Here is a 57,671-nt window from a genome sequence, read left to right as displayed (position 1 = left end):
AGCGGCGCTTCCGGGTCGAGGCCGGATTCCTTCAGGCGGTTCAGCAAATCGGCCTTGCTGTCGAACCAGTGGTGGGTCTTGCACACCTTCTCGATGATGGCGAGATCGACGCCGAGCGCGCGCCCGCTGTCGCGCAGCGCGCTTTTGGGCCGATAGCTGATGACGACCGCCGCCAGCGCCGCCCGGGTGCGACCGTACTTGTTGTAGATGTACTGGATGACTTCTTCGCGGCGCTGGTGCTCGAAGTCGACATCGATATCGGGCGGCTCGTTGCGCTCTTTCGAGATAAACCGTTCAAACAATAAATTCGCGCGCGCCGGGTCGACTTCGGTGATGCCGAGGCAGTAGCAGACCGCCGAATTGGCCGCCGAGCCGCGCCCCTGGCACAGGATGTTGTTCGAGCGCGCAAAGCGCACGATGTCGTACACGGTGAGGAAGTAGTGTTCGTAACCCATCTCGCTGATCAAGCCCAGCTCGTGCTCGACCTGGGCCTGGACTTGCGCCGGAATCCCCTCGCGAAAACGCCGGTGCGCGCCGATATAGGTCTCGCTGCGCAGGAAGCTGCCCGCGGTATGACCCGGCGGGACCACTTCGTTCGGGTATTCGTAGCGCAGCTCGTCGAGCGAGAAGGTGCACAGGCTGGCGATGCGCAGCGTCTGGTAAATCGCTTCGCGCGAATAGATGTTCGCCAGGCGCAGGCGCGCGCGCAGGTGCTGCTCGGCGTTCTGCGCCAGGCCATAACCGCATTCGCCCACCGGTTTGCCCAGGCGGGTGGCGGTCAGCGTGTCCTGTAGAGGTTTGCGGGAGCGCACATGCATCACCACGTGGCCAAGCGCGACGACCGGCAGCCGGTGCTGGGCGCCCACCTCCTCGATCGTGACCCGGTGCGCTTCGTCGAAGGCCCGGTGCAGCAGCACGAGGCCGAGCCAGGCGCGGCCCGGGAACTGCGCCGCCATCCACCCGGCCTGCGCATGCAGGCGGTCGACGTCCTTCGTCTCGTGGCCCGGATAGGCCGGCAGCAGGATCGCCAGGCAGCCGGGCATGCCCTTCAGGTGCGCCAGCGCGGCGGGCGGGTTGGCGATGTCCTCCGGCGTGAGCAGATAGGTGCCCTTTTCGCTGCGCGTGCGGCCGAGCGTGATGAATTCGGACAGGTTACCGTAGCCGTTACGGTCCTGCGCCAGCAGGATCAACGACAGCGCAGGGCTGCCGTCCCGCTCCTCCAGGTGAAAGTGGGCGCCGACGATGAAGGGCAGCCCTGCCTTCTTCGCCTCGGCATGGGCCCGCACCACGCCGGCCAGCGAGCATTCGTCGGTCAGCGCCAGCGCCGCATATCCCAGCCGCACCGCCCGCTCCACCAGTTCCTCGGCATGCGAGGCGCCTTCGAGGAAGGAAAAATTCGACAGGCAGAACAGCTCCGCGTAGGCAGGCAGCTTCTCTATCGGCGGCTGGGAGGGTGACGGCATCGGCAAGGTAAAATTGTTGTGAGTTTACAAAATACTGTATAAAAACACAGTATAAGACCGACGAGATCAACTTATCAATAATTTCCATGCGGATACAAGAATTTACATGTTTTGGCACCGAATCAGGTGGGGGCAATCCGGCGCTGGTCATCGAGGACGGACCGGCGGGCCTTGAGCAGCGTCTGGTGCTGGCGCGCGAGCGTGCGCTCACTTGCGTGTTTATCGATGCGCCTGCCGAGCGGGGAACAGCTGCCTGCCTCGACTTCGTCTATCCGCACATGCGCAGCCCGCTCTGCCTGCACGCCACGCTGGCGGCGGCGCAGGTGCTGTTCGAGCGCCATGGTTCGGCTACGCCCCTGACGGTGACGACGGCGATGCGCGGGCAGCGTTTGACCCTGTCGTGGGATGACGCGGCGCTGTTCGTGGAGCTGGCGCGGCAGGATGTGCCGCAGGTGGAAGTCGATGACGGGTTGGCCGCGCGGCTGCTCGCTGCGCCAAAGCTGCAACTATCGAGTGCGCCGCGTATCGCCTCGGTCGGCAGCCCGAAGCTGCTGCTGGAAGTGGCGGATACGGACACGCTCCGCCGCTTGACGCCCGACCTGGCATCGATTGCCGCCTGGAGCCAGGAACACGGCGTGAACGGCTGCTACGCCTGGTGCCGCACCGGGGACGCGGAATACGAAGGCCGCAATTTCAACCACCTTGACCCGCTGCTGGAAGACAGCGCCACCGGCGTCGCCGCCGGCGCGCTGACGGTCCTGCTGGGGCATGGCCTGACGCTGCGCCAGGGGCGCAGCACCGGGCGTGATTGCCTGATCCGCACCAGGCTCGAAGGCGACGTGGTTTTCGTCGGCGGGCGGGTACGTAACGAAGCAAATGCGTGGCCAAACCCTGCTTGCACTGGAGCAAACAGTTAGCTTAAAGTGATATTGAAGCGTCTGCTTTCGGCCACAAGCGGACCTGCCAACTGGCCCCGCTGGGAACTTGCCCCGGCCAATAGCCGATCCATAACCTTTTTGAAAGTCAACTCTTTGAAGCAAAGACTGGCATATTTCGGGATCTCAATTCTAATTTTTGCGGTGATCTTTTTTACTTTTAGAAGTGAGCAAGGAGTCAAGTTTATTTGGAAGGTAGTGCACGGTAACGAAAAAACTTGGAGCGGAATAGTTATACGCATCAGTGGTGACGAATATTTTGTGCCACAATCAAGCGGCCAAAGTGTTTTGCATATTGGTGATAGTGCTGCCGATGCGCTGATTTCTGTAAAACAGGAAACTAAGACTGCGAATGACCAATTTGTTTGCATCGAACAAAATTGCAAGGTTGTACAATGCAGTCACGTCGAAACTCGGCGTCTCAAAGTCGAAGGCGTACCTATGACCTTATTCACGTACGTCGAACATCTTTCTGATAATGAAAATGTTCTTGAGCATGCGTATTTGATTGAAGGTGCCGATGTTTGGGTTGCATACACGGGTGACCAAACAAGATTTCCAGTACATAAGTCTACGATTGATAAAATCGTCGCAGGAATTGCGCGGAAAGTGAAACTTGGTTCGAGCGCAGGTTAAAACGTCCACAGTGTAGTGTTGAGCTTGACGAAAAGACTACAACTACTACAGGGATTATGATCCTCAAACCGGGATGTATATCCAAAGCGATACGAGTGGCTCTCTCCGACCGTAGGCGTCTACGTCTGCTTTGGGTCTATTGTGGTGAAAAAGTCCGACGGCAACAGTTTTAGGACGCCTTAGGGGTCCAACACCTTCGAGATCGTTCGATAGCAACTGTTCTGATCAGTCGAGCCTGCCAGGGTTTCTATCCAGCGTTCAACTTAGCCAAGTTTTTCACCACAATAGGTCGGAAGCAGTCGTTTGTGAACGGTTGAAACCGACCAGAAGCGCCCGCCAGTAATCCTTCCGTAAAATTCCCATCAAGGAGACAAAAAAGAATGCCGATTCGGGAAGATATTGTTCTGCTGGCGTCCTATAACGCGTCCATGAATACCAGGCTGTATGCCGCCGCAGCCACCTTGCCGAAGGACGTGCTGAGCGCCGACCGGGGTGCCTTCTTTGGCTCGGTACTGGGCACCCTGAATCATATCGTCGCCGGAGACACCATCTGGCTGCGCCGATTCATGGGGCATCCGTCAGGCTTCACTTCGTTGAAAGCAATGGCCGGCATTGCAGCGCCCGCCGGTCTTGCCCATATGTATAGCGATGACCTGGATACGCTGCTGGAACATCGTTTGCGGCTCGATGCGATCATTGAGGCCCTGGCGGCAGAGTTATCGAATAGCGACCTGGCGCAGCCGCTCTCGTACCGGAACGCGCGTGGCGACTTCCAGAAAAATTTTGGCGCCTTGCTCCTGCACCTGTTTAACCATCAAACACATCACCGCGGCCAGGCAAGCACCCTGTTGTCACAAGCGGGCGTCGATATCGGTGTAACCGATCTGCTCGAATGGATACCTGAACACTGTTAATCATTTCTTGATCGGGAAGCTGCGTGACGACACTTATTCTATTGCCCGGCATGGACGGCACAGGTGAATTGTTCGCACCATTCGTGGCAGTACTCGACAAGCGTATAACGGCGGTCATCATCCGGTATCCGGTGAATGAACCACTGACGTATCAACAGCTTCTCTCCCGCGTTCGCGACATCCTTCCAGCAGATGAACCGTTTTTCCTGTTAGATGAGTCTTTCTCCGGCCCGATTGCGCTTTCAATCACCGCAGAACAGCCGGCAGGGCTGCGAGGGGTGATCCTGTGCGCCTCTTTCACGCGCAACCCCAGGCCCGGCTTGCAGCGGCTGCGTCGCTTCATCGGCGTCCTTCCGCTCGAGATAATGCCACGATGGCTGCTCGCACTGCCCTTGTTCGGGCGATGGTCGTCAAGGCAGTTGCGGGCCTTGCTGTCGGACGCGCTTTTAAAGGTGTCGCCTGACGTTCTCCGGGCGCGCATGCAAGAGGTGTTGGCAGTCGATGTGACGGCCGCTGCCAAAGAGATCAGGGTTCCGATGCTTTACCTGCGGGCGACGAAAGATTCACTTGTTCCCGGGAGTGCCGCAAGCTTGCTGCACGAACTCCAGCCTGCGATGCGTATTACGACATTCAAGGCGCCACACATGCTCCTGCAAGTCGTGCCGGCAGAAGCGGCACAGGCCGTTGCATCCTTTATGGCTCAGTATCATGGGCCGGCATCCAAACATTGAGAAAAATTTCCTGCCGGGATGGCGGAACAGCCATGCCCTGAGTCCGGTGTATGCTCGGTCACGACACCCAAAAGGAGAATTGCATGGCACGGCGTCCGGGGATTTTTCCCACATTCTTTCTGTCCGGCTTTGAATGCTCCACCTTCCTGTGGGGCGATGGCGTGCGGCGCAACCTGGTTGCGGAAACCGGGCACGATCGCCATGCCGCCGAGGATTACCAGATATTGAGCAGCCTGGGTATCGCCGTGGCCCGCGAAGGCATCCCGTGGCCGATGGTGGACCAGGACGGCGTCTATGACTTCTCGTCCCTCGATCCCTTCATCGACGCCATGAAGGCGTCGAAGATTACCCCGATCTGGGACCTCTGCCATTATGGCTACCCGGACGGCCTCGATCCGTTTTCCGACGCATTCGTAAGCCGCTTTGCGGCGTATTGCCGGGCGGCTGCCGAATACGTGATCGCTAAGGTCCCCGGCCCGCATTTCTTCACGCCGATCAACGAGATCACCTTCTTTTCCTTCTGCGCCGGCGAGTGGGGATGGGCCGCGCCCTATCAGTGCAGCCGGAAAGACAGGGACCGCCTGCTGCTGGCGCTGTGCCGGGCCGCGATCGCCGGCGTGAAGGCGATACGGGAAGTCGATCCCGGCGCGCGCATGGTGCACATCGATCCGCTGGTGCAGGTCGTGGCGCCGCGTGACCGGCCCGACCAGATCGAGGCCGCGCGCCGCGAAACAGAGGTCGACACTTTCCTGGCCTGGGACATCATCAGCGGGCGCGAGCACCCCGAATTCGGCGGCTCACCCGAGATCCTGGACATCGTCGGCGCCAACAATTACTCGTTCGGACAGATGGAATACCGCGAAAGCGGGCCGCATGCGGCGCTGCCGCCCGGCGACGACCGCATCGTGCCGCTGTGCGACCTGCTGACGAGCGTATGGGAACGCTATCGCAGGCCGATGATCATCGGCGAAACCAGCGGCCTGGGGCTTGGCCGCGCCGACTGGCTCAGGGATGTCATGGGGGAATCGCTGGCGGCGGTACGCCGCGGCATCGACCTGCAGGGGATCTGCCTGTTCCCCGCGGTCGACATGCCCGACTGGCATACCGGCGAGTGGGTCAAGAACGGCATCTGCGACGTGGTCGACATCAACGGCGACCTGATGCGAGTCCCGAATCCGCCTTACGTCGATGAATTGCGCCGCTGGCAGAAAGAGCTGAACCGGGTCACAGAACTGGATGAGGATCCTTCCAGCGACCCGGTGGAGCTGCAGGATGTGATCGATGCCGCGCATCGCCTCGACCTGCAGCCGGACAAGGACTGGCACTGACTGGCGCGGCCCGCCTCGGTCGGGTCAGCACCCGCCCTGCTTCACACGCTCGACTTCCAGACCAAAGAACGGACGCAGCCGCGTGCCCAGGACGTTGCCGAAGAAGGCGGCCACCAGCCACAGCCAGCCGTGCAGGCTACCCGAGACGATGCCGCTGAAGTAGGCGCCGATGTTGCAGCCATACGCCAGGCGCGCGCCGAAGCCGAGCATCAGGCCGCCGACCACGGCCGCGATCAAGGAACGCAGCGGCAGCCGGAACACCGGCGCATAACGGCCCGCGAGCGCCGCCGCCAGCATCGCGCCGAGCACGATGCCGATGTCCATCACCGAGGTCACATCGTTCGAAATCGGCGCGGCCAGCGCGGCGGCGTTGGCCTCCGTCGACCAGTAGGCCCAGCTCGCGGTGTCGATACCGATCGCCGATGCCGCCTTGGCGCCCCACAGCGCGAACGCGGACGTTACACCCCACGGCCGCCCCGACAAGGCAAGCGTCGCGAAGTTGAGCACGACGAGCGCGAGGGCGCCGGCGGCGAGTGGCCACGGACCGCGCAGCCACGGTGAAGTCGGCGACGGCTGCACGGGTGCCGCGACCAGCCGGCCATGACGGCGCTTTTCGACGACGATCGTGATGCCGACGATCGCCGCGAACACGATCCAGTTCAGCAGCAGCGCGGGGGCCAGGCCCAGTGTCTTGACGAGGGAGATCGGCGCCAGTTGCGGCAGCGAGGTCCAGAACGGCATGTAGGCGGTGGCGATCACCGATCCGATGATGAAGGCGATGAGTGTGACGACCATGCGCGTGCTGCCGCCGCCGACCGTGTACAGGGTACCGGACGCGCAACCGCCGCCCAGCTGCATGCCGATGCCGAAGATGAAGGCGCCGACGATCACCGAGGTGCCGGCGGGCTGCACCAGGCCAGTCACAGGATTGCCGAACAGCGTGCCGCTGGCGAGCGCCGGGAAAAACAATGCCACGCCCACGGCAAGCATCAGCATTTGCGCGCGCAGGCCGGCGCCGCGGCCGTCGGCGATGAAGACACGCCAGGCCGAGGTGAAGCCGAACGCGGCGTGATACAGCGTCAGGCCGAGCAGCGCGCCGACCACGAACAGCGCGGACTGCTTCGCGCCGACAGCCTGTGCCAGGTACCAGGCGCCGAGCACGATGAGGAGGAGCGCCACGGCGAGCGGTTTCGGATTGAGGTCGACGCGGCGCGGGAGGATAGGGGAAGCCAAAGAAGTCATATAGCGCGAAGATAGGAGGTGTAACCCGCTATTTTCGCGTATTTTCGTGGTACGTGCAGGCGGCGCCCCCGGTTCCGGTCTGGGCCACCGCCCAATCACGAAGAAACATCACGCAAAAAACTTCATCCCAAGGAACATCACCGCCTGCACGGCGCCAAAGAGCACCCCGGACACCAGCACCGCCGCGGCGATCGCGGTGACCAGCCCGCCAATGATCCAGTATCCATCGCGCTCGAGCACGCCAAGCGCCAGCATGCTGATCGCCAGCGCCGGCAACATATTGCCCAGTGGGATGGGCAACAGCACCACGATGGCCAGCAGCAGGCATACCAGGCCCACCGCATACTCCATGGGCGGCAAGGCCCATGCGCTGGCCCGCGGACGCAGCATTTTTTCGGCACGTTGCAGCCAGGGCCGGATGCGCCCGATCAGCGCCTGGAAGTCCTTGCGCGACATCGAGCGCCGGGCGATGAAGCCGGGCAGCCAGGGCTTCCGGTTGAAGGCCAGCTGGGCGGCCAGGAGCACCAGCGGCGCCCCGAGGATCACCGAGGTGCCCGGCAGGGCCGGCAGCGCGTTGGGGCAGGCAAACACGAACAGCAAGGCGCCCAGCGCCCGGTCCTCCAGCGCAGCGAGCAGGTCGCCGACCGAAATGCGGTCGCGCTCGCCGTCGTCGGCGAGCTGCTGCAGGACCTCCGACAGGGCCAGACCGCCTGACAGCGTTTTCATCGGCCCTCCCGCGGCGCCGGGCATTTTTGCGGGGAACGCGTCAAATTGCCTCCCCTCGTAAAGCAGGGGCAATCCGGCGGATCGACACCTTGACGATGCGCCTCGCCTCGACGGCAAGGATTTCGTAACGCAGGCCATCGAGGTCGATGGTTTGCCCGACCGCGGGGAAGCTCTCGAAACGCTCCAGGAGGAAGCCGGCCAGCGAGGCATAGTCGGCGTCGTCGCTGACCAGACCATCGGTTTCCAGTACCTGCTCGAGCAGGCGCAGGTCGGCCGTTCCCATGACTTCCCATTCGCCGGACGCCCGCGACTGGATGGCCAGCTGCTCGTCCTCGTCGGGGAATTCGCCGGCAATCGCCTCGAGGATGTCGACCGGCGTCAGGAGGCCCTGGACGATGCCGTATTCGTCGGTCACCAGCACCAGTTGTCCGTGCGAGCGCTTGAGCGTGTCCATGGCCTTCAGGACCCCGGCCGTGTCCGGCAGGATGATCGGCGCGCGCATCGGGCTGCCCTCGCCACACTCGCTGATGCGCTGGCGCAGGAGCAGGTCGCTGATCAGGTCCTTGGTGCGCCCGATGCCCACCACGTTGTCGAGCTCGCCCCGGCACACGGGCATCAGGCTGTGCGGCGTGTCCTGCAACTGGCGCAGGATCTCCTCAAGGCCATCCTCGAGATCGATCCAGGACATCTCCGAGCGCGGCGTCATGACCGAGCGGATCGAGCGGTCCGCCAGCGTCAGCACGCCGCTGACCATGTTGCGCTCCTCGACCGCGAATGCGTCCTCCTCCACCGACCGCGCGTCCTGCACCTCGTCGCCCGCTTCGACGCGTTTGCGGTTGCCCATCAGGCGCAGGACCGTTTCGGCCGTGCGGTCGCGAAAAGGCACGCGCGCCTCGCTCTTGAGGAAGTTACGGCGCGCGAACTGGTTCAGGACCTCGATCAGGATCGAGAAACCGATCGCCGCGTACAGGTAGCCCTTCGGGATATGGAAACCCAGGCCCTCGGCCACCAGGGAGAGGCCGATCATCAGCAGGAAGCTCAGGCACAACACGACGACGGTCGGATGCGCATTCACGAAACGGGTCAGCGCCTTCGACGCCAGGATCATGACGCCGATCGAGATGATCACGGCAGCCATCATCACGCCCAGTTCATCGACCATGCCCACCGCGGTGATGACGGCATCGAGCGAGAACACGGCGTCGAGCACGACGATTTGCGTGACGACGATCCCGAAGCCGGCATACACCTTCGATTCGCTCTGGATGTGCGTCACTCCCTCCAGGCGTTCATGCAGTTCGGTGGTCGCCTTGAACAGCAGGAACAATCCACCGAGCAGAAGGATCAGATCGCGCCCCGAGAAGGTCAGCGATCCCAGTGTGAACAGTGGCGCGGTGAGCGTCACCAGCCAGGACACGATCGTCAGCAAGCCGAGGCGCATGACCATCGCCAGCGACAGGCCAATCAGCCGCGCCCTGTCGCGCTGGTGCGGCGGGAGCTTGTCGGCCAGGATGGCGATAAAAATCAGGTTGTCGATGCCCAGTACGATTTCCAGGACAACGAGCGTGAGCAATCCCGCCCATATTGCTGGGTCGAATAGCCATTCCATTTATAAAACCTCTTCATGTAAGAACAATATCGTGTCCTGCCTGCGAGCTGCCGCAAACAAGGGGGAGCCAGACACAGCGGAGAACCGGGGCAAAACACAGCCGCGATCCTGTCGCATTACACGGGAGGAGGCTTGATGGGAGGATGGGGCTCAAGTCCACGCGGGGACGGCTGGCGCGCAGCAACCGAGCGGTCGGGCAAGGCGGCAAGCTGCAAGCGGCCTTCCTTGTGCACCGAATCGTGGAAATCCGTTCCAGTGGGAGGTTCGTCGGGATCGATGTCGCCAATCGATTGAAAATCGGGCGCTGCATCGGCAACGGCACCGGGTGCTGGATTGACAGGTTCCATGACGCCCGCCTGCTGCATCGACGACACAGACATGGACAAGGCAAAGACGTTCAGGGGAAACAGCAGGATCAGGAAAATGACGAATGCTCGTCGCATATGCAGGTGGTTGGATGGGACGCAGCGAGTATATCAGTTATTTTTTGGACAGCTTCCAGATTGCCGTGCCGAGCAAACCACTGCATAAAAATACGGCAACCTGCGCATCCAGGCCATCATAAAGCGGTCACAATTTACTTGTACGCTCCGGGTTGACGTTTTCCTAATGCCTACCTGGAGTGAAAAACTTGATCAAGAAAAGAATGACGCTGGCAATTGGCTGTGCGCTCGGCACGCTGTACACGCTTTCCGTACCGGCATTGGCGCAGGACACGACGCAGGAGCGGGTACCAGCGAACCAGGCCGCCGAATCGACCGATTCCCAGGTGGTGGTGGTGACGGGCTCGGCCCGTCCCCAACGGCGCTTCGACGTGTCCTATGCGGTCAATGCACTGTCGCAGAGCGAGGTGCAAAAGCTCGCTCCCCTGAACATGGCCGACCTGCTGGGCAAGATGCCAGGCATTCAGGTCGAGGCGACCGGTGGCGAAGTGCAGAACGTGACGCGCGTGCGCGGCATTCCCACTGACGACGGCTACGCCTTGTTCCAGCAGGATGGGCTGCCGCTCATGACGGAAATTAATGGCTTCTTCTTCCGTGGCGACAGCATGAACCGCTACGACCTGATGACGAAGACCATTGAAGTGGTGCGTGGCGGTCCGGCGCCGATTTACGCGAGCCAGGCCGCCGCCATCGTCAACAGTACGACTGTCACAGGCACGGAAACGACCCGTGGCAAGGCCCAGGTCACCGTGGGCACCACAGGCCTGAAGCGGCTCGACGCTTTCCAGGCCGGCAAGATCGACGATCGCACTTTTTATGCAATCGGCGGCTTCGTTCGCGAGGACGATGGCCACCGCGACAATGGCTTTCCAAACGATCGAGGCGGACAGATCCGGGCGAACATCAAGCGGGTGACGGACGCGGGCACGTGGAAGCTGAGCGCCAATTTTCTCAACGATCATAACGTCTTCTATTTGCCAATCCCGGTAGCCGATCCACGCAATCCGGGTGTTTCGCTCGATCCTTACATCGATTATTTCAAGGGGACGATGAACTCGCCGTCGCTGCGCAGCGTTCGCCAGCAGTATCTCGATGGCGCGAATGGCTTGCAAACCAGCCAGCGCGACCTGGCCAACGGCCGCCACCTGCGCTTTGGCAATATCGGCCTGCAGTACGACGGCGAACTGGGCGCGTGGCAGGTTTCGGCCAAAGCCGGCCTCACGAAAGGCACGCTCGACTTCGACGCCTTCTATTCGACGTCGAACCCGGCCGACGCCACGACCTTCTCCAACAGTTTCCTTACCGGCGCCAGGGCCGCATTCGGTCCGGTTGCACGCCTGGGCTATACGCTTGCGGGTACCGGCCAGGCCTACGATCCGGCATCGGCCTCCGGCCTCGTCATGCAGGGCCAGTACCGCGCCCTTGCCTCCGACTTCCACTCGAACCAGGCCGACATCAACTTTACGCGTCATTTCCAGACCGGCCTTGGCAACCACGACGTAAAAGTGGGCTTTTACGGCAGCGCTTACGGCGCTACCAGCAAGTCGGTTTATAACGACATGCTGATCGAAGTCCAGGGCCAGCCGCGTACGCTCGACCTGATCGCTTACTCGGCATCCGGTGCGGCGCTGGGTTCCGTCACCGACAACGGCGTGCTGCGCTACACGACGACGGTGAACGCGGGCGAAGTCGACGCCAAAATGGCTGCGCTGTACCTGAACGACACTTGGGAAATCTCCGACTTTCTGCGTCTCGATGCGGGCGTTCGCACCGAGCGTTACAAATATGATGGATATGCCCTGCTGACGACGCAGGCAAACCTGGGCAACGCAGCAACGCTGGCCGACAATACGACGCGCGCCTTTAGCGGCGAGCGCCAGGCGCGCATCATCAAGCCGCACACCACGAACTGGACGGTGGGGGCAAACTACGACTTTTCCACGCGCTTCGGCGGCTATGCCCGCATGTCCCATCTCGAAGTCCCGCCGACGATGCAGGTGGCGGCATCGGTCGACCCGCTCGTGCTGACGACGAAGGCAAACCAGTACGAAGTCGGCTTCAAGACCACCTTCGGGCGCTCCTACCTGTACATCACGGGCTTTCACACGAAATTCAATCCGTTGAACGCTTCGTTCGTTGCGTTCAACCCGGTCACCGGGCGCAACGACCAGACCGTGCCGTTCTTTGGCAAGGCCGTCATCAGCGGCGCGGAGGCCGATGGCGCATGGTACCTGACGAAAGACCTCGTCCTGAACGCATCGCTGACCATCCAGGATCCACAGTACCGCAACTTCGTGAGCGCCACCGGCGCGGACCCGTCGCGCGTCGTCGGCAACCAGATCGTCCGCGAACCCAAGGTGTTCGGCAATATCCGCCCGAGCTACAGGTTCAGCGTGGGCGACAACGTGGTCGACCTCTCCGGCAGCTATGCGTACACCGGCAAGCGCTACGTCGATCTCTTCAACGCCACCGTGCTGCCCTCCTATCATTCCGTTGGCGCCGGCATCATGGTCACGCGCGGCGACTGGCAGTTCCAGCTCACCGGCGACAACCTGGCGAACGCCAAGGGCCTCACCGAAGGCAATCCCCGCACCGACACGCTGGCGGGACAGGGCAGCAATACAGCGATCTATGGCCGCCCGGTGTTCGGCCGCAGTGCGCGTTTCGTCGTGAGCAAGGCATGGTGAGCAACAACATGATGACAAGAATGCGTAAACAATTCATCCTCGCAGCCGCGCTGGCCATCGCACTTCCTTCCAAGGCTGCTCCGGTCAAGGACCAGTACTGGGCCTTGATGGCGAACCAGCTGTTCCCGGCGGTCGCCAGCGTGAAAGCGAAGCCTCAGCAAGGCCTGGCTGCGGTACTGGACAAGCGCAAAAAACGCATCGATGCATGCCAGGGCGCCGCCAAGTGCCTGTTCCTGGCGTCCACCTGGACCGATGAAGAAATGGATGCGGTGGCGCGCGCCGTGCCGGCGCTTCCGACAAGCTCGCCAAACGGTCCACCGATCGCCGACGACGGGGTCAAGGCGCAGGTCGTGCGCGAGCTGCGCGGCCTGAACGCGATCCTGCAGATCTATGGTTTCGGCACCGAGTCGCGTTACCCGAAGATCGACGGGCCGGTCGAGAAGCCCGGCAGCGACGAGTTCAAGGCCCTGGTGGCGGATGCTCTCTGGCTGGCCGAGGCCGGAAAGAACGATCCGGGGGTAAACCTGGACCCGAGCATCCCGCTGGCAATCGCCCTCATCGATGTCAACGAACGGCGTGACGCGGTGGCCTTCGAGCCGCTCGACAAGGCGCACAATGCGCCGGCATTCGCGCTGGCGCGTGGCATCGACTGGAAGCGCTACCGGTACACGGCGATCATCATCCCCGGGGTTGGGCCGGAAAATCCGGCAATCTCGATGAGTGCCCGCAGCAAGCTGCACTTGAGACAGGCCGCCAGCCGGTTCGCCGACGGCGAGGCGGCATTCATCATCACCAGCGGCGCAGCCGTGCATCCGAAGGGCTCGCACTTCAACGAGGCGGTCGAAATGCGCAAGGTGCTCATCGAGCGCTACGGAATTCCGGCGGACCGCATCGTCATCGAACCGTATGCCCGCCACACGACCACGAACCTGCGCAACGTCACGCGGCGCCTGGTCGCGATGGGCGCGCCGATCGACCGACCGACGCTCATCGTCGCCAACCCGAGCCAGAGCGCCTATATCGGAAGCCCCGAGTTCGCGGCCCGCAACCCGGCGGAACTGGGCTATCAGCCTGGCACGGTCGGGCGCCGCCTGTCCCCTTACGAGCTGGAGTTTGTCCCCTCCCTGCAGTCGCTGCGCGTCGACCCGTGGGATCCGCTCGACCCCTGAGGACTTGAATGGCAACCCGAGCATCGCCCGAACAGCGGATGCAGTCGCGTTCCGAGGAACGCAGCGTCAGGCGGAATTCCGCATAAGCGTTGCGTTTCCGACACATCAACTTGGTCGATCCGGCCATATTGATTAGCATGCAATTTTCCCTCTTGGAGATGCCGCGTGCTCAACCAACATCCAATGCGCCGTGCCGTACTGCTCGCGCTGTACGGCGCAAGCGCCCTTGCCCCATCGGCTTTCGCCCAGACCGCCACCCCTGACATCGCCGCGGTTTCATCTGAACCTGCCGCCGTCCAGAGCGTGCACGTGGTCGGCACTCGCCGCACCGGCGCCGCATCCAGCACCGACACGCCGGTTCCGGTCGACATCATTCCCATGACCCGCCTGGCGGAACAGGGCAGCCAGTTCGACCTCGCGCAGACGCTGACCAACATCTCGCCCTCGTTCAATTCGACGCGCCAGAGCGGCGCGGACGGCGCCGACCTGGTCGATTCCGCCGCCCTGCGCGGCCTCGGTTCCGACCAGACCCTGGTGCTGGTGAACGGCAAGCGCCGCCACACGACGGCACTGGTGAACCTGTTCGGCGCGCGCAACCGCGGCAACACCGGCACCGACATGAATGCGATCCCGCTGCTGGCGATCCGCAACGTGCAGGTGCTGCGCGACGGCGCCGCCGCCCAGTACGGCTCGGACGCGATCGCCGGCGTGATGAACATCGAACTGAAGAAAAGCCTCGGCTGCGAAGCGGTTACCGGCTACGGCCAGTACAAGGAAGGCGACGGCGAAAACTGGCTGGCATCGGCCTACTGCGGCGTGGCGGTCGCCGGCGGCACGTTTGGGGTGACCGGCGAATACCTGCACCGCGGCCGCTCGAACCGCGCCGAGGAAGGCAACCCGCGCATCATCGGCGACAGCAAGACCGAAAACCAAACCGTTTATATCAATGGCGACATCCCGCTCGGCGCAGGCAGGATGTACATGACCCTTGGCGTGCAGCGCCGCGACGCCTCGTCGGCCGCGTTCGCGCGCGGCGGCGTCGGCTCGGACGACATCCCGTCGCGCAATTCGGCGGCGATGTACCCGAACGGCTTCGTCCCCTTCATTAACGGCGACCTCGACGACCGCTACGGCACGCTGGGCTTTCGCACCAGCTTTGGCGAGTGGAACGGCGACTTTTCGCAGACCTACGGCTACAACCGCCTCGACTACACGATCGCCAACACGCTCAATGCCTCGATCGCGAACCGCGACCTGGCAAACGGCGGGCGCGGCGTCAGCCCCAGTTCCTTCGGCGCGGGCGGTTTCGACTTCCGCCAGCTGACCACGAACGCCGACTTCAGCCGCTACTACGGCGGCGTCCTCAATGGCCTGAACGCGGCCTTCGGCCTTGAACACCGCCGCGAGAACTACAAGATCTTCGCCGGCGAGCCGGGTTCCTACATCGACGCCGACGGCGTGGGCGTGGGCGGCAATGCCGGCAGCCAGGGCTTCCCGGGCTTCCAGCCGGGCGACGCGACTAACCGCAGCCGCCACAGCACGGCCGCCTACATCGACCTCGAAGCGGACATCACCGACCGCTTCAAGCTGCTGGGCGCGCTGCGCCACGAGCGCTTCTCGGATTTCGGCTCGACCACCGACGGCAAGCTCGCCGCGTCGTATAAGCTGGGAGGAAATGTACTGGTGCGCGGCTCGGCCAGCACGGGCTTCCGGGCGCCGTCGCTGCAGCAGGTGTACTTCTCCTCGACCTTCACCGACTTCGTCAACGGCCAGCCGCTCGACGTGGTGCTAGCGCCGAACGGCGGCGCGGTGGCGAATGCCGCCGGGATCCCGGCGCTGACCGAGGAAAAATCGAAGAGCTTCACCTTCGGCGCGACCTGGACCCCGTCGCAGGCAACTTCCGTGACGGCCGACCTGTACCGCATCGACATCGACGACCGCATCGTGCTGTCGGGGCGTTTCGACGCCGAGAACTACCCGGCGCTGGGCGCGACGCTGCAGTCGCTGGGCGTGGGCCAGGCCCAGTTCTTCGTGAATTCGATCGACACCCGGACCCAGGGCCTGGACGTGACGATGGCGCACCGCATGCCCCTTTACGCCGGGCGCCTGAACACCTTCCTGGCGATGAACTTCAGCGAGACCGAAGTGAAGGGCGTGCATGCGCCGCGCGCCCTGGCGGGCTTCGAGGACGTGCTGCTGTCCGAGCGCGAGCGCCTGTTCATCGAACAGGGCGGCCCGCGCCGCAAGGCCACGCTCGGCTTCGAGTACACGCAAGGCAAGTTCGGCAGCGACTTCCGCATCATCCACTTCGGTCCGCAGACGCTGGGCACCTTCTCGGGCCCGCCGGTGCCGAACGCGCATTATGAGGCGAAGACCTCGGCCGACCTGTCGTTCAGCTGGTCCTTCAGCGAGCGCACCAGGCTGACCGTGGGCGGCACCAACATCTTCGACGTCACGCCGACCGCGCAGGATCCAAACGAAACCGACAACGGCTTCAAGTACGAGAGCGTGCAGTTCGGGCTGAATGGCGCGGCCTATTTCGCGCGCCTCTGGCACAAGTTTTAAGGCGCGGGCACGCTACGTGAAACCCGTATTTCGCGTAGCGGCCATTCGTGTAAAATCTTTGTAGTCAGATGGACAAACAACCAAAGGATGTCGGATATGAAGCTTCTCTCCACCAAATCGCTTGCCATCGCTTTCGCGGCCTCGGTCGTTTCGATGAGCGCGCTTGCCCAGAACTGGCCAACCAAGAACGTGACGGTCGTGGTGCCATGGCCACCGGGCGGCCCGTCCGACATCGCGGCGCGTCCGTGGGCCAAGCAGCTCACCGAAGGCCTCGGCAAGTCCTTCATCATCGATAACCGCGCCGGCGGCGGCGGCAACATCGGCACGGCCGCCGTGGTGCGCGCCCAGCCCGACGGCCACACCCTGCTCATCACCTCGAGCGCGCCGATCGTGATCAACCCGAGCGTCTACAAGAACATGACCTTTGACCCGCTGAAGGACCTGGCGCCGGTCAGCAACCTGCTGCGCGTGCCGCTGGTGCTGGTGGCCCACCCTTCGGTGCCGGCGAAAAACCTGAAGGAGCTGATCGCCCACATCCAGTCGAAGAAGGGCCAGTTCTCGTACGCGTCCTCGGGCGCCGGCACGCCACAGCACCTGACGGGCGAACTGTTCAACAGCGTGCAGAAACTGAATATGACGCACGTCCCGTACAAGGGCTCGGCACCGGCGATTTCCGACCTGTTGGGCGGCCATATCCCGATGATGTTCGACAGCACCATCGCTATCATGCCGCACATTAAGAGCGGCAAGGTGCGCCCGATTGCCATCTCCAGCGCCAAGCGCTCGCCGCTGCTGCCGGACGTGCCGACCTTCGCCGAAGCGGGCATCCCGGCCGTCGAATCGTATGCGTGGTATGGCCTGTTCGCCCCGGCGAAGACGCCGGCGCCGGTCATCGCCAAGATCAATGCCGAGACCATCAAGTTCATGAAGTCGCCGGAATTCGAAAAAATCCGCGCCGACACCGGTTCGGACTATGTGGGCGACACGCCGGCAAACTTCACCAAGTTCGTCCAGGCCGAATCGGCCAAGTGGTCGAAGGTGGCGAAGCAGAGCGGCGCGACGGTCGACTAAGCAGCATCGTTTGATTGAAAAGGGACTGGCTTGCCAGTCCTTTTTTTTGTCCGTGTCCCGTCCCGCAACAGGTGCCGGAGGGACGTAGGGTGGGCGGCTACACCCGGATGCCTGATGGTCCGCGACTTGAGCGCCGCCCACGCGTTCAACCGGCTCCGGCAACCTCGCGTCGTCTCACACGTGCGTTGAACGCGTGGGGTGACGCGGGCTAAATGCCCGCGGAACGCAACGCAGGCGTCCACGCAGCGTGAGCACAGACACTCGGGTATAGCCGCACACCCTACATCCCTCCGCTTGACGCTCGTGCTACCAAATAAAAACGGCAGCCGAAGCTGCCGTTTTTTCTGCCTTACCCGTACCGAAGGGTCAGACTGTTTTTTCGACCTTGTCGGCCTGGGTACCGCCCTTCTTGCCCTCGGCAACGCGCCGCTCCCAGTAATCGGCGCCCTCGATGCCCAGCGCCACCGGATCGAATTGCGGGTCCTTGCCGGCTGCTTTCTGCGCTTCATAGTCGCGCAGGCATTTGAAGGCCACGTTCCGCAGCAGCACGATGGCCACCAGGTTCAGCCAGGCCATCAGGCCGACGCCGATGTCGCCCAGCGCCCAGGCCACGTCGGCCGTTTTCACGGTGCCGTAGATGGTGGCGCCGATGATCGCCAGTTTCAGCACGAACTTCAGCCATGGGTGGCGTGCATGGCGGTCGATGTAGGAGATGTTCGTCTCGGCGATGTAGTAGTAGGCGACGATGGTCGTGAAGGCGAAGAACAGCAAGGCCACCGCAACGAAGATCGCGCCGAAGCCCGGCATCACGTTTTCCAGCGCCGTCTGCACGTAGCCCGGGCCGCTGGCCACGCCCTTGACGCCGGTGAACATGGCCTCGCCATTCGGTCCTTCGACGTTGTACTGGCCGGTAATGAGCAGCATGAAGGCCGTTGCCGAGCACACGAACAGGGTGTCGATGTAGACCGAGAAGCCCTGCACCAGGCCCTGCTTGGCCGGATGGCTCACTTCCGCCGCCGACGAGGCATGCGGGCCGGTGCCCTGCCCTGCTTCGTTCGAGTAGACGCCGCGCTTGACGCCCCACATGATCGCCAGGCCCAGGATCGCTCCGAAACCGGCATCCAGGCCGAAGGCCGAGCTGAAGATCAGCCCCATGACGCCCGGCAGGCGCTCGATGTTCATCAGGATGATAAAGACCGCCACCAGGATGTAGCCGAGCGCCATGAACGGCACCACGACTTCGGCGAAGGTAGCGATGCGCTTGACGCCGCCGAAGATGATAAAGGCCAGCACGATCGCCAGGCCCGCCGCGGTGTAGCTGCGGTCCAGGCCCGTCGCCGTCTGCAGGCCTTCGGCAATCGAGTTGGCCTGCACGCCCGGCAGCAGCAGGCCGGTGGCGAGGATGGTGGCAAACGCGAAGGTTAGCGCATACCACTTCATGCCGAGGCCCTTCTCGATGTAGAAGGCCGGGCCGCCGCGGTACTGGTTGTTGATCTGCTCCTTGTACACCTGGCCGAGCGTGGACTCGACGAAGGCCGAGCTGGCGCCGAGGAAGGCCACCGCCCACATCCAGAACACGGCGCCGGGGCCGCCAAAGGTAATGGCGGTAGCAACGCCGGCGATATTGCCGGTGCCGACGCGGCCGGCAAGCGTCATGGAAAGCGCCTGGAACGAGGACACGCCCTGCTCCGAGCCTTTGCCTTCAAGCATCAGGCGGATCATTTCCTTCGCATGGCGCACCTGCAGGAAGCGCGATCGCAGCGAAAAATACAGGCCCACGCCGAGGCACAGCACGATCAGCGCCGGACTCCAGATAATGCCGTTAATAGTGGTGACTAACTCGTTCATCTACATCTTCCCCATGCAATGCGGCGGCGACAGTCGTGTCTGCCCTTCTGGTGTTGGACTTCCGCCGATGAACATCATTCGACGGGCAAAATGAGAAGATACCCGAAGACGTAACTGATGACTAACATTTATTGCAGGGGATGTGGATCTGCCAAGACGCTAGCTGCGGCGCTGGAGTTCGCCACTGGCGAACTGTTCGATCTTGCGGGTCGGGCCGGACACGATCAGGAGGTCGGCCGGCTCGATGCGGGTGTCGGGCAAGGCATGCTGGAAGTCTTCGTTGGCGCGCTTGACGCCGACCACGGTGACGCCGGACTGCGAGCGCACGTGCGACTCGGCCAGGGTCAGGTGATGGGTGTGCGGCGGCGCGCAGATCTTGGCGATCGCGAAGCCATCCTCGAACTCGATGAAGTCCATCATGCGCCCGGTAATCAGGTGCGCCACCCGCGCGCCCATGTCGGCTTCCGGATAGACCACGTGGTGGGCGCCGATGCGCTGGGCGATCTGGCCATGCTCGGGCGTCATCGCCTTGACCCAGATGTCCTTGACGCCCAGTTCCGTCAGGACCATCAGCGTCATCAGGCTGGCGGCCAGGTCGGACCCGATGGCGACGATCGCATGCGAGAAATCGGCCACGCCCAGCTGCAGCATCACGTTTTCGTTGGTGGAATCGGCCTGCACCGCATGGGTCAGGCGCTCGGCCCAGACCTGCACCAGGTCTTCCTTGCGGTCGATGCCCATGACGTCGTGGCCGAGGTGCACCAGGGACTGCGCGACGGCGCCGCCGAAACGGCCCAGGCCAATGACGACGACGCTGTCGCTGGACGAAAAGGCGAACTGCTCCGTGAAAATTCTACCCAACAATTGGATGCTCCTCTGGATAACGGTAAGGCATGCGGCGCTCGCCGAGAATGAGCGAGGTGGCGATCGTGATCGTGCCTACCCTGCCGAAAAACATCAACAGCGCCAGCACCATCTGTGCCGACGGCGGCAGCTGGGCGGTGATGCCGGTGGACAGGCCGGCCGACCCGAAGGCGGCAATGGCCTCGAAGATGACCTGGCCGATCGGGAAGTCGGTAAGCCGCAGCAGGACGATGGTGCCGAGCGCGACGACCGTGCTGCCGAGCACGAGCACGGTAATGGCCTGGCGCTGGGCCGATGCGCCGACGCGGCGCCCAAAGGCTTCGGTATCGGCATGGCCGCGCGCCTCGGCCAGCACCAGCAGGAACAGCACCATGAAGGTGCCGACCTTGACCCCGCCCGCGGTGCCGGCGCTGCCGCCGCCGATGAACATCAGGAAGTAGTGCAAGGCCCAGCTTTCCTGGGTCAGCGCGCCGATGTCGAGCGCGTTGAAACCGGCGGTGCGCGCCGCCACCGAGACGAACAGGCTGTTGAGCAGCTTGCCGGCGAGGCTGAACGGCCCGATCGTGCGCGGGTTGTCCCATTCGAGCAGCAGCGTGGCGACGAAGCCGACGACGAGCAGCAACAGGGTGCCGGTCAGCGTCAGCTTGGTATGCAGCGACCAGTGGCGCGGGTCGCGCCAGCGGTGGCGCAGGTCGTGCAGCACGGGAAAGCCGATGCCGCCGACGACGATCGCCAGCATCATCGGCCCCAGCACCAGGGCGTCGCCCGCGTAGCGCATCAATCCGTCCGCATGGATCGAAAAGCCGGCGTTGTTAAAGGCCGAGACCCCGTGGAACAGCCCGGACCAGAAGGCCTCGCCCCAGGCCATGTCGTAACCGAAGCGCAGGCGCAGGATCAGCAGCGCGGAGATGATGAGCTGTACTACCACCGTGACGAACAACACCACCCTGGCCACGCTGGCGACGTCGCCCAGCGCCAGCGTGCGCGATTCGGTCTGCGTCATCATCCGGGTGCGCAGGCGCGGCGAGCGGTTCACCATCAGGCCGAGCAGCGTGGCGCCGGTCATCATGCCGAAGCCGCCCAGCTGGAACAGCAGCATGATGATCCACTGGCCGAAGCCGGACCAGTAGGTGCCGGTATCGACCACGGCCATGCCGACCACGCAGACCGCCGACACTGCAGTGAAGGCGGCCACGTTCCAGGGGGCGGCGCCCTCACCCGCGCGCGCGATGGGCAGCATCAACAGCAGCGTGCCGACCGCGATGGCGGCGAGAAAAGCCAGTGTCACGGCGCGCGCCGGGTGCAGGATCGCTTTCATCGGTGAACGCCGTTGCGGTTTCATGCCCGCTCGTCCTGCTCCAGGTCCATCGTGTCGGTATCCGGATCCGAGTCGAGCGGCGCACCCATGAACTTGAGCCAGGCGAAGCCGAGCACACCGGCGACCAGCGATGCGAGCAGGATCGCCATTTTCGAGGCGTTCACAGTGTCGGGCTGGCCGGCAAAGGCTAGGTTGGTGATGAAGATCGACATCGTGAAGCCAATTCCCCCGAGCAGGCCCGCGCCCAGCACGTGGCGCCATTCGAGGTCGAGCGGCAGGCGGCACAATCCGGCGCGCACCGCGATAAAGCTGAACAGGACGATGCCGATCGGCTTGCCGGCCACGAGTCCGAGCAGGATCCCGAGGCTGTTAATCGACAGAAGTTCTCCGGCCCAGCCGGCGCCGATGATGATGCCGGTGTTGGCCAGTGCAAAGATCGGCAGGATCAGGAAGGCCACCGGCTTGTGCAGGGCGTCTTCGAGGCGGTGCGAAGGCGATTCGGCGTCGTCCTGGGTGGCCGAGTAGGGAATCGCAAAGGCCAGCAGCACGCCGGCAATCGTCGCGTGTACGCCGGACTTGAGCATCAGGAACCACATCAGCGCGCCGCCCACGAGATAAGGCAGCAGCGCCATCACGCGCAGCATTCGCTTCATCAGGAACAGCGCGGCGAACACCCCCAGCGCGGCGGCAAGGTAGACCAATGAAAACTGCGCCGTGTAGAAGACGGCGATGACGACGATCGCGGCCAGGTCGTCGATCACGGCGAGTGCGGTGAGGAAGATCTTGAGCGAGGCCGGCACCCGGCTGCCGAGCAGCGCCAGCACGCCGAGTGCGAAGGCGATGTCGGTGGCCATCGGGATGCCGACGCCGGCCTGGGTCGGCGTGCCCCCGTTGAGGAGGTAATGGATCAGGGCCGGCACCGCGACGCCGCCGGCCGCGGCCACGATCGGCAGCATGGCATGGCGCAGGTCGGACAGCTCGCCGTTGACCAGCTCGCGCTTGAGTTCGAGGCCGACAAGGAGGAAGAATACGGCCATGAGCGCGTCGTTGACCCAGAGCTCGACGCTCAGCCCGGCCAGCGGCAGGTGCCAGAAATGCAGGTAGCCCTCGCCCAGCGCCGAGTTGGCGACAAGGAGCGAGACCAGGGTGCACAGGATCAGGACGATGCCGCCGGACTTGCCCGACTCCGAGAATTTTTTGAACGTGGCGGAAAGTTTTTTCTCTATGCGCATGGCGTGTCTCCCGACGGCGCGGCATGCGAATGGAGTGAGGACAGGCAGGCCAGCGTGGCGCGGGCGCGAGAGGAAGGCAGTGGCAATGGCATCAAGGTCGGGAGTCCATGGGACGTGAATAAACCGCGTGGCGGCCCGACCAGCGCGAATCCTGTCGTACCCGAACGGTACGATCACCCTTGCCGAATTATAACGTACCCCCTCGGCAGGGCGCGTCTTGCTGCACTTCCCCGGCTCAGGCTTTTGCGAGCGGGAAGCGCACGGTTGCAGCCAGCCCGCCGAGCCGCTCGGACTTGTCGAGATGAAGCCGCGCGTCATGCCGCTCGGCGATCGCCTTGATGATCGCCAGCCCGAGGCCGCTGCCGGCGGCTTCGCTGCCGGCCACGCGATAGAAACGGTCGAACACGCGCTCGCGCTCTTCCGGGGGGATGCCCGGCCCGCTGTCCTCGACGCTGATCACGGCTGCGTCCTTCTCATGGCGCACCGCGATGTCGACCGTGCCGCCGTTCGGGGTGTACTTCACCGCGTTTTCGACCAGGTTGCGCAGCAGGATGTGCAGTGCGTCGGGCTGGCCTTCGATGCTGACGGCGTCCGCGTGCTGCAGGCCGAGGTCGACTTCCTTGGCTGTGGCCAGGCCCACCAGGTCGCCGACGGTACGGCGCGCCAGTTCGGCCAGCTCCACCGGGCGCGTCGCGGCGCCGTTCGCGGCCGAGGCTTCCTGGCGCGCGAGCACCAGCAACTGTTCCACCAGGCGTGTCGCGCGGTCGATGCCGGCGGTCAGGCGGCTGACGGCCACCTTGCGCGCCTCGGGCGTCTCGGCGCGGTCCAGGCTTTGCGCCTGCAGGCGCAGCGCTGCGAGCGGCGTGCGCAGTTCGTGGGCGGCGTCGGCGACGAAATGCTGCTGGGCGTCAAAGGCGGTGCGCACGCGCCCGAACAGCAGGTTCAGTTCGTGCACCAGCGGGCGCACTTCGTCGGGCAGGCCGGATTCGGACACGGGAGAGAGGTCGTCGGCCTGGCGCGAGGCGACCTGCGAGCGCACGCGCGCCACCGGTTCCAGCGAGCCACTCACCACCCACCAGACGACCACCATCAGGATCGGCATCATCACCGCGATCGGCCCGAGCGTGCGCAGCGCCAGGTTGCTGGCCATGTTGCGGCGCACGGCCAGGTCCTGCGCGACCTGCACGGTCTGGCCGTCGGTCTGGATCGAGAACACGCGGTAGGTGGTGCGGTTTGCCTTGACGTTGGAAAAGCCGAGCACGGCGCGCTGCGGCAGGCGCGCGCGCGACACGCTATGGAAGACCTGGACGCCGTCCGGGGACCACATCTGCACCACCAGGTCGTCGGTGCCGGGGCCGGTCTCGACGCGCCCCTCCCGGTTCTGGGCCTCGGTATTCGACAGCGGCGTGCTCGACCTCAGCGACAGCGCCATCTGCTGCATGTGGTAGTCGAAGATCTGGTCGGCGTCGTCGAGCGCCGTGTTGTAGGCGATGGAGGCCTGCGCCAGCGCCGCCAGCGTGATGGCTGCAAGCAGGAACCAGAGCAGGCGCCCGCGCAGCGAGTGGGTCACTTTCATGCCTTTGGCACCATGTAGCCGACGCCGCGCACGTTCTGGATCAGGTCGCTGCCGAGCTTCTTGCGCAGGCCGTGGATGTACACCTCGACCGCATTGCTGGAGACTTCATCGCGCCAGCTGTAGAGCTTTTCCTCGAGCTGGGCACGCGACAGCACTGCCCCTGGCCGGGACACCAGGGCTTCCAGCACGGCCCATTCGCGGGCCGACAGCGAGACCGGCGCACCGTCGACCAGGGTTTCGCGGGTGGCGGGGTTGATGGAGATGTTCTTGTATTCGAAGACCGGTTCGGCGCGCCCGGCGGCACGCCGCAGCAGCGCGCGGATGCGCGCCAGCAGCTCGTCGAGGTCGTAGGGTTTCAGGACGTAGTCGTCGGCGCCGGCGTCGAGCCCGGCGATGCGCTGGGCCACCGAATCGCGCGCGGTGGCCACCAGCACCGGGGTGCGGTCCTTGCGGGTGCGCATCGCGCGCAGGACGTCGAGGCCGTCTTTCCTCGGCAGGCCGAGGTCGAGCAGCACCAGGTCGTAGTTCTGGTTCTGCACCAGGGCCGTGTCGGCCATTTCGCCGTCCTTCACCCAGTCGACGGCGTAGTGTTCGGCCCGCAGCAGGTCGAGCACCACTTCGCCGATCATCGTATCGTCTTCCACCAGCAGCAGCCGCATATCGTTTCCTGTCCCTGTTACCCGGCCGCGCTGGAGGACGCTACGCGTACTTAGCCAATCCGCACCGGAATGAAGATTCTGTCACTCCCGCGCTGGATCAGCAAGGCTACCGACTTGGTGGACTTGCTCACCATGTCGCGCACCTGCGCGACGGTCGAGACCGGCTTGCCGTTCACCGACAGCAGCACGTCGCCCGGCTGGATGCCGGCAGCAATCGCCGCCCCGGCCGCATCCTCGACCACGAGGCCCGACGGCAGGCCGCTCTGGCGGCGCTCGATCGGTTCCAACGGACGCAGGGCCAGGCCCAGCTTGGCGCCGCTGTCGTTGGCAGCGAGCTCCGCGCGCTCGGCGGGAGCGGGCTTGTCGCTGGCATTCGCAAGGACTGCGTTCAGGCGCACGATCTTGCCATCGCGCCAGACGTCGAGCGCGACCCGGTCGCCGGGCTTCGCCATGGCCAATATGCCCGGCAGATCGCGCGAGCCGATGATCGGCTGGCCGTTCACCTTGCGCACCACGTCGCCCGACTTCAGGCCGGCGCGTTCGGCGGCGCTGCCGCGTTCGACATTGGCGATCAGGGCGCCTTCGGGCGAATCGAGGTTGAAGGAATCGGCAAAGCCCTGGTCCACTTCCTGGATCGAGACACCGAGTTTCACGTGCTGCACCTTGCCGGTGGCGACGATCTGGTCCTTGATGCGCACCGCGACGTCCATCGGGATCGCGAACGACATGCCCATGTAGCCGCCGGTCTGGCTGTAGATCTGCGAATTGATGCCGACCACTTCGCCCTTCGTGTTGAACAGCGGTCCGCCCGAGTTGCCGGGGTTGATCGCGACGTCGGTCTGGATGAACGGCACATTGCTGTCGTCCTGCAGGCTGCGCCCGGTGGCGCTCACGACGCCGGCAGTGACGGTCGACTCCAGGCCGAACGGCGAGCCGATGGCCAGCACCCATTCGCCGACCTGCAGCGAGCGCGAGCTGCCGATCGGTACGGTCGGCAGGTTCTTGGCGTCGATCTTCAGCACCGCGACGTCGGTGGCAGTGTCGGAACCGAGCACCCTGGCGCGGAATTCGCGCCGGTCGGCCAGCTTGACGGTGACTTCGCTGGCGCCGCGCACCACGTGCGCGTTGGTAAGGATGACGCCGTCCGGGCTTACGATGAAGCCCGATCCGGCGCCGAAAACGGGAGCGCCACCCCGGGAACCGCGCGGGTCCTGGAACTGGCGGAAAAAGTCATAAAGCGGGTGGCTCGGGTCGACCTGCGGTATGTTGCCCGCGCTGGTCTTGGTGCTGCCCATGACGCGGATATTCACAACCGCCTTGCCGTTCTGCTTGGCGATGCGGGTGAAGTCGGGCAGCGTGACGGTGGCAGCCGGAGCGCCTGCAACAGCCGGAGGCGCGGTGACCGGAGCGGGCGCAGGCGCCGCCGCAACGGCCGGCGCTGCCTGGGCAGTGGCGTTGTTATGGTTGACTGTAATCGCACCGACCGCGCCGCCGATTACGCCCGCCGCGCACAGCGCCAGCGTGAGACGTTTTGCGGTGATGGCGGTAACTGCACCTTCGTTTTGCATGGACGTGCTCCTGGATCAAAGGGTTGGTCGATAACGGTGTATCGATGTTTGATAGTGTCGCCGATCAGTCTTAGAACATTCTTAAAACTCATCTTTAGCCAGGTTTTCGTAGGGTGGACGGCTCCGCCGTCCACGCGTTCAACGGTAGCGAGTGCAGACGCACCGTGGTTAGCACACGTCCGCTGAACGCATGGACCGGGAACCCGTCCACCCTACAACTACCAGGCGTAAAAAAGGGCGCCCCGACTGCAGGCACCCTCTTTCGCTACGACCGCTGAATCATTACGCGGCCTGGCGCTGCTCGATCTGCTGGACGTTGTCCACGGTGCCATTCGCGTCGCCGATGGCGATCTTGCGTGGCTTGAGCGCTTCAGGCACTTCGCGCACCAGGTCGATGGTCAGCATGCCGTTGTCGAAGGACGCGGTGGTGACCTTCACGTGGTTCGCCAGCTGGAAGCGCTGTTCGAAGTCGCGGGCGGCGATGCCACGGTGCAGGTAGGTGCGCTCGGTGGCGTCCTTCTGCTTGCGGCCGGTCACGTGCAGGGTGTCGCGCTCGGAGACGATTTCCACTTCGTCACGGGAAAAGCCTGCCAGCGCCATCACGATGCGGTACTTGTCTTCGGCAAGCAGCTCGACGTTGTACGGCGGGTAGCTCGGCTGCGACTCGGCGCGTTGCTCGAGCAGAGTGGCCAGGCGGTCGAAACCGATGGCGGAACGATACAGGGGAGCGAGGTCAAAAGTACGCATGATAAATATCCTTTAAAGTTAAGCGATAAGTTGACGGACCTCATCGTGAGCATCCGTTGGAACCAATCTAATGCCACCCCAGCAGGTTTTCAAGGGATACGAAATACGGATTTTTAGCACGCCTTGCAAATTTTATTTGCATCGATGTTTCATAGTTTTGCGCAATTACCTGCGTGCTACACTCGCTCGCTTAGTTGCTCCGCCTATTGCTCCCCTCGCTATTCCGATCGTTACCCACACCGCCCAGAAGATGACCGCTCACGCCCCGTTTTCGCTTTTACGCTCATTCCCCGCCAAGACCGCTTCCAGCCTCGCCCTCGCCCTCGCGCTGGCCTTCCCGGCGCAGGCCGCCGTGCCCGCCCCGGTCGACCAGCCCTATCCCGGCACCATCGTGCTGAAGGTCGATGCGACCAACCTCTCGCAGCAGATTTTCCGCATGCGCATGAGCGTGCCGGTCAAGCCCGGCCCGATGACCTTCCTGTACCCGCAATGGCTGCCGGCGAACCACGGGCCGAGCGGTCCCCTCACCCAGCTCGCGGGACTGAAGTTCAGCGCCAACGGTAAACCTCTGGCGTGGACGCGCGACCCGGTCGAGGTCTTCGCCTTCCACGTGGTCGTGCCCGAAGGCGTCAGCACGCTGGAAGCCGAATACCAGTTCCTGTCGCCGCTCGACCCTGCCCAGGGCCGCATCGTCATGACCGACGACATCCTCGGCCTGCAATGGCCGTCGGTGACGCTGTACCCGGCCGGTTACGTGGCGCGCCGCATCACGGTGCAGCCGTCGCTGACGCTCCCCGCCGGCTGGCAGTACGGCACCGCGCTGGAGACGGCGGAACGTAAGGGCGACGAGATCCAGTTCAAGGCGCACGACCTGGAAACCCTGATCGATTCGCCGCTCTTTGCCGGCCGCTATTTCAAGCAGTACGACCTCGATCCCGGCGCCAAGGTGCGCGTGTCGCTGAACGTCGTGGCCGACAATCCGGAGAGCCTGGAAGCCAAGCCCGAGCAGATCGCCGCGCACCGCGCGATGGTCGACCAGGCCCTCAAATTGTTCGGTTCCCACCACTACCAGCACTACGACTTCCTGCTCGCCCTGTCGGACGAATTCGGCGGCATCGGCCGCGAGCACCACCAGTCGAGCGAGAACGGCGTCAAGCCTGGCTACTTCACGGACTGGGCGCGCAGCGAAGCCGGACGCGACCTGCTGCCGCACGAGTACACGCACTCGTGGAACGGCAAGTTCCGCAGGCCAAACGGGCAGGACGTCCCGAACTTCAACACCCCGCTGCAGAACAACCTGCTGTGGGTGTACGAGGGCCAGACCCAGTACTGGGGCAGCATCCTCGGCGCCCGTTCGGGCCTGGTCGCGCAGGCGAGTGCGCGCGATGCGCTGGCCCTGACTGCGGCGCGCTACGACAACACGGGTGGACGCGCCTGGCGCGCGGTGCAGGACACGGTGAACGACCCGATCATCGCCGGCCGCCGCGCGCTGGCCTGGAGCAACTGGCAGCGCAGCGAGGATTACTACTCTGAAGGCGCCCTGATCTGGCTCGACGTCGACACCAAGATCCGCGAACTCTCCGGCGACAAGCGCTCGCTCGACAACTTCGCACGCGCCTTCTACGGCATCAACAACGGCAGCATGCTCCCGGCCTTCTACAGCTTCGAGGACGTGGTCGCCGCGTTGACCAGGGTGCAGAAATTCGACTGGGCGCCCTTCCTGCGCGCGCGCCTCGATGGCAACGGCCCGGGCGCCCCGCTCGACGGCTTGAAGCGCGCCGGCTGGAAGCTGGTCTACACCGACACCCCGACCGACTATCTCAAGGCCAGCGAGGAACGCAGCAAGTCGACCGATTTGAGCTATTCGCTGGGCTTCTCGGTCGGCGCCGACGGTGGCGTGCGTAACGTGATCTGGGACGGCGTCGGTTTCCGCGCCGGCCTGGCCGGCAACACGACCATCGTCGCAGTGAACAACAAGGTGTTCAAGCCGGAAGTGCTGAAGGCGGCCATCAAGGCGGCAAAGGACGGCAAGGCGCCGATCGAGCTCTTGGTCAGGAAAGGCAACAACCTGCGCACGATCCCGCTTGACTATCAGGGCGGCCTGCGCTACCCGCGCCTGGAACGGATCCCCGGTACCCCGGATCGGTTGGAGGCGATTTACAAGGCGCTGAAGTAATTTGGGGTCGGTGGTATGCTCCCAACATGACTACCGATACCGACATTGAACTGTCCGGCCCGTTCAAGGCCAGTGACAGCACAGGCCGTTCCCACGACGTCAAGGCGATCCGCATTTTCGACGAGGGCTACGGGATTATCGACGTGTACGTGGACTTTGCAGCGCCCATCGATGGTGGGCTCTACAAGGACAGCGTACTGGTGAAGCAGATCGTCGAGCGCCTGCGCGGGCTCGGGTACAAGGGGCCGGATTTCGGCCACAGCGACCCGGGGCTGCAGGACCGCAAGCTGATCGTGCTCGAGGCGCCGGAAGAGTTCGCGGCGTTTGCCAAGAGCCGCGGGTGGAAGAACCTGGCGGAAGAGTTCGACGAGTAAACCGTAGGGTGGACGGCTCCACCCGACAATCGGCATGCTCGCGGCCATTGCGCCGTCCACGCGTTCAAATCACGCATGCACCAACGCGAGGTTTCTGAGGCCGCTTGAACGCGTGGACGGCATCAAGGCTGCGTGACCTCACGCGTCCGCATTTAGCCGTCGACCCTACGACGCGGCGCCGTTCAAGCCGCTTCGATATACCGCCCGCTCCACGCCGCGATCATCGCGGCCACATTTGCCGCGCCTTCCCTCCCCGTCACCAGGTGATCGACCCCGTCGAGCGACACGAAGCTCTTCGGGTACGCAGCCGTCCCGAAAATCCGCAATGCATTGGCTATCTCGACCGTATCGTCGCCCGGTGCATGCATCACCATCAGCGCGCGGCCCAGGCGGGCAATCCGCTCGGCCAACTGGTGCTGCGTCGCATCCTCCACGAACTGCTGGCGAATATTGAAGTTGCGCCCGGCCAGCTTCACGCGCGCCTCGCCAAGTTGGGCAATGGTGTCGAGGTGTTCGTGCAGCAATGCGTTGACCACATAATGCGGGTCGCTCGGCGAGGCGATCGTCACCACGGCTTTCGACTCCGGAATCCGATGCGCCGCAGCCAGCACGGCCGTGCCGCCCATGCTGTGGCCGACGAGCAGGCGCGGCGCCGCGAACTTCTCGCGCAGGAAATCGGCGGCGGCCACCAGGTCTTCCACGTTCGACGAAAAATTGGTGTCGCCAAACTCCCCGGCGCTCGCGCCCAAGCCCGCGAAATCGAAGCGCAGCATGCCGACGCCGTGCGCCGCCAGCCCTCCCGAAATGCGGTTCGCCGCCAGCACGTCCTTGCTGCAGGTGAAGCAGTGGGCGAAGACGCCGTAGGCGCGCGGCATCCCGTCGGGCAGGTCGAGCTTGCCCGAGAGTTTGCCGTGCGGGCCCTGGAATTCGACACGTTCGGTCAGCATGACTCCCCCCTGTTTTCAGAAGGCGCTACTCTGCACCGGATTGGCGGCAGGCGCAAGAAAGTGGTGTCTGTTCAAAATGTTTGCGCTCTTGTGACACATGTCGTATGCTTGCGTCATTAGTCACACTCAAAGAACACATCATGTCCATTCCATCGGTTACCGAACTGACCTTGCTGAAATGTTTGTGGAGGCAGCAGCCTTTGTCGGCGCGCGAGCTCCACGAGCAAGTTGCGCCAGAGCTGCAATGGTCGTTCTCGTCCACGCGCAAGACACTCGAGCGGATGGTGGAAAAAGGCATGGTCAATCTGCAGCTTGCGCACGGCGTGAACGTGTATGCGGCGGCGCTGGAAAAAATCGAGACCCTGGCCGCTTTTACACGCGATTTCGGGCGGCGCGTGATGGAGATGGACGAGCCGCTGCCCGTCAACATGTTCACGGGATCGAAGCTGGTCAATCACGCCGAACTGGCCGAGCTCGAGCAGCTGCTGCATGACTGGCCCGAGTCGAAAGAGTAAGCATGGCCTTCCCCAGCTTTCCCCTCATGTTCCTGCAGGCCAGCGTCACTGCACTAGTCACCTGCAGCGCCGCCTGGGCCTTCTTGCAACTGGCGCGCCGACGCTGGCCCAGCCTGGACGCGCGGCGCACGCCATGGCTGCTCGCCCAACTGGCCGGCGCCATGACGCTGGTCGTGGTGACCCTGCCCGCCTCTTCGCGCCTGAGCCTGTTCGCCGCCGCGCCGCAGCCTGCGCTGGCGGAACTGGCATGGCATTTGCCGGGCAACGGTGTCGCAGGCTTCCAGGGTGGCGTCGACGCGCTCTCCGCCGACGCGATGCTGCCGGTGTTGCCAACGCTTGCCTGGCTCTGGCTGGCTTGCTGGTTCGCCGGCGCGGCATGGCATGGGTGGCGCTGGCGGCGCGTACAGCGCGACCTGCGCTCGCTTCTGTCCGTTGCGGATCGCCTGGACGGCCCTGCCCTGCATGCCCACCCCGCTTTCGGCCGGCATCAGGGCGCCCTGCCGCCCGTGCTGGAAGTCGATGCGCCGGTTTCCCCGTTGCTGGCCGGCCTGTTTCATCCTGTCCTGCTGCTGCCGCGCCACATGCGCGCCCTGCCGCCGGCGCAGCAGGGATTGATCGTCGCGCACGAGCTGATGCACCTGCGCCGCCGCGACCACCTCTGGCAGCATGCCGGCACGCTGTTGCAGGTGTTCCTGTGGTTCGTTCCCCCTGTGCGCCGCCTGAATGAGGCCCTCCAGTGGGCCCTGGAACTGGGTTGCGACCGTGCGGTGCTGGCGGGTCGCCCGGACAGCGAACGCCGCAGCTATGCCGCCGCCTTGCTGGCGCAACTGGCCGTGCAGGCAAGGGCCGCAGGCACGCCCCCGGCCGCGCTGGCATTCGGTGCGCGCAATGTGTGCGGTGTGCAGGCCGTGGCCGAGCGCATCCGTTTGATCCGTGACGCACAGCCCCTGTCATATATCGGTTTCGCGAGTGTGACCGCCCTGCTGCTGCCGGCCCTGTGCGGCGCCAGCGTGCTGCTGCAGCCGCAGTTCGCATGGAGCGAGACCGCGGAAGCGTTGTCCACGGCGCGCGCCGATTACATCACGCAACCCGGCGCGGCATGGCAAGCTCCCCTCGCAACACTGCGAGTGACGGGAGAGTTCGGCTCCACCAACCGCCCCGGCGGCAAACCGCACAAGGGCATGGACTTCGGCGCGCCACGCGGGACGGCCGTGGTGGCGCCGGCTGACGGCAGGGTCGCCGTCTCTACCGATCGCTACGATGGGGGCGCGCGCTACGGCAAGGTCGTCGTCATCGAGCATGCCAGCGGCACGCGTACCTTGTACGCCCACCTGGACGGACGCATGGTCCAGGCCGGCGACATCGTGCGCGCCGGACAGCAAATCGCCTTGTCGGGCGCCACGGGCAAGGTAACCGGTCCCCACCTCCACTTCGAGGTCTCGCGCGGGGGCGCGCATATCGACCCGCAAGCCGTGCTGGGAGGCGCCCTGGCGCCCCCGCAACGCTGACCGCCCGCTGCGCCAGCCGGCGCAGCCCCCGCAGCTCCTTTTACCACCGATGCCAGACAATGCCCTTTGAAGATGGGCAGGGCGGAGCATTTTCAACAATCCGGAAAAACTGCATGACGCTGACCTCCCCTGCCTCCCGCAACTTCGGAATCGACTGCCTGCGTGGCCTGGCCATCCTGCTGGTGATTGTCCATCATCTCGCATTGCCGTTCCGCCTGCCGCTGGGACCGAGCCTGCTGGGCGAATGGCTACCCAAGCGGCTGGTCGACGCCATCAGTTTCAACGGCTACGAGGCGGTCTTCATCTTCTTCGTGATCTCGGGCTTTCTCATCACGACGCGCATCATCGACCATGACGGCGACCTCGGGTGCGTCAACCTGCGCCGCTTCTACGCGGCCCGCGCGCTGCGCATCCTGCCCCTGCTGGGCGTGGTGCTGGCGCTCCTGACGCTGCTGGCTTTGCTGGGCGTGCCGGGATTCGTGCCCGAAACCGGGCAGCAGACCATTGGCGGCTTGCTGGGCTCGGCGCTGACCTTCACGTTTAACTGGTACGAAGGCCGCACCGGCTGGGCGCCGGCGGGCTGGGACGTTCTCTGGTCGCTGTCGATCGAAGAGGTGTTCTACCTGGGCTTCCCCCTGCTGTGCCTGTGGCTGCCGCGCCGGCTGCTGGTCGCACTGCTGCTGGTGTGGGCGCTGGGCCTGATGCCGCTGCGGGGGCTGGTCCCCGTCAGCGAGGAAGTCTGGTTCGAAAAGGCTTACCTGCCGGGCATGGCGGCGATCGCCTGGGGCGTCCTGGCCGCCATGCTCGCGCGGCGCTGGCGTCCCCGCTTGCGTCCTGGTATGCGCGTCCTGGGTGCGCTGGGGCTTGCGGGCGCATGCTGCATCGTGCTGGTGCTTGGCTGGCCCGGCCTCGTGCATCGCCACCTGTTCAAGTCTGGCCTGTACATCCTTTGCCTGGGGACCTGCCTGATGCTGCTCGCTTTCCACGCCCGGCCGCCCGCTCCCAGGTGGGGCCTGCGCTGGCTGGCCCGGATGGGAAGCCTGAGCTATGAGCTCTATCTCTCCCATATGTTGATCGTGCTCGCTACCGTGGGCCTGTATCGCGCGCTGCTGGGCGAGGTGCAGACCTGGACCTTTACCGTCTACCTGCCCGTGCTGGCCTGCTGCCACTTCCTGGCGCTGATGCTGGAACGTGTGGCCAGGAGGCTGACATCCCGTGCGGGGCACGGCTCATAACCCATACTCACCACGAATACCACCCATGCGAATCATTCGAACCCGCAGCGCCGGCGCGCTGCTGCTGGCAGCGCACGCCTGTGCGTCAGCCCAATCCCCCTCCCAGCCGATGCAGCAGGTCCTCATCAGTGCCGGCGCCAGCGACGGGCGAGCGCAATCGACGACGACCGCCATCGTCGTCGGCCGCGACGAACTCCTGCGCCAGGGCGACGCCAGCCTGGCCGAGGTGCTCAAGCGCCAGCCCGGCATCACTGTCGACGCCAGCCCCGGCAAGGCGCCCGCGATCCGCATGCGCGGCATGGGCGGCGGCTATGTCGCGATCCTGCTCAACGGCCTGCCCGCTCCCAGCGATTTTTCGCTCGAATCGATCAGTCCCGACCTGATCGAGCGCATCGAAATCGGCCGCGCTCCCACCGCCGAGACCAGCAGCCAGGCCGTGGCCGGCACCATCAACGTGATCCTGCGCCGCGCCGGCCCGGCAAAAGGCGCCGCGAACGAGGTCAAGGTGGGCAGCGCCTTCGTTCGCGGCGCGCTGGGACCCCGAGTAGCGCCACAGCTGGTGGCCCAGCACAGCGGCCGCCAGGGCGCACTTGCGTACACAGTAACCGCGACGCTCCGGCGCCACGAGAACCCGATCGCGGCCGTCACTGTCGAAGAAGGAACGCAGCCTGCCCTGCTGCGCCGCACGGTGTGGACCGACCACCAGGTCGAAGACATGCTGGAACTGGCGCCGCGCCTGTCGTGGCAGCCGAGCGCCGCCGACACCATCACGTCGCAAAGCTACCTGCGCCGGCGCCACATGGACAACATCAAGCGCGAGAGCGAGACCACCGACATCGGCACCCCGACCGCCTTTCCGCGCGCCCTCCAGTCGTATGAGACGCGTCCGCTGCACGCGTATGCCGATGCGGCCTGGACGCGCAAGCTCGATGCCGGCGCCCGCCTCACTGCAAAACTGGCGGGCTTCTACACGACCCGCGACGCCGATTTTGCTTACCGCGGCATGGACCTGCGCGACACCCTGCTCGCACTGCACCGCGTCGCCTCCGGCCCGGCCGAGCGCGAATGGACCTTCAACGGCAGCTGGCGCCGCCCGCTGTGGGACAAGCATGCGCTGGCCGCCGGCTGGGAGTTCGGCCGCAAGGCGCGCCGCGAATACCGCCGCGAGCTACAGACCGACGCCGGCGGCGCGCTGCTCCTCGCCAGCGACGAGAACTACCGCGCGCAGGTCTCGCGCAGCGCCTTCTTCATCCAGGACGAGTGGGACATCGATGCCGCCTGGTCCGGCTATGTCGGCCTGCGCCGCGAAGTGCTGCATACGACTGGCGAAGGCAATGCCGCGGCGCCGGTCGACGTCGACGCAGGGGCCTGGAGTCCGACCTTCCAGCTGCTGTTCAAGCCGCAGCGCCCCGAGGGTGACAGCGGGCCGCGCGACCAGTTCCGCCTGGCCGCGAGCCGCACCTACAAGACGCCGAACATCGTCCAGCTGATGCCGCGCCGCTACACGGTCGACAACAACAACAGCGCCACCAACCCGGACCAGCAGGGCAACCCGGCGCTGCGCCCGGAACTGGCCTTCGGCATCGACCTCGCCTGGGAACGCTACATGGGCAAGGGCGAGATGGTGAGCGTCAGCGCTTTCCGCAAGCGCATCCGCGACATCACGCTCCTGCGCATCGGCGAGCGCAACGGCGTCTGGACCGCCACCCCGGAAAACCAGGGCGACGCGACGGTGCAAGGCATCGAATTCGAGGGCAAGGCAACGCGCGGAGCGTTCGCGGCCCGGGTCAACCTGGCGCGCAACTGGTCGCACATCGACAGCGTGCCGGGGCCGGACAATCGCATCGAAGGCCAGGCGCCCTACAGCGGCAACCTCGGGCTCGATTACGCGTCGGCGGCCAGGCGGCTCGACCTGGGCGGCACCTGGACGTATCGCGCACGGGTGGCCAGCCGCTCGAGCGCGTCGATTTCCAGCGACAACGGCGCCCGGCGCCAGCTCGACCTGTATGCGGTATGGAAGCGCGATGCGCAGTCGCGACTGAGGCTGTCGGTGTCGGACCTGCTGCACCAGGATTACCGGGAACGCCTGGTCCACGACAGTGGCAGCCGCCTCGGCCGCACGACTACTTACAGCATGCGTCCGGTGTGGCGGCTGATGTGGGAACAAGCGTTATGACGGGGCGCCGCGGCGATGAAATGGTCGCGGGCCCGAACCGATCGGGCTGGATTCAATACGCAACTATGGAGTTTTTGTTAGGCGCTCTAAGCCTTCGTAGGGTCGGCGCGGCTGGCTGTGGCCCACCAGCAGGCGCGGCGCCGCGAACTTCTCGCGCAGGAAATCGGCGGCGGCCACCAGGTCTTCCACGTTCGACGAAAAATTGGTGTCGCCAAACTCCCCGGCGCTCGCGCCCAGGCCCGCGAAATCGAAGCGCAGCATGCCGATTCCCTGCGCGGCCAGTCCTCCCGAAATGCGATTCGCCGCCAGCACATCCTTGCTGCAGGTGAAGCAGTGAGCGAAGACGCCATAGGCGCGCGGCATCCCGTCGGGCAGGTCGAGCTTGCCCGAGAGTTTGCCGTGCGGCCCCTGGAATTCGACACGTTCGGTCGGCATGACTCCCCCCCCCTGTTTTCAGAAGGCGCTACTCTGCACCGGATTGGACGCTGATGCGAGCAAGTGCAGCGCCGCGGTCACGCATGGCACCTGGACAAGCGGCACACTCTTGTGGATATGGTTACTATCAAGCTTTATGACCATCGTGAATAACCAAGCGCGATGACCACAAGGTACAGCGGCTTCATTGCTGGAACCTTGAAGGGCGCGACCGACGTCGGCGCGCTTGCGTACGGGCTTGCTCCCGACACCCCCTGCGCGGCTGTCGTACCGTCGAGATATGAGACTGCCTGCCAAAACTCCGCCAGCGCGACGCGCTCTACCCAGTCGAGTACGGCGGCGCCGCTGGAGGATGGCGCGCACGTGCCCACGAAATCATCTTCGGCATCGATACACCGGCCGGGCGCGCGTTCGACATCGGCCTGGCGGTGGCGATTCTGCTTAGCATCCTGGTTGTCGTGCTCGACAGCGTGTCGGCGATCGGCGGCCCCTATGCGGAACCGATGTATCTCCTGGAGTGGTTCTTTACGCTGCTATTTACCGTCGAATATGCGGCGCGGCTGGCGACGGTACGGTATCCATTGCGCTATGCAATCAGCTTCTACGGTCTGATCGACCTTCTGTCGCTCCTGCCGACCTACATTTCGCTGCTGCTGCCGGGAAGCGAAGCCTTGCTTGACATCCGCATCCTGCGCCTGCTGCGCGTGTTGAGGATTTTCAAGCTCACGCTGTACTTCGAGGAATATACGCGGCTGGGCGAGGCGCTGGCCGCAAGCCGGCGCAAGATCATGGTCTTCCTGTCAGTGGTGCTGATGGCCGTGCTCATCCTGGGCACCGTGATGTACGTGGTCGAGGGGCCGGAACATGGTTACACCAGCATCCCGACCGCCATGTACTGGGCGATCGTCACCATGACCACCGTCGGCTACGGCGACATCACCCCGCAGACCGCGGTGGGCAAGGCAATTGCCTCGTTCATGATGCTGCTCGGCTGAGGCATCCTGGCGGTGCCGACCGGCATCGTGACAGCCGAAATGACGGCGCTTCGGAATGACCGGCGCCGCGGTACGCGCCCGCTGCTTGTTTGCGATGCGTGTGGCAGCAGCGGCCACGATGCCGGCGCGCGCTATTGCAAGGAGTGCGGCGCCGCCTTGCCCGTGGCCGTTTCTGGGGGCTAAAGAGCCTTCTCGAGCTGGTCGCCTTCGACGCCGGGCTTCAGCTTGCCAGAGCGCCTGCGAATTGCCTTGTTCCTCGAGTGTCTTCGCCTTAGCGAGCGCCCCGGTGCTTCGTTCTGGGCGATCATGGTCACTCCACCGCCAGGAGACGCCATGACGACCGCCGCATCCCCCCGCCCGGCAGTATTGTTTTTCGACGTCAATGAAACCCTGCTCGACCTGGCTCCATTGGAAGCGAGCATCCGCACCGTCCTGCCGGGCCCCGATAGTCCGGATCTGTGGTTTTCCACCATGCTTCACTACTCCCTCGTCATGACCGTGGCCGAGCGCAAGGCCTTGCTGCCCGAGATTGGCGTCGCCGCACTGCGCATGCTGGCCGAGGGGCGCGGCATCGCTTTGTCGCAGCAGGCCGCGGAAGCGGCAGTCCGCCCGATCACCCGGCTGCCCGCGCATCCGGATGTGGCGCCCGCGCTGGCGCGCTTGCGGCAGGCCGGCCTGAGAATGGCCGCGCTGTCGAACTCCAGCACGATTGGCCTGCGCGCCCAGCTCGCCCATGCGGGCATTGCGCACTATTTCGATGCCCAGTTCAGTGTGCAGGACGCCGGGGTCTACAAGCCCCACCCGGCGGTCTACCAGCGTGCTGCCCGGCAGATGCGTGTCGGCCCCGGCCAAGCGATGCTGGTCGCGGCGCATGGCTGGGATGTCGCCGGCGCGGCCTGGGCCGGCTTGCGCACCGCCTTTGTGTGCCGCCCGGGCAAGGCTCCGTTTCCTCTTGCCGAACCGCCCGAGCTGGTCGTGCGTGACCTCGACGAACTGGCACGACGCCTGGAGGCGTGATACATGGCTGGTCCACGGAGACGGCAAGGCCTGTTTTCAAAAGGGCGCTACTCTGCACCGGATCGGGCAGGTGTGCAAGGGCGTGCCAGCATGTGTCACCATGCCCCTGGACTGGCCTTTCCTCCGTGTTCAAAATGTTTGCGCTCTTGCGACGCATGTCGTATGTGTGCGTCAGCACCTCCTTGCTGCAGGTGAGCAGTGGGCAAACACGCCATAGGCGCGCGGGCCGTATCGGGCGAATCGAGCTTGCCCGAGAGCTTCCCGTGCGGCCCCTTGAACACGACACGTTCAGTGGGCATGGAATCTCCTGCTTTGCCCAATCAAAGCGACGCTGGTGCCGCCGAATGCAAACGAGTTCGACATGACGGTGCGGATCGTCGCATCGGCACGTGCATGATTCGGTACGTAATCGAGATCGCATGCCGGGTCCGGCTGCAGCAGGTTGGCCGTCGGCGGCACGATACCGGCATCCATCGCGAGAATGGCGATGGCGAACTCCAGCGCCCCGGCGGCGCCAAGCAAGTGGCCGTGCAACGATTTGGTGGAACTGACCGGAATCCTGTAGGCCCGCTCTCCGAACACCTGCTTGATGGCGGCCGTTTCCACGGCATCGTTGGCGGGCGTCCCCGTGCCATGGGCGTTGATGTAATCCACCGATGCGGCGTCGATACGGGCGCTGGCCAGGGCCAGGGCCATGGCGCGGGCCTGCCCCTCCACGCTCGGATGGGTCAGGTGAACAACATCGGTCGTCAGCCCATAACCGGTGATTTCAGCGAGGATGACGGCATCGCGGGCCTGGGCGGACTCCCATTCCTCCAGCAGGAGCACGGCGGCGCCTTCACCGAGCACCATGCCGGTCCGGTCTTTCGAAAACGGTTTGCACGACGCGCTTGGGGCGCGCGGATCCGGCGTCGCGATGGTCCGGATCGCTTCCCAGGCTTTCATGGGGCCGAGGCACAAGGGCGCTTCGGTGCCGCCGGCGAGCATGACGTCGGCAGCGCCGCTGGCGATGCGCATTGCCGCCTCGCCGATGGCCACGGCCGATGACGAGCAGGCCGTCGTGAAGGTCAGGTTGGGGCCGGTGAATCCGTATTCGAGGCCGATCCAGGACGCGGCTGCGCTGTTCATCGCAAGCAGAACGCTGAAGGGCTTGATGCGATCCGACTGTTCGCCATACAAGGTGCGGTAACCGTCGTCCGTGCTCTGTGCTCCCCCCATGCCGGTCCCGATGAAGACCCCGACGCGCGAGGGGTCGAGCGTGGCAAGCGGCAGCCCTGCCTGGGCCAGTGCCTGGCGGCTGGCGTCGAGCGCGAAGTGGGTGGTCCGGTCCATCATGCGCGACTTGGCCGGATCGGCCACCGGTGCCGGCTCCGCTGCGGCCGGCGCGGCAATGGGACTGGCCAGCCGGGCGTACTCCGGCCCATCAAGCCGCCGAATGCCCGAGCGCGCCGCGGCCAGGCTTTCCAGCAAGGCCCAGGTGGAATTCCCGAGCGGCGATATGACGCCGATGCCGGTGACCGCCACCCTTCTCATGTCGCGGCTTGATGCGGCATCGCACCTGCCTGTTGTGCAATGAGCTTGTCGACGTAGCTCACCATGTCACGAATCGTGATGAGCGGCACCTGGTCGTTCGGCACCTTGATGTCGAACTCCTCCTCGATCTTGAACAGCAATTCCATGACGCTCAGGGAATCAATGCCCAGTTCATCGAGGCGGGCGTCGGGCTGCAGTGCCTCTACCGCAAGCTTGTGTTCGTCAGCAAGTATGCGGACCATGCGATCGTACGTATCCATGCACATTCCTTTGCGTGATTGTCGCTGTTTCCGGGGATCGTGCTTCATGCTCATGCATATTCGGCCGCCCTCTCGCTTCCGGCCAGGCCGGGACCGGGACGCACCTTGCCGCACCAGCGTGCAAACCGGGTCAACAATGCCGGATGGCGCTCCAGTGCGGGGAATATACCCTTGAGAAGATGAGGACGCATCGCCAGCTGCGCGTACAGCGCCGACAGGTGGATACGCCGGGCAAAATGGCGCTGCCATGCTTCGGCATAGGCCGCGTGAATGCCTACCTGCGCTTGACCATCGGCACGATGCGCCCCTTGGCCAAGCAGCGTGTCCGCCAGCAGGACGGCCGACTGGAGCGCCATGCTGATGCCTTCGCCAATGATCGGATGCGCTTCCCCGGCCGCGTTTCCAATTCGAAAGGCTCCTGCGTAGCGCCTGCCAAGATGAATGCCGGGGCGAATCGGCCCGGCGCCCAGCCATTTGCCAACTTGGACGCCGTCATCGAGCAGTGCGGCTGCCGCGCTGGCGTGACGCCTGACCCAGCCCTGCGCCGCTTCGGCCGGCGTCGTGTTCGGAAATTGAATACGTGCTTCCACCAGGGCGTCACGCCGCAGGCAAAAAGCGAAGGTGGCGCGTGCGCCACCGGCGATCACCATACCGCCATAGCCGCCCGGGAACGACAACACGGGAAGCACACCCTGGTCGAGCGATGCATTGGCAAAATTTGCCTTGAATGCGAACAGGTCCGATGGCCGGTGCCGGGAATCGCGTGGTGCACGCGGCCCGCCCTCCTGGAGTACCGGTGGTTCCCAGGAGCCATGCGCATCGATCACCAGCGCGGCGGCCAGCACGTATTCCCCAGTCCCGTCCCCCTGGCGAAGCCGGCATTGAAAATGGCCGGGTGGTCCGGCGATGCCGCACACCTGCCATGGCTGGAAGACCGACACGCCGCGACACCTGGCCTGTTCCAGCAACAGCGTATCAAGATGTTCGCGCCCGATGGCGAGGCCCCATTGGTGGACCGGATCTCTGAAAGCGGGCAGCGGCGCGCGCACGATGCGTGCGCCGCAAACGAGCGCCACCTGCCGCAAGGGCCGGCCGGCAAGCGGTCCGATGGCCTTGCCGATACCGAGCGCCTGCAGTATCGGCAGGTTGGTGGCGGAGATGCACTCGCCGCAGACCTTCCTTCTGGGGTAGGCCTGCTTTTCGACAAGCGCAACCCGCCAGCCGGCGTCGGCCAGCAGGATCGCCGCAGCGCTGCCCGCCGGGCCGGCACCGATCACGAGGGCATCGAACCCGGTCGTCATGTGCTGCTCCTGCGCCGTGCGCTGAACACATGGCTGAACAAGCCCGCGGAATGTTCGGCCAGCCGCCATGAGGGGCTGGCCGGCCACAACGAAGACAATTCCTTTCCCTGGAACCCCGCCTTGACGCTGGCTACTGCGTCAAGGCGGGTGACTTCATTGGCGCCGAGCAGCCCGACCAGGCGGCTGGCAAGGAGCGGCAATGGCGCGCGCCGGGGTTCGCATGCCACGAACAGGTCGGTGCGCGCACTGATCGCGTTGAACAGGCCGATGATCCGCTCGTCGTCGAAGTGATGGATGAACAGGTTGGCCAGCGCAATATCGAATTGATCACCGCTAGCGCCGGAAACCCAGTCGGCCACGTCGGCCTGCCTGAGCTCCACCGTCCACCCTGTCCTGGAGAAGGCATCGCGCGTGTGGGGTGCAACGCAACGCTGGCGATCGAGCAGGACGACGTGGACACCGGGCCATCGGGGGCCGAGCCGGTTTGCCAGGCGCAGCATCAGGCTACCGTCGCCGGCGCCGAATTCGATGATGCGTTTCGGGACGATAGCGTGAGCGCCCAATGCGCGGGCAAGGATCCCTGCTGCTCCCATGACGTAATTAATCCGCCCCAGGTCCTGGCGCGAGCGCACCGCGCGGGGATCGTCTTCGCGCAAATCGTCGAGGATTTCAGGTTCGAGCAGGCGCGGGAAGGATGGCTTCATCAGGTTTTTCCCGGCGCTTACTCGACCTTCAGCAATGCGCCATGACAGCTGAAGCCGGCGCCAAACGACGACAGCCACCAGTGGCCCCCTGGAGCATGGTCGCGCAGCGCTCCCTTGAGCACGAAATACACCGAAGCACTGCTGAGGTTGCCGAAGTCGCGCAGGACTGCCGTGCTGTAACGCAAGTCGTCCGGGTCCAGCTCCATCTGTTGTTGGAGCGCCACCAGGACATCCCTGCCCCCAGGATGCATGATCCAGGCCCGGATAGCGTCGCGCCGGGTTTCAGTGCGGCCGAGGCTCGTCTCCAGCACCTGCCCTGCATACTGCGCGGCCAGGCGCGGCACTTCCCGCGTCAACACGTTGCGCAGCATCCCCTGTCGCGATTCGAATTGCAGGCGATCGCGCCGCTCGGGAGCCACCAGCGACTCCGCATGCAGCCACTCGATCCTGCGCAAGCCGGCCTGCGGCTGGCGCGACAGCACCATTGCCCCCGCGCCGTCCCCGAACAGGCAGGCGCTGATGAGCACACCGGGGTCTTCGTCCAGGTACATGGCCGCGCTGCAGACTTCGACGCAGACCGACAGCACATGCCGGCACTGCCCTGCAAGGATCAATCCGTTCGCCAGGCGCATGTTCGGCAGGGCCGCGCCGCAGCCGTGGCCGACAAGGTCGAATGCCTGCACATCCTCGCGCAAACCCAGCTGCTCGATCACATAGCCGCTGAGGCCGGGGCACAGGTAGCCGGTGCATGTGCTGACAACGACCGCATCGATGTCCGCCGGCGCCAGCTTCGACAGCGCAAGCGCCTCCTTGCCGGCCTGCCTGGCCAGCGCCGGCGCGTGCGCCAGGAAACGCGCATGCAGGGCATCGGGGTCGATATGGAAGACATCGGTGAGCGAATCGACGGCAAGACGGCGCGACTCGATGCCGTTGTCGCGCAGCAGGACGGTCCTGGCAACGGCATGCGCACGCGGCCCGAGCCGTTCGAACCAGTCGGAGTCGGAAAAGGCATTCCAGCAGTCCAGCTTGGAATAGCTGTTTGGGGGGACCGCAGTTCCTATGCCGTTGACAAACATCAGGACACCCAGCCGATCACTTGACCCGACTGGTCCTTTAAAAAGACGCGCATGTCGATCCCTTGGCTGAGTTAATCCGAGTGTCTGATCTGGATTGCTATGCCGCATGAAAGCGGGCTTGTCCGAAGCTACAGCTAAGCTGGTTGCATATTAGCGCTAACCCTGCATGCGCTTCGCACATTTGGATTTCCACGACTCCGGCAGACATTTCGCCCGATGTCCCTGCTCACCACCGTAGCGCACATCACCCGAACAGCCCATGCAGGAACCAACGTGGATTGGCATCCTCGGCCGCGCCGACAATGCGCTCGCGGTAGACCCAGTACAGCGTATGATCCTGCCCTTCGGCGATGAAATAATCGCGTGTCTGCGTCTGGCTCCACCACCCCGCCTCGATCCGTTCCGGCGTCGAAGCCATCTTCAACGGTGACCCATAAAACGGCCGGTGGTTGCGCATCAGGAGGGCGATCGGTTTCGCCAGGATCCAGGTCGGGCGCGGCAAGCTTTGCACGTCCGGGGGCATCTGCGCCGCACGCACCGACTCACGCACTTTTTGGTGCACCGGCACCCAGGCGTTGGCGACCTCAGGCCGGTAATCGGCTTGCGGCAGCGCCTGCAGCACGTTGTCCGGGCCCAGGCGGGCGACCAGCAGCTCGAGCATGCGCACCCGGTCTTCCTCGCTGCCGCCGGGTTCGGGAAACAGCGATTCGCTCGGCGGCGCCATCGGCTGCAATTGCGCCGCGTCCAGCGCCAGGCCGATCACCGGCGCCTCGAGCACGAGTTTGGCCAGGCGCTCGCGCAGCAGGCGCACCAGGTGCTCGTCGCGCCAAGTCGGCTCGCCCAGCGCGATCTCGACCGCGGTGGGCGGGCGCGCCACCCTGCCCCGCTCGTGTTCGAGCAGGAGCGTGATGCGCTCCACTGCCAGCTGGCGCGCACACAGCCAGCCGGTCAGCTGCTGCACCAGCATCTGGGCGCCCATCAGGCATTTCTCGGCATTCTCGATGCGGTCGAACAGTTCGATCTTCGCGTGGAAGCTGGTCGGCGCCTCGATCCATTCGAAGAGTTCGGGCGCCATGCCATAGGCGGCATCGAGCATGTCGAGGAGCGCGCGCCCGCAGCGCCGCTGCAAACCGGGCCGCGGCAGGCGCCGCAGCGCGCCCAGGTCGGCACAGCCGATGCCCTCGAACCAGGTGGCAAAGGCGCGTGCCGGCGGCGGCAGCGTGCTGGGTAAACGGTCGAGCCGGCGCGTGAGCGAATCGATGGTAAGCACGCGCCCGGCGCGGCGCCGCGCCAGCATCCAGGTGCCGCGCGCGGTCGGCGCGCAGCTGAGAAAACCGGAAAACCCGAGCGCGCACAGGCTCGCGCGCACGCGCCGGCACAGGGCCCGGATGCCGCCGAACAGGCGCAGGCTGGCGCCGATGTCGATCAACAAGGTTGCTTCCTCGGCCTGCGCGACCTGCGGCGTGTACTGCAGCAGCGCCATCGCCACCGCATGCAGGGCCTCGGCCTCGCGCTCCGGCGAGCGCTCGACGATGCGTGCCTCGGGCATCAGCATCAACACCCCGCCGCGGCGCATGCCGAGCTGCACGCCGGCGGCGCGAGCCAAGGGCGACGCGGCCAGCACGCGCTCGTGCTCGAGCACGACGCAGCCCGTGTCAGTTGACCAGTTCGGGCTGAAGACCTCGAGCGGTAACTGGGGCAGGTACAGGCCGATCCACAGGCGCATGGCGTTGAAGTAAAGGAGGAGTGAGTGGCAGGAACAGCGGCGCATCGCGCTGCGGCCCCCGGCGTTTGACGAAACCGATGTCGAGCCCGCCGGAAGCAGGCCGCAGGGACAGGCGCAGCGGCGCCGGCGAGGAATCCTGGGCGCTGGCGAGCGGACGCATCATGAAGAACAGGGTCTCGCCGCATTGCGCCGCCAGGTGCAGGCGGCGCAGGCTCTCGCCACGCGCATGGCTGGCCCAGAACAGCAGCGCCCCGCAACTGCCGCTGCGCAGCACCTGCTCGGCCGCCCACAGCGCATCCGCCCCCCGCTCGGCCCGCAGCCAGATCAGCTGTGAAGGCGGCACGCCGAGGGCGGCCAGCGCCAGCGCCTGCGGCGGATGGGGCGGCTGCAGCAGCACGATCCGGCGCGAGGCGGCGGCCGCCAGCGCCGGACGCAGCAGGCGCATTTCTCCGATGCCGGGCTGCTGCAACAATAAATCGATGAGGGTCCCGGTGGGCCAGCCGCCGCCGGGCAACTGCTTCGACAGGACGGGATGCCCGCTGTCGACGCAGCGCGTGCCGGCATGCGCCAGCTGCGAGGCGCGCCATAGTGAAGGGTGCAAGTCTTCCGGCGCGGCAGTGTTATTTGAACAAGACATAAATGGGGCGCAATGCTAAGGCAATGCGAAAGTACTGGATGGATGTACAGTACTCGTTCGTTCAGCTTTTGGCAAGATGTAGATAGTTTGAAAACACGCCCTGAGACGGCCTGGCACAACTCTGCTTGCCTCATGGACAACATTCCTCGTACACTGAACCGCGACGCACGCTCGGAGGGGAAACCGACAAACTGGCATACCGCCATTATTAACGTTAGGGTAACTAACTTTCCATGTGGCGCATTGAATTCACGTCTTCAGAATTTCTCCCCACCCTTCCTGAGGAATGCCAGGGCAATCCCGGCGTGTATGGCTTCGAGCTCGCTTTTTGGCTCGCCAGGATGCTTGTCAAACAGGACATTGTCACGAGCTATCCACTCGGGGAAGACTGGGGCTGGTTGATCGAGTATGTGAGTCCAGCAGAGGCAGAATTGACTATCGGTTGTTCCAGCATGGCTGATGAAGGTGACGGGTATCGCGGGATGCCAATTCAGTGGTCCGTCTTCATTCGGCCTCATATCTCAATAAGACAACGGTTCAAAGGTGTGTCTCACAATGCTGAAGTTCGGCGCCTGGGAGATGCTATCGTTGCCACGCTCCTCGGCGCAGGCATAAAGATTACGTCAAGCGAAGCGGAAGTGGATTAAGTCCCGCTCCGGATCGTAAGCGAACGCTTCCGATAGGTCTGCTACCACCACCTGCCGGGCATCCCATCACTGGCGATACCCCTCGACCGTTCCAATGGCCATCCTGAGTACCCGGAGAATCACAATGCGCCCTGCCCTGCTCATCGCCGCCTGCGGCTTCCTCCTCCATGCGGCGGCATGGGGCAGCGAGCCGGCGTCGATCCCCCCGCCGCTCGACCGCCATGTACGCGAAGCGATGGCAAACGCCCAGGTCCAGGGTCTGGCCCTGGCGGTCATCGACGAGGGCAAAGTCGCTTATACGGCAAGCTGGGGGGTGCGTAATGCGGCCCGCCAGCCACTGACAACCGATACGGTCATGTATGGCGCTTCGCTGACCAAGATGGTGTTCGCCTATACGGTCATGCAATTGGTGGAAGAGCGCAAGCTGGGCCTTGACGGGTCCATTGCGCAGCATTTGCCGAAACCCCTGCCGGAATACGCGAACGAAGCCGGCTACGGTCCCTGGCAGCATCTGGCCGGCGACGAGCGGTGGCGCAAGCTGACCCCCAGGATACTGCTCACGCATTCGCCGGGCTTTGCCAATTTCGCTTTCGTCGAGCCCGACGGGAAGCTGCGCTTTCATTTCGATCCGGGTTCCCGCTATGCCTATTCCGGCGAGGGACTCATCCTGCTGCAATTCGTGCTCGAGCGGGCATTGGGAATGCAGGTTGGCGCCGAGATGCAGCGCCGGGTGTTCGAACGTTTCGGGATGAAAAACACCAGCATGACATGGCGGCCGGATTTTGCCGCCAACCTGGCGGACGGCTGGAATGCCGAGGGCAAGCCGGAGGCCCACGACGAGCGCAGCCGGGTGCGTGCCGCCGGCTCCATGGATACGACGATCAACGATATGGCCCTGTTCGCGGCGGGTTTCATGCGCGGCGAGGGCCTCCATCCAGCCTCGCGTGCCGAGATGCTGCGTGCGCAATTGCCGATCACGACAGCGACGCAATTCCCGACTTTCCAACCCGAGTTGCCGCCGGCGCGCCGGCATCCCGGCTTGGCCGCAGGCCTGGGCCTCATCACGTTTTCGGGTCCGCAGGGCGCAGGATTTTTCAAAGGCGGGCACAACGACACCACCGGGAACATGCTGGTCTGCCTCGAGAAAAAGCGCCGCTGCGTCGTCCTGCTCGCCAACGATGTCCGGGCCGAGGCGCTCTTTCCCGGCATCGTAAAACGCGTGCTGGGGGAAACCGGCATGCCGTGGACCTGGGAATACGGCGCCAACGCCGGTCTCGAAAAGTGAAATAATGACGCTTTATTCATTAGCCGCCTGACAATGACCGTTCTGTCTTCACCCTGCCCCGGAACTCCCGCATGACCACGATCCAGCTGGTCGGTGCCATCCTGTTCGCCTGCGCGCTCGTCCACACCTTCTCGGCCAAGGGTTTCGAGATCCTGGCGCACCGTTACCCCCGCCATTCCGGCCTGTTCCACCTGCTGGGCGAAGTCGAGGCCGTGTTCGGTTTCTGGGCCTTCATCCTGATCATCGCGATGGCCCTGATTTCCGGCACCGATGCGGCCGTCGACTACGCCGAATCGCGCCAGTTCACCGAACCCCTGTTCGTCTTCACGGTCATGGTGATTGCCGCCTCCAGGCCGATCCTCGATGCGGTGCGTTCACTGCTGGGCGCGATTGCCCGGCTGGCGCCGGTGCGCACCGAAGTGGCCCTGGCCTGGCTCGGCCTGGCCTTCGTGCCCTTGAGCGGCTCCCTGATCACCGAGCCGGCCGCGATGACGCTCGCCGCCCTGATGCTCGCGCCGCAGGTGTTCCGCCCCGGCATACCGGAACGGCTGAAGTACGGCGCGCTGGGCGTGCTGTTCGTGAACGTGTCGATCGGCGGCACCCTCACCTCGTACGCGGCGCCGCCGGTGCTGATGGTGGCCGGCACCTGGGGTTGGGACAGCGCCTACATGCTCACCCACTTCGGCTGGCGCGCCGCGCTGGCTGTCCTCATCAATGCGACGGTCGTCACCCTGCTGCTGCGTGCGCACCTGCGGCCTGCGGCGAGCGGCGAGACCAGCAGCCCTGTGCCGCTGAAGGTCTCGGTCATCCACCTGGCCTTCCTCGCCGCGGTGGTGCTGCTGGCCCACCACCCGGTGCTGTTCCTCGGCCTGTTCCTGCTGTTCCTCGGCTTCACCCAGGCTTACCATCGTCACCAGGACCCCTTGATCCTGAAGGAAGGACTGCTGGTCGGCTTTTTCCTCGCCGGCCTCGTGGTGCTGGGCGGAATGCAGCAATGGTGGCTGCAGCCGATCGTCTCCAGCCTGGGGCCGACCGCCCTGTTCTTCGGCGCGCTGGCCCTCACCGCGATCACCGACAATGCCGCCCTCACTTACCTCGGCTCCCTGATCGCGGGGCTGTCCGACCAGGCCAAGTACATGCTGGTCGCCGGCGCGGTTGCCGGCGGCGGACTGACCGTGATCGCCAATGCGCCGAACCCCGCCGGGGCCGCGCTGCTGCGGCGCGGCTTCAACGACGAATCGATCGGCACCCTGGGGCTCCTCGGCGGTGCACTGGGGCCGACGATCGTCGCGGCCATCCTATTTTTAATTTGAAGGAAGCGATATGGACGAGACCCTATTGATCGGCAAGATCGGCACCATCGAGCGCTGCTGCCGCCGCGCCCGCGAGGAATACGAGAAGGATCCGACGACTTTCGTCGGCGACCTCACGCGCCAGGATGCGGCCACCCTGAACGTGATCCGCGCTTGGGAAGCCGCGGTCGAGATGGGAGATTACGTGATCGCCGAAGCCGGCCTCGGCCAGCCGCAGGACGAACGCGAAGTCATCACCCTGCTGGCCGAGAACGGCTGGATCGAGGCCACGCTGGCCGAGGACCTGAAGCGTACCGGTGAATTCTGCCGCGCCGAATGGGACCACCAGGCCGCACCCCTGCCGGCGCTGGTGACGATCATCAAGCGCGGGCTGGACGATTTCGGGGCCTTCGGCCAGGCCCTGCTGGCCGGGGCAGCGACGCCGCCGGGCGGTTAAGTACTAGCGATTGAAGCGCAGGTCCGGCGCGGGCACCGTCGAAATACCTTGCGCCAAGGCGGCACGTTCTTGCGATGCCAGGGCTTGCCGGAAGCCGCCGCGCTCCCGAAGGCGCTCCCAATAGCGCGCCACCGCGAGCGTGAAGCGCGCGTCCAGGCCCAGGTGCACTGCCAGCAGGAGCGCGTAGCCGACCGAGATATCGGCAGCGGTGAAACGGTCCTGGGCCAGGAAGGCGTGCTGCTCAAGGCGCGGTTCCAGGGTGCGCAGCCGGGCCAGGAACCATTTTGTATAATCGTCCGCCACCTGGGGCGAGCGGCGCTCGCCGGTTTCGAAGTGGGTGTACCTCAGGATCAGCGTCTGCGGAAAGGTCAGCGTCGCTTCGCCGAAATGCAGGAAATTCAGGTAGGCCGGATAGTCGGTTTCGTGGGGCTCGACGTTCATGGACGACCCGGCGCGCGCGGCGAGATACTGGCAGATGGCGGCCGACTCGGTCATCCGGACTTCGCCGTCGACAATGGCAGGAACGGTCCCCAGCGGATTGATCGCCAAATACCCCTTGTCGAAGCCGCGCGGCGGAAACGGGAGCATGTTCAATTCGTAAGGCTCGCCCAGTTCTTCCAGCATCCACAAGGGACGGAAGGAGCGCGCGCTCATGCAATGGTAGAGGGTGATCATCAGGGTATTGTCTCTTTTCTCAACAGGTTCGCGCACGGGACATCGCGCGCAGGCAACCCGGAATCGCGTATAAATTAGCACATCAGCACTAACCACAACGACATGGAGACCACATGCAGCAGAGCCTGAGCTACGTCCATGGAGCGCACGACGTTCCCCTCATCGGTCAAACGATCGGTCCTTTCCTGTCAGGCATCGCGCAGCGTTTTGGCGATAACGAGGCGCTCGTCGTTCCGCACCAGGGCGTGCGCTGGACGTACAAGGAATTCGACGAGCGGGTCAGCCGGCTGGCGGTGGGGCTGCTCGCGCTGGGCTTGCGGCCGGGCGACCGGATCGGCATCTGGTCGCAGAATTGCGCGGAATGGGTGCTGGTGCAGTTCGCCACCGCGCGGGCCGGCCTGGTGATGGTCAATATTAACCCGGCCTACCGGCGTTCCGAACTCGAATACGTGCTCGACAAGGTCCAATGTGCCGCCCTGATCCTTGCACCCGCGTTCAAATCGAGCGATTACATCGCGATCCTGGAAGACGTGGTGCCGGAAATCCGCGACAGCGCGCCGTCCAGGCTGCAGTCGCCGCGCCTGCCGCACCTGAAGCACGTCATCCGGCTGGGCGCCGATAGGACGCCTGGCATGCTCAATTTCGATGACGTGTCCGTGCCGCCGGGCGACGTGCAATTGGCGCACCTTGCGGAGATCGAAGCGGCCCTGCAATTCGACGAGCCGGTGAACATCCAGTTCACCTCGGGCACCACCGGCGCGCCGAAAGGCGCCACCCTCACCCACCACAATATCCTGAACAACGGCTTTTTCGTCGGCGAAGCGATGAAGCTGACCAGCACGGATAAACTCTGTATTCCGGTTCCGCTCTACCACTGCTTCGGCATGGTGCTGGGTAACCTGGCCTGCGTGACGCACGGCGCCACCATGGTCTTCCCGGGCGAAAGTTTTGAACCCAAGGCGGTGCTCGAAACCGTGCAGGCCGAACGCTGTACCGGCCTGCATGGCGTGCCGACCATGTTCATCACCTTGCTCGACCACCCCGACTTCGGCAACTACGACCTGTCGACGCTGCGCACCGGGATCATGGCGGGCTCGCCCTGCCCGGCCGAGGTGATGAGCCGCGTGATCGGCAAGATGCATCTCGCCGAGATCACGATCGCCTATGGCATGACCGAAACCTCGCCGGTGAGTTTCCAGAGCTCGGTCGACGATCCGGTCCACCTGCGCGTGTCGACGATCGGGCGCGTCCACCCCCACCTGGAAGTCAAGATCGTGGATGCCGACGGAAAAATCGTCCCGCGCGGCGTCAAGGGCGAGCTGCTTACCCGCGGCTATTCGGTGATGCTCGGGTATTGGGGCGACGAAGAAAAAACGCGGGAAGCCATCGACGCCGCGCGCTGGATGCATACCGGCGACCTGGCCGTCATCGATGAGCAGGGATTTGCCGCGATCGTCGGGCGCGCCAAGGACATGGTGATTCGCGGCGGAGAAAACATCTATCCGCGCGAGATCGAGGAATTCCTGTACCGGCACCCGAAAGTACTCGACGTCCAGTGCGTCGGCGTGCCAGACCCGAAATATGGCGAAGAACTGTGCGCCTGCATCGTCCTGCGCCCGGGGATGGCCGCGAATGAAGACGAGATCCGCGAGTTCTGCAAAGGGCAGATTGCGCACTACAAGATTCCCCGCCATATCCGCTTCGTGACGGGCTTTCCGATGACGGTGACGGGAAAAATCCAGAAATACCTGCTGCGCCAGCAGGTCACGACGGAGCTCGGCCTGGCAGGGTGAGCGTGAGTACCCGGGCGCGTGCCCGACGTCAACGCATGCGCTTCAGATAAACAGCTTGTCGCGGGCGGTGGTGCTGATCGCCACCGTGGCCGGATGGCTCATGCGCCGCTCGGTCGTGATTGCATAGACCTCCTCGACAACGGAATGAACCTGGCCCAACGTGGCCACTTGGTATTGCTCGCACACCTGAGGCGCAATGACGGTGGGCGCGAAAAATACGCCCGCGCCCGACTGGCCAAACGCCTTCATCATGGCGCTGTCGTCGAATTCCCCAACGACATGCGGATGCACTTCGCTGTGTTCCAGCCATCGCAGCAGGCGCTGATGGATGGCAAAATCCTCTCCCGGCAACAGCAGCGGCGCGTTGTGCAGGCAGGCTGGGAAATCCTTGCCCAACTGTGCGGCCAGCGTCGCTGTGGCGAACGCCGTCATCGGGCTTTCGCCAAGCAGGTGATTGTAGGCGCGCACGCTGAAATGCGCGGGGATCGGCCGGTCGGCAATGACCAGGTCGAGCCGGTGCACGGCCAGGTCCGCGATCAGGCTATCGAGCCGGCCTTCCCTGCAAATCAGCTTGACGGGTTCGCGCAGCTTCAGGGCCGGTTCCACCAGCTTGCAGGCGATGAGCTTCGACACCGAATCGGCACAACCCACGCGAAACGACATCATGGTGGTAAAGGTCTTGTCGCGTACGAGTTCAAGCAATGCGTCCCCGGTATTGAAAATCTCTTCGGCGTAGCTCACGATCCGGCGCCCGGCGTCGGTCAGCTCGAGGTTACGCCCGGCGCGGCGAAACAGTTCCACCCCCAGGGTCCCGGCAAATTCGGTCAACTGCCCGGAGATCGATTGCGGGGTCAGGTGCAGTTGTGCAGCGGCTTTGGCAATGCTGCCGGTCTTCGCCACCATCCAGAAGTAGCGCAAGTGCTTGTAGTTGAGTGATGACATCACAGTCCTCGAATACATCGAAAAAATCGATTCCAGAGGCAATAATATTCGATTTGTACGATGTTTTCAGCACCCTTATAGTGGGGCCTCACCTCAACAGGAGAACTACCATGCGTATGACCATTCACACAAACGGCTTCGACATCACCACTGCCCTGCGCTCCTACATCGAGCAGCGCCTGGTCACTGCGCTGGGCTGGGCCCGGCACCACATGCGCAAGCTGGCCGTATCGCTTTCCGACATCAACGGTCCGCGCGGCGGCGTCGACAAGCGATGCAAGATCCAAGTCCGGCTCGCCGGCGGCCGCGACATCATCATCGACGACATCGATGCCGACCTGTATGCGGCGATCGACCGCGCCGCCGACCGTGCCGACCGCGCAGTGGTCAAGCAGGTCGAGCGCACGCGCCACTTCGCCCACACCCGCCTGCCGGGCCAGCTGGATGCACCCGATACCACTGGCGCCGACGCCGACGATCCGCAGGATCGACCGTCGGCCCCGCCCGTGCCGCGTTAATGACGACCAGGAGCCTTGAATGAACGGATTGGAAAGTATTGCAAGCGGCCCCATGTGGGCTGCGTTCGTCGGTTTTGTCCTGGTCATGCTGGCCCTCGACTTGTTCGTCTTCGGGGGCAACAAGGCGCATAAGGTCAGCGTCAAGGAAGCCGGCATCTGGTCCCTGGTCTGGGTCAGCCTGGCACTGCTGTTTAACGGCGGCCTGTGGTGGTACCTGAAGGGGACGGTCGGCTCGGAAATCGCCGACCAGAAGGCGCTGGAATTTTTCTCGGGCTACCTGATCGAGAAAGCCCTCTCGGTCGACAACGTATTCGTGTTCCTGCTCATCTTTACCGCCTTCCAGGTGCCCCAGCAATACCAGCGCCGCGTACTGATCTATGGCGTGCTGGGCGCCATCGTGATGCGGGCCGTCATGATCAGCGCAGGCGCATGGGTCGTGAGCGAATTCAGCTGGGTGCTGTACCTGTTCGGCGCATTCCTGCTCTACACCGGCATGCGCATGCTGGTGGCGGTCGACCAGGAACCGGATGTGGCGAACAATCCCGTGCTGCGTTTCGCGCGCAAGCATCTGAAGGTGGCCGATGGCGACCATGGGGAAAAATTCTTTGTCACCAAAGGCGGCGTGCGTTATGTGACGCCCCTGTTCCTGGTCCTGATCCTGATCGAGGTGACCGACCTGGTGTTCGCGGTGGACTCGATCCCGGCCATTTTCGCCATCACGACCGATCCGTTCATTGTGTTCACGTCGAACATGTTTGCCATTCTGGGCCTGCGTGCACTGTACTTCCTGCTCGTGGATGTGGCTGACCGCTTCCACCTGCTCAAGTATGGCCTGGCGATGGTGTTGACCTTCATCGGCACCAAGATGCTGATCATGCCGTGGTATCACGTGCCGATCCAGGCGTCGCTCACGATCGTGGCCGTGCTCATTGCGGGTAGCTGTATCGCCAGCCTGTTCATCACGCAAAAAAGCAGCGATAAGTAACAAGGGCAGTAAAAGCAGTACTCGCAGGGTGGACGGCGCAGTCGTCCACCCTACTCGGAACCCGACATCAGCATCCTTTGCACCAGCCGTGCCATCTCGTCGAGGCGATAAGGTTTTTGCAGCAGCGGCACGCGCCGGAAAATGTCGTCCTCGAGCCCGGCGTCGCCCGGATAGCCGGACGCGAACAGCACTTTCGCCTCCGGCAGGTATTCGGCGGCGGCCAGCGCCAGGTCCTGGCCGCGCAGGGCTCCGGGCATCAGGATGTCGGTGAACAGCAGGTCGATCGGCAGCTTCTGGCGGATCAGGCCGAGCGCGGTCTCGCCGTCTGCCGCCTCGAGCACGCACAGGCCCAGCTTGCGCAACACTTCGACGCTGGCCTCGCGTACCGCTGCCTCGTCCTCGACGACCAGCACGGTCCGGGCCGGCGCTGCGGTTTGGGCCGGGTCCTGCTTCTCCACCAGCGGGAAATACAGCGTCACGGAGGTCCCCGCGCCGCGCGTGCTGGAGAGCTCGATATGGCCGCCGCTCTGCTTCACGAAACCGAAGGCCAGGCTGAGCCCGACGCCGGAACGGCGGCTGCCTGCCTTGGTCGAGAAGAAGGGCTCGAACGCGCGGCGCTGCACTTCCTGCGTCATCCCGGCGCCGTTGTCGGTCAGGCGGATGCGCAGGCCAGGTCTTCCCTCCCCACCCTGGTCCGTGGTGCCGGGCAGCCGGGCCGGGCCGGCCTCGATCGACAGCAGGCCATCCGGCCCCATCGCCTCGGCGGCATTGCGCACGAGGTGCAGCATGGTGTTTCCGAATTCGACCTGGTCGAGCGACACCAGGGCATCCGCACCGTCGACGGACAGTTCCAGCGCGCGGCCGCCCAGGGCCTGGCGCAGCAGGTCTTCCATGCCGCGCAGCAGCGCGTCGATGCGCAGCACGGCAGGCTGCAGCCGCTGGCGCCTGGCGAACGCGAGCAACTGCGTCGCCAGCCCGGCGCCGCGGCGGATGCCGTCGTTCGCGGCGTCGAGCCGGCGCAGCGTCGGTTCGTGCGTCCGGTGCGCCACCCTGAGCAACTGCAGATGCCCGCCGATCAGTTGCAGGACGTCGTTGAAGTCCTGCGCGATGCCGCCCGTGAGCTGGCCAAGCGCTTCCATCTTCTGCGCTTCGTGCAGCGAGGCCTGGGCCGCGGCCAGTTCGCGCGTTCGCTGCAGCAGGACCGCCTGGCTGTCGTCGAGCGCGCGGCGCGCCTGGTCGCGCTCGACGGTGGTGCGGTAGGCGCGCGAGTGCGCCCGCGCCCGCGCCGCCAGTTCGATCCGGTCCGGCCACTTGACCAGGTAATCCATGGCCCCGGCCGCGAAGCCGTCGGCCTTGGTATGCGGGTTGTCGTTCGACGAGACCATGATGATCGGCACGTCCTTGATGCGCGGATGGCTTTTCAGCGCGCGGATCACCTCCAGCCCGTCGATCATCGGCATGTGCATGTCGACCAGAATGACGGTCGGCGCGCAGTCCTCTGCAACCTCGATTGCGCGCGCCGGGTCGTCCAGGTAATCGATGTGGATGCCGCGCTCGCCGGCCAGCATGCCTCGCACGAGGTCGGCGTTGAAGGGCTGGTCGTCGATCAGCAGCAGGCGGGCGTCAAAGCTGGCAAGGGTCTGGGTGGGCATGGAGGCGTCCGCTCAATCGGCCAGCCAGGCCGGCGGCGCCGCCAGGTCGGCGATGCTCAGCTGCAGCTGCAGCAGGTCGTAGGGTTTGGGCAGCAGCGTGATGGCGCTCCCCTCGGGCAGCGCGATACTGCCGCCCTCTCCCGAGGCCAGGATCACCTTCAGCGAAGGCCGCAGGGCCAGCGCGCGGGTCGCCAGTTCGATTCCCGACAGCCCGGGCAAATTCAGGTCGGTGAACAGGACATCGATCTCGCGCTCCTGCAACAGCGCCAGCGCCTGCTCGGCCGAGGCGCTGCCGCTTGCCGCGTGCCCCAGCGCCCCGAGCAGCTCGCAGGCCAGTTCGCGCGTATCGGCGTCGTCCTCGACCACGAGGATGGTGCGCCCATCCTGTCTATCCACGGTATCCCGGACCTCGGGCGCCTGCGCCTGCGCGAACGGCGCCGCGGCCGGCCGGACTGTGCCAGCGCCAACGTCGGTGCCCGCGCTGCCCAGGCACAGCAGGACGGCCTGCGCGAGCTGCGACCGGCTGTAAGGTTTCGGCAGCAGCTCGATGCCGGCCTGGAATCCGTCTGCAAATGCCCCGTCGCGCAGGTGTCCCGAGGTCAGCAGTATCCGGGTGGCCGGCGCGATGGCGCGGCACTGCCCCACCAGGGCGGCGCAATCGACCGCGCCCGGCATCGACAGGTCGGTAAACAGCAGGTCTACCGGCACGCCGTCCTGCAAAACCGCCAGCGCCTGCTGGCCGTCGCCGGCGCGCAGCACCCGGTAGCCCAGCCCCTCCAGGATCTCGGTGGTCGACGCGACCACGGCGGCATCGTCGTCGACGACGAGGATGGTTTCGCCCGCGCCGTGCACGCTGATCCCGGCGCTACTCCCGGCCTGCAGCGCGGCGCCATGCGAGCGCGGCAGGTAGATCCGGATCGTGGTCCCCTGGCCCGCGCGGCTCTCGATGCGGATTTCGCCGCCGCTCTGCTTGACGAAGCCGTACACCATGCTCATGCCCAGGCCCGTGCCCTTGCCCGGTGCCTTGGTCGTGTAGAAGGGGTCGAAGATCTTGGCCAGGACCTCGGGCGGCATGCCGCAGCCGCTATCGGTCATCGACAGGCAGACCTGCTCGCCCCCCGGCGCGCCGCCCGGGCGGGCGTTGGACAGGCCGATGCGCAGCCGGCCCTCGCCCCCCATCGCGTCGCGCGCGTTGATCGCCATGTTCAGGATGGCGTTCTCGAGCTGATTGCGGTCGACCTCGACGTTCCACAGGTCGGCCGCCCCTTCGAGCGCGATCTCGACCCGGTCGCCCAGCGCGCGCGCCAGCAGCGACTCCATCTCCGCGAGCAGGTCGCCGAGGTGGGTCGGCACCGGCTGCAGGGGCTGGCGGCGCGCGAAGGCGAGCAGCTGGGACGACAGCTTCGATCCGCGCTCGACGGCGGCAACCGCGCTGGCCAGGCGCGCGGCAAGCAGGCTGTTCACGCCGTCGAGCTCCAT

At 64.8% G+C, this 57,671-nt stretch carries 50 protein-coding genes (2 of these 50 cut by a window edge); 24 read left to right on the top strand and 26 right to left on the bottom strand.

The annotated features are described in order from the left end of the window. Positions 1-1,463: the 5' portion of an error-prone DNA polymerase gene (locus ACFPN5_RS18485; RefSeq protein WP_379785249.1), read on the bottom strand. The gene continues 1,714 nt to the left of window position 1, outside the view; 1,463 of the gene's 3,177 nt are visible here — the first part of the coding sequence; the start codon lies at positions 1,461-1,463; its stop codon lies off the left edge, out of view. Between the two features lie 86 nt (positions 1,464-1,549). Here ACFPN5_RS18485 and ACFPN5_RS18480 point away from each other — a divergent pair, with 86 nt between their 5' ends. The 5 genes from ACFPN5_RS18480 to ACFPN5_RS18460 all read left to right on the top strand — a co-directional run bounded on the left by ACFPN5_RS18480 (position 1,550) and on the right by ACFPN5_RS18460 (position 6,007). After that, a complete protein-coding gene (locus ACFPN5_RS18480; RefSeq protein ID WP_379785248.1) occupies positions 1,550-2,380 on the top strand; it encodes a PhzF family phenazine biosynthesis protein in 831 nt (276 codons plus the stop codon). Between the two features lie 12 nt (positions 2,381-2,392). Further along, on the top strand, positions 2,393-3,034 hold the full coding sequence (locus tag ACFPN5_RS18475; protein ID WP_379785247.1) for a hypothetical protein: 642 nt from the start codon (positions 2,393-2,395) through the stop codon (positions 3,032-3,034). A gap of 380 nt (positions 3,035-3,414) precedes the next feature. Beyond that, on the top strand, positions 3,415-3,948 hold the full coding sequence (locus tag ACFPN5_RS18470) for a DinB family protein (RefSeq protein WP_379785246.1): 534 nt from the start codon (positions 3,415-3,417) through the stop codon (positions 3,946-3,948). 23 nt (positions 3,949-3,971) lie between these two features. Next, complete coding sequence (locus tag ACFPN5_RS18465) at positions 3,972-4,679, top strand: alpha/beta fold hydrolase (RefSeq protein WP_379785245.1); 708 nt, start codon at positions 3,972-3,974, stop codon at positions 4,677-4,679. Between the two features lie 83 nt (positions 4,680-4,762). Continuing rightward, positions 4,763-6,007, top strand: coding sequence for a glycoside hydrolase family 1 protein (locus tag ACFPN5_RS18460; protein WP_379785244.1), 1,245 nt, complete (start codon positions 4,763-4,765; stop codon positions 6,005-6,007). A gap of 24 nt (positions 6,008-6,031) precedes the next feature. Here ACFPN5_RS18460 and ACFPN5_RS18455 read toward each other — a convergent pair whose 3' ends face one another. From ACFPN5_RS18455 to ACFPN5_RS18440, 4 genes are all read right to left on the bottom strand, one after another. After that, positions 6,032-7,249, bottom strand: a complete 1,218-nt coding sequence (locus ACFPN5_RS18455) for a YeeE/YedE family protein (RefSeq protein WP_379785243.1) — start codon at positions 7,247-7,249, stop codon at positions 6,032-6,034. Between the two features lie 108 nt (positions 7,250-7,357). Continuing rightward, positions 7,358-7,975: an exopolysaccharide biosynthesis protein gene (locus ACFPN5_RS18450; RefSeq protein WP_379785242.1), complete on the bottom strand. Its 618-nt coding sequence runs from the start codon at positions 7,973-7,975 to the stop codon at positions 7,358-7,360. A 40-nt stretch (positions 7,976-8,015) separates the two neighbouring features. Beyond that, entirely contained in the window at positions 8,016-9,584 is a 1,569-nt protein-coding gene (locus tag ACFPN5_RS18445) for a TerC family protein (RefSeq protein ID WP_379785241.1), read from the bottom strand. 116 nt (positions 9,585-9,700) lie between these two features. Next, positions 9,701-10,027 (bottom strand): hypothetical protein, encoded by a 327-nt coding sequence (locus ACFPN5_RS18440; protein ID WP_379785240.1) that lies wholly within the window; start codon positions 10,025-10,027, stop codon positions 9,701-9,703. Positions 10,028-10,215: 188 nt separating this feature from the next. Here ACFPN5_RS18440 and ACFPN5_RS18435 point away from each other — a divergent pair, with 188 nt between their 5' ends. From ACFPN5_RS18435 to ACFPN5_RS18420, 4 genes are all read left to right on the top strand, one after another. Then, a complete protein-coding gene (locus ACFPN5_RS18435; RefSeq protein WP_379785239.1) occupies positions 10,216-12,714 on the top strand; it encodes a TonB-dependent receptor in 2,499 nt (832 codons plus the stop codon). A gap of 20 nt (positions 12,715-12,734) precedes the next feature. Next, positions 12,735-13,883 (top strand): YdcF family protein, encoded by a 1,149-nt coding sequence (locus ACFPN5_RS18430; RefSeq protein WP_379785238.1) that lies wholly within the window; start codon positions 12,735-12,737, stop codon positions 13,881-13,883. A 165-nt stretch (positions 13,884-14,048) separates the two neighbouring features. Next, the gene (locus ACFPN5_RS18425) at positions 14,049-16,448 is read left to right on the top strand and encodes a TonB-dependent receptor plug domain-containing protein (protein WP_379785237.1); all 2,400 of its coding nucleotides are present in this window, start codon (positions 14,049-14,051) and stop codon (positions 16,446-16,448) included. 96 nt (positions 16,449-16,544) lie between these two features. Further along, positions 16,545-17,519: a Bug family tripartite tricarboxylate transporter substrate binding protein gene (locus tag ACFPN5_RS18420; protein ID WP_379785236.1), complete on the top strand. Its 975-nt coding sequence runs from the start codon at positions 16,545-16,547 to the stop codon at positions 17,517-17,519. Positions 17,520-17,885: 366 nt separating this feature from the next. Here the strand turns inward: ACFPN5_RS18420 and ACFPN5_RS18415 are convergent, their stop codons facing one another. The 8 genes from ACFPN5_RS18415 to ACFPN5_RS18380 all read right to left on the bottom strand — a co-directional run bounded on the left by ACFPN5_RS18415 (position 17,886) and on the right by ACFPN5_RS18380 (position 27,331). After that, complete coding sequence (locus ACFPN5_RS18415; protein WP_379785235.1) at positions 17,886-19,367, bottom strand: alanine/glycine:cation symporter family protein; 1,482 nt, start codon at positions 19,365-19,367, stop codon at positions 17,886-17,888. Between the two features lie 159 nt (positions 19,368-19,526). Further along, complete coding sequence (locus ACFPN5_RS18410) at positions 19,527-20,231, bottom strand: potassium channel family protein (RefSeq protein WP_379785234.1); 705 nt, start codon at positions 20,229-20,231, stop codon at positions 19,527-19,529. Continuing rightward, positions 20,221-21,549: a TrkH family potassium uptake protein gene (locus tag ACFPN5_RS18405; RefSeq protein ID WP_379785233.1), complete on the bottom strand. Its 1,329-nt coding sequence runs from the start codon at positions 21,547-21,549 to the stop codon at positions 20,221-20,223. Before ACFPN5_RS18405 ends, ACFPN5_RS18410 begins: the two co-directional genes overlap by 11 nt. Positions 21,550-21,569: 20 nt before the next feature. Then, a complete protein-coding gene (gene nhaA, locus ACFPN5_RS18400; protein WP_379785232.1) occupies positions 21,570-22,781 on the bottom strand; it encodes a Na+/H+ antiporter NhaA in 1,212 nt (403 codons plus the stop codon). 235 nt (positions 22,782-23,016) lie between these two features. After that, positions 23,017-24,357 carry an ATP-binding protein gene (locus ACFPN5_RS18395; protein ID WP_379785231.1) on the bottom strand — a complete coding sequence of 447 codons (1,341 nt, stop codon included), beginning with the start codon at positions 24,355-24,357 and terminating at the stop codon, positions 23,017-23,019. Then, a complete protein-coding gene (locus tag ACFPN5_RS18390; RefSeq protein ID WP_379785230.1) occupies positions 24,354-25,016 on the bottom strand; it encodes a response regulator in 663 nt (220 codons plus the stop codon). Before ACFPN5_RS18390 ends, ACFPN5_RS18395 begins: the two co-directional genes overlap by 4 nt. Before the next feature lie 50 nt (positions 25,017-25,066). Further along, on the bottom strand, positions 25,067-26,584 hold the full coding sequence (locus ACFPN5_RS18385) for a Do family serine endopeptidase (protein ID WP_379785229.1): 1,518 nt from the start codon (positions 26,582-26,584) through the stop codon (positions 25,067-25,069). 282 nt (positions 26,585-26,866) lie between these two features. Beyond that, positions 26,867-27,331, bottom strand: a complete 465-nt coding sequence (locus ACFPN5_RS18380; protein ID WP_379785228.1) for an Hsp20 family protein — start codon at positions 27,329-27,331, stop codon at positions 26,867-26,869. A 250-nt stretch (positions 27,332-27,581) separates the two neighbouring features. On the opposite strand from ACFPN5_RS18380, the gene ACFPN5_RS18375 reads away from it, so the two are divergent. Together ACFPN5_RS18375 and ACFPN5_RS18370 are read left to right on the top strand one after the other, a co-directional pair. Further along, complete coding sequence (locus ACFPN5_RS18375) at positions 27,582-29,507, top strand: M61 family metallopeptidase (protein ID WP_379785227.1); 1,926 nt, start codon at positions 27,582-27,584, stop codon at positions 29,505-29,507. A gap of 26 nt (positions 29,508-29,533) precedes the next feature. Next, entirely contained in the window at positions 29,534-29,881 is a 348-nt protein-coding gene (locus tag ACFPN5_RS18370; protein ID WP_379785226.1) for a hypothetical protein, read from the top strand. 182 nt (positions 29,882-30,063) lie between these two features. On the opposite strand, the gene ACFPN5_RS18365 is transcribed toward ACFPN5_RS18370, so the two are convergent. Further along, the gene (locus ACFPN5_RS18365) at positions 30,064-30,828 is read right to left on the bottom strand and encodes an alpha/beta hydrolase family protein (protein WP_379785225.1); all 765 of its coding nucleotides are present in this window, start codon (positions 30,826-30,828) and stop codon (positions 30,064-30,066) included. A 140-nt stretch (positions 30,829-30,968) separates the two neighbouring features. Between ACFPN5_RS18365 and ACFPN5_RS18360 the strand changes: the two genes are divergently transcribed. The 4 genes from ACFPN5_RS18360 (at position 30,969) to ACFPN5_RS18345 (ending at position 36,262) form a co-directional block, all read left to right on the top strand. Next, positions 30,969-31,343: a BlaI/MecI/CopY family transcriptional regulator gene (locus ACFPN5_RS18360; protein WP_379785224.1), complete on the top strand. Its 375-nt coding sequence runs from the start codon at positions 30,969-30,971 to the stop codon at positions 31,341-31,343. A 2-nt stretch (positions 31,344-31,345) separates the two neighbouring features. Further along, the gene (locus ACFPN5_RS18355; protein WP_379785223.1) at positions 31,346-32,851 is read left to right on the top strand and encodes a M23/M56 family metallopeptidase; all 1,506 of its coding nucleotides are present in this window, start codon (positions 31,346-31,348) and stop codon (positions 32,849-32,851) included. A gap of 113 nt (positions 32,852-32,964) precedes the next feature. Continuing rightward, positions 32,965-34,086 carry an acyltransferase family protein gene (locus ACFPN5_RS18350; protein WP_379785222.1) on the top strand — a complete coding sequence of 374 codons (1,122 nt, stop codon included), beginning with the start codon at positions 32,965-32,967 and terminating at the stop codon, positions 34,084-34,086. A 25-nt stretch (positions 34,087-34,111) separates the two neighbouring features. Then, complete coding sequence (locus tag ACFPN5_RS18345) at positions 34,112-36,262, top strand: TonB-dependent receptor plug domain-containing protein (RefSeq protein WP_379785221.1); 2,151 nt, start codon at positions 34,112-34,114, stop codon at positions 36,260-36,262. A gap of 63 nt (positions 36,263-36,325) precedes the next feature. Here ACFPN5_RS18345 and ACFPN5_RS18340 read toward each other — a convergent pair whose 3' ends face one another. After that, positions 36,326-36,697 carry a serine aminopeptidase domain-containing protein gene (locus ACFPN5_RS18340; RefSeq protein ID WP_379785220.1) on the bottom strand — a complete coding sequence of 124 codons (372 nt, stop codon included), beginning with the start codon at positions 36,695-36,697 and terminating at the stop codon, positions 36,326-36,328. A 428-nt stretch (positions 36,698-37,125) separates the two neighbouring features. On the opposite strand from ACFPN5_RS18340, the gene ACFPN5_RS18335 reads away from it, so the two are divergent. Both ACFPN5_RS18335 and ACFPN5_RS18330 read left to right on the top strand, forming a co-directional pair. Continuing rightward, positions 37,126-37,692, top strand: coding sequence for an ion transporter (locus tag ACFPN5_RS18335; RefSeq protein WP_379785219.1), 567 nt, complete (start codon positions 37,126-37,128; stop codon positions 37,690-37,692). A 333-nt stretch (positions 37,693-38,025) separates the two neighbouring features. Continuing rightward, complete coding sequence (locus tag ACFPN5_RS18330) at positions 38,026-38,709, top strand: haloacid dehalogenase type II (protein WP_379785218.1); 684 nt, start codon at positions 38,026-38,028, stop codon at positions 38,707-38,709. Positions 38,710-38,997: 288 nt separating this feature from the next. Here ACFPN5_RS18330 and ACFPN5_RS18325 read toward each other — a convergent pair whose 3' ends face one another. The 7 genes from ACFPN5_RS18325 to imuA form a co-directional block, all read right to left on the bottom strand. Continuing rightward, complete coding sequence (locus ACFPN5_RS18325; RefSeq protein ID WP_379785217.1) at positions 38,998-40,242, bottom strand: beta-ketoacyl-[acyl-carrier-protein] synthase family protein; 1,245 nt, start codon at positions 40,240-40,242, stop codon at positions 38,998-39,000. Next, positions 40,239-40,502 carry an acyl carrier protein gene (locus tag ACFPN5_RS18320; protein ID WP_379785216.1) on the bottom strand — a complete coding sequence of 88 codons (264 nt, stop codon included), beginning with the start codon at positions 40,500-40,502 and terminating at the stop codon, positions 40,239-40,241. Before ACFPN5_RS18320 ends, ACFPN5_RS18325 begins: the two co-directional genes overlap by 4 nt. A gap of 50 nt (positions 40,503-40,552) precedes the next feature. Then, a complete protein-coding gene (locus ACFPN5_RS18315; RefSeq protein ID WP_379785215.1) occupies positions 40,553-41,803 on the bottom strand; it encodes an NAD(P)/FAD-dependent oxidoreductase in 1,251 nt (416 codons plus the stop codon). Then, a complete protein-coding gene (locus ACFPN5_RS18310; protein WP_379785214.1) occupies positions 41,800-42,507 on the bottom strand; it encodes a methyltransferase domain-containing protein in 708 nt (235 codons plus the stop codon). Before ACFPN5_RS18310 ends, ACFPN5_RS18315 begins: the two co-directional genes overlap by 4 nt. Before the next feature lie 17 nt (positions 42,508-42,524). After that, a complete protein-coding gene (locus ACFPN5_RS18305; protein ID WP_379785213.1) occupies positions 42,525-43,583 on the bottom strand; it encodes a type III polyketide synthase in 1,059 nt (352 codons plus the stop codon). Positions 43,584-43,827: 244 nt separating this feature from the next. Next, positions 43,828-45,309, bottom strand: coding sequence for a Y-family DNA polymerase (locus ACFPN5_RS18300; protein ID WP_379785212.1), 1,482 nt, complete (start codon positions 45,307-45,309; stop codon positions 43,828-43,830). Beyond that, positions 45,239-45,946, bottom strand: a complete 708-nt coding sequence (gene imuA / locus ACFPN5_RS18295; protein WP_379785211.1) for a translesion DNA synthesis-associated protein ImuA — start codon at positions 45,944-45,946, stop codon at positions 45,239-45,241. Before imuA ends, ACFPN5_RS18300 begins: the two co-directional genes overlap by 71 nt. A 233-nt stretch (positions 45,947-46,179) precedes the next feature. Between imuA and ACFPN5_RS18290 the strand changes: the two genes are divergently transcribed. The 4 genes from ACFPN5_RS18290 (at position 46,180) to hepT (ending at position 49,627) form a co-directional block, all read left to right on the top strand. Next, positions 46,180-46,593, top strand: a complete 414-nt coding sequence (locus ACFPN5_RS18290; protein WP_379785210.1) for a hypothetical protein — start codon at positions 46,180-46,182, stop codon at positions 46,591-46,593. A 94-nt stretch (positions 46,594-46,687) separates the two neighbouring features. Further along, the gene (locus ACFPN5_RS18285) at positions 46,688-47,878 is read left to right on the top strand and encodes a serine hydrolase domain-containing protein (RefSeq protein ID WP_379785209.1); all 1,191 of its coding nucleotides are present in this window, start codon (positions 46,688-46,690) and stop codon (positions 47,876-47,878) included. Positions 47,879-47,949: 71 nt separating this feature from the next. Further along, entirely contained in the window at positions 47,950-49,191 is a 1,242-nt protein-coding gene (locus ACFPN5_RS18280) for a putative Na+/H+ antiporter (RefSeq protein WP_379785208.1), read from the top strand. 10 nt (positions 49,192-49,201) lie between these two features. Continuing rightward, complete coding sequence (gene hepT, locus ACFPN5_RS18275) at positions 49,202-49,627, top strand: type VII toxin-antitoxin system HepT family RNase toxin (protein ID WP_379785207.1); 426 nt, start codon at positions 49,202-49,204, stop codon at positions 49,625-49,627. Positions 49,628-49,630: 3 nt separating this feature from the next. Here hepT and ACFPN5_RS18270 read toward each other — a convergent pair whose 3' ends face one another. Then, positions 49,631-50,302, bottom strand: coding sequence for a glutathione S-transferase family protein (locus ACFPN5_RS18270; protein ID WP_379785206.1), 672 nt, complete (start codon positions 50,300-50,302; stop codon positions 49,631-49,633). Positions 50,303-50,415: 113 nt separating this feature from the next. Here ACFPN5_RS18270 and ACFPN5_RS18265 point away from each other — a divergent pair, with 113 nt between their 5' ends. Further along, a complete protein-coding gene (locus tag ACFPN5_RS18265) occupies positions 50,416-52,095 on the top strand; it encodes an AMP-binding protein (RefSeq protein ID WP_379785205.1) in 1,680 nt (559 codons plus the stop codon). A gap of 42 nt (positions 52,096-52,137) precedes the next feature. Here ACFPN5_RS18265 and nhaR read toward each other — a convergent pair whose 3' ends face one another. Continuing rightward, positions 52,138-53,037 carry a transcriptional activator NhaR gene (gene nhaR / locus ACFPN5_RS18260; RefSeq protein ID WP_379785741.1) on the bottom strand — a complete coding sequence of 300 codons (900 nt, stop codon included), beginning with the start codon at positions 53,035-53,037 and terminating at the stop codon, positions 52,138-52,140. Between the two features lie 110 nt (positions 53,038-53,147). On the opposite strand from nhaR, the gene ACFPN5_RS18255 reads away from it, so the two are divergent. Together ACFPN5_RS18255 and ACFPN5_RS18250 are read left to right on the top strand one after the other, a co-directional pair. Continuing rightward, complete coding sequence (locus ACFPN5_RS18255) at positions 53,148-53,555, top strand: HPF/RaiA family ribosome-associated protein (protein ID WP_379785204.1); 408 nt, start codon at positions 53,148-53,150, stop codon at positions 53,553-53,555. Between the two features lie 19 nt (positions 53,556-53,574). Beyond that, complete coding sequence (locus tag ACFPN5_RS18250; RefSeq protein WP_379785203.1) at positions 53,575-54,540, top strand: TerC family protein; 966 nt, start codon at positions 53,575-53,577, stop codon at positions 54,538-54,540. Between the two features lie 50 nt (positions 54,541-54,590). Here the strand turns inward: ACFPN5_RS18250 and ACFPN5_RS18245 are convergent, their stop codons facing one another. Next, on the bottom strand, positions 54,591-56,192 hold the full coding sequence (locus tag ACFPN5_RS18245; RefSeq protein ID WP_379785202.1) for a response regulator: 1,602 nt from the start codon (positions 56,190-56,192) through the stop codon (positions 54,591-54,593). Positions 56,193-56,204: 12 nt separating this feature from the next. Continuing rightward, positions 56,205-57,671, bottom strand: the end of a protein-coding gene (locus tag ACFPN5_RS18240; RefSeq protein ID WP_379785200.1) for a response regulator. The gene runs 1,515 nt beyond the window's last position; only the last 1,467 of its 2,982 coding nucleotides appear in the window; its start codon lies beyond the right edge, outside the window; it ends in the stop codon at positions 56,205-56,207.

It is taken from the genome of Massilia niabensis, from assembly GCF_042655085.1.
GTDB lineage: Bacteria > Pseudomonadota > Gammaproteobacteria > Burkholderiales > Burkholderiaceae_D > Telluria > Telluria niabensis.
This window is presented reverse-complemented; position numbering and strand designations above follow the sequence as displayed.

Bases quoted from the DNA above. Each gene is read 5' to 3' on its own strand.
- nhaA (WP_379785232.1), bottom strand. From the start codon at position 22,781: ATGCGCATAGAGAAAAAACTTTCCGCCACGTTCAAAAAATTCTCGGAG.
- ACFPN5_RS18360 (WP_379785224.1), top strand. From the start codon at position 30,969: ATGTCCATTCCATCGGTTACCGAACTGACCTTGCTGAAATGTTTGTGG.
- ACFPN5_RS18300 (WP_379785212.1), bottom strand. From the start codon at position 45,309: ATGCGCCTGTGGATCGGCCTGTACCTGCCCCAGTTACCGCTCGAGGTC.
- ACFPN5_RS18285 (WP_379785209.1), top strand. From the start codon at position 46,688: ATGGCCATCCTGAGTACCCGGAGAATCACAATGCGCCCTGCCCTGCTC.
- ACFPN5_RS18320 (WP_379785216.1), bottom strand. From the start codon at position 40,502: ATGGATACGTACGATCGCATGGTCCGCATACTTGCTGACGAACACAAG.
- ACFPN5_RS18280 (WP_379785208.1), top strand. From the start codon at position 47,950: ATGACCACGATCCAGCTGGTCGGTGCCATCCTGTTCGCCTGCGCGCTC.
- ACFPN5_RS18340 (WP_379785220.1), bottom strand. From the start codon at position 36,697: ATGCCGACCGAACGTGTCGAATTCCAGGGGCCGCACGGCAAACTCTCG.
- ACFPN5_RS18390 (WP_379785230.1), bottom strand. From the start codon at position 25,016: ATGCGGCTGCTGCTGGTGGAAGACGATACGATGATCGGCGAAGTGGTG.
- ACFPN5_RS18415 (WP_379785235.1), bottom strand. From the start codon at position 19,367: ATGAACGAGTTAGTCACCACTATTAACGGCATTATCTGGAGTCCGGCG.
- ACFPN5_RS18255 (WP_379785204.1), top strand. From the start codon at position 53,148: ATGCGTATGACCATTCACACAAACGGCTTCGACATCACCACTGCCCTG.
- ACFPN5_RS18380 (WP_379785228.1), bottom strand. From the start codon at position 27,331: ATGCGTACTTTTGACCTCGCTCCCCTGTATCGTTCCGCCATCGGTTTC.
- hepT (WP_379785207.1), top strand. From the start codon at position 49,202: ATGGACGAGACCCTATTGATCGGCAAGATCGGCACCATCGAGCGCTGC.
- ACFPN5_RS18470 (WP_379785246.1), top strand. From the start codon at position 3,415: ATGCCGATTCGGGAAGATATTGTTCTGCTGGCGTCCTATAACGCGTCC.
- ACFPN5_RS18430 (WP_379785238.1), top strand. From the start codon at position 12,735: ATGCGTAAACAATTCATCCTCGCAGCCGCGCTGGCCATCGCACTTCCT.
- ACFPN5_RS18445 (WP_379785241.1), bottom strand. From the start codon at position 9,584: ATGGAATGGCTATTCGACCCAGCAATATGGGCGGGATTGCTCACGCTC.
- ACFPN5_RS18355 (WP_379785223.1), top strand. From the start codon at position 31,346: ATGGCCTTCCCCAGCTTTCCCCTCATGTTCCTGCAGGCCAGCGTCACT.
- ACFPN5_RS18460 (WP_379785244.1), top strand. From the start codon at position 4,763: ATGGCACGGCGTCCGGGGATTTTTCCCACATTCTTTCTGTCCGGCTTT.
- ACFPN5_RS18315 (WP_379785215.1), bottom strand. From the start codon at position 41,803: ATGACGACCGGGTTCGATGCCCTCGTGATCGGTGCCGGCCCGGCGGGC.
- ACFPN5_RS18330 (WP_379785218.1), top strand. From the start codon at position 38,026: ATGACGACCGCCGCATCCCCCCGCCCGGCAGTATTGTTTTTCGACGTC.
- ACFPN5_RS18420 (WP_379785236.1), top strand. From the start codon at position 16,545: ATGAAGCTTCTCTCCACCAAATCGCTTGCCATCGCTTTCGCGGCCTCG.
- ACFPN5_RS18250 (WP_379785203.1), top strand. From the start codon at position 53,575: ATGAACGGATTGGAAAGTATTGCAAGCGGCCCCATGTGGGCTGCGTTC.
- ACFPN5_RS18440 (WP_379785240.1), bottom strand. From the start codon at position 10,027: ATGCGACGAGCATTCGTCATTTTCCTGATCCTGCTGTTTCCCCTGAAC.
- ACFPN5_RS18305 (WP_379785213.1), bottom strand. From the start codon at position 43,583: ATGTTTGTCAACGGCATAGGAACTGCGGTCCCCCCAAACAGCTATTCC.
- ACFPN5_RS18455 (WP_379785243.1), bottom strand. From the start codon at position 7,249: ATGACTTCTTTGGCTTCCCCTATCCTCCCGCGCCGCGTCGACCTCAAT.
- ACFPN5_RS18350 (WP_379785222.1), top strand. From the start codon at position 32,965: ATGACGCTGACCTCCCCTGCCTCCCGCAACTTCGGAATCGACTGCCTG.
- ACFPN5_RS18405 (WP_379785233.1), bottom strand. From the start codon at position 21,549: ATGAAAGCGATCCTGCACCCGGCGCGCGCCGTGACACTGGCTTTTCTC.
- imuA (WP_379785211.1), bottom strand. From the start codon at position 45,946: ATGTCTTGTTCAAATAACACTGCCGCGCCGGAAGACTTGCACCCTTCA.
- ACFPN5_RS18370 (WP_379785226.1), top strand. From the start codon at position 29,534: ATGACTACCGATACCGACATTGAACTGTCCGGCCCGTTCAAGGCCAGT.
- ACFPN5_RS18375 (WP_379785227.1), top strand. From the start codon at position 27,582: ATGACCGCTCACGCCCCGTTTTCGCTTTTACGCTCATTCCCCGCCAAG.
- ACFPN5_RS18270 (WP_379785206.1), bottom strand. From the start codon at position 50,302: ATGATCACCCTCTACCATTGCATGAGCGCGCGCTCCTTCCGTCCCTTG.
- nhaR (WP_379785741.1), bottom strand. From the start codon at position 53,037: ATGTCATCACTCAACTACAAGCACTTGCGCTACTTCTGGATGGTGGCG.
- ACFPN5_RS18450 (WP_379785242.1), bottom strand. From the start codon at position 7,975: ATGAAAACGCTGTCAGGCGGTCTGGCCCTGTCGGAGGTCCTGCAGCAG.
- ACFPN5_RS18365 (WP_379785225.1), bottom strand. From the start codon at position 30,828: ATGCTGACCGAACGTGTCGAATTCCAGGGCCCGCACGGCAAACTCTCG.
- ACFPN5_RS18325 (WP_379785217.1), bottom strand. From the start codon at position 40,242: ATGAGAAGGGTGGCGGTCACCGGCATCGGCGTCATATCGCCGCTCGGG.
- ACFPN5_RS18265 (WP_379785205.1), top strand. From the start codon at position 50,416: ATGCAGCAGAGCCTGAGCTACGTCCATGGAGCGCACGACGTTCCCCTC.
- ACFPN5_RS18385 (WP_379785229.1), bottom strand. From the start codon at position 26,584: ATGCAAAACGAAGGTGCAGTTACCGCCATCACCGCAAAACGTCTCACG.
- ACFPN5_RS18310 (WP_379785214.1), bottom strand. From the start codon at position 42,507: ATGAAGCCATCCTTCCCGCGCCTGCTCGAACCTGAAATCCTCGACGAT.
- ACFPN5_RS18345 (WP_379785221.1), top strand. From the start codon at position 34,112: ATGCGAATCATTCGAACCCGCAGCGCCGGCGCGCTGCTGCTGGCAGCG.
- ACFPN5_RS18290 (WP_379785210.1), top strand. From the start codon at position 46,180: ATGTGGCGCATTGAATTCACGTCTTCAGAATTTCTCCCCACCCTTCCT.
- ACFPN5_RS18395 (WP_379785231.1), bottom strand. From the start codon at position 24,357: ATGAAAGTGACCCACTCGCTGCGCGGGCGCCTGCTCTGGTTCCTGCTT.
- ACFPN5_RS18245 (WP_379785202.1), bottom strand. From the start codon at position 56,192: ATGCCCACCCAGACCCTTGCCAGCTTTGACGCCCGCCTGCTGCTGATC.
- ACFPN5_RS18480 (WP_379785248.1), top strand. From the start codon at position 1,550: ATGCGGATACAAGAATTTACATGTTTTGGCACCGAATCAGGTGGGGGC.